The sequence below is a fragment of the Cohnella thailandensis genome (assembly GCF_014212135.1).
GTDB classification, from domain to species: Bacteria; Bacillota; Bacilli; order Paenibacillales; family Paenibacillaceae; genus Cohnella; species Cohnella thailandensis.
Genome location: NZ_JACJVQ010000006.1, coordinates 286,897 through 343,555 on the forward strand (window position 1 = coordinate 286,897; position 56,659 = coordinate 343,555).

At 58.7% G+C, this 56,659-nt stretch carries 54 protein-coding genes (1 of these 54 cut by a window edge); 29 read left to right on the top strand and 25 right to left on the bottom strand.

Annotated elements, in window-relative coordinates:
- Window positions 1-487, top strand: partial view of a carbohydrate ABC transporter permease gene (locus H7B67_RS09250; RefSeq protein WP_185119519.1) — the 3' portion only. The gene continues 386 nt to the left of window position 1, outside the view; the window shows 487 of its 873 coding nt (coding positions 387-873); its start codon lies off the left edge, out of view; the stop codon is at window positions 485-487.
- 634 nt (window positions 488-1,121) lie between these two features.
- Here the strand turns inward: H7B67_RS09250 and bglX are convergent.
- The gene (bglX, locus tag H7B67_RS09255; RefSeq protein ID WP_245363240.1) at window positions 1,122-3,254 is read right to left on the bottom strand and encodes a beta-glucosidase BglX; all 2,133 of its coding nucleotides are present in this window, start codon (window positions 3,252-3,254) and stop codon (window positions 1,122-1,124) included.
- A 328-nt stretch (window positions 3,255-3,582) separates the two neighbouring features.
- On the opposite strand from bglX, the gene H7B67_RS09260 reads away from it, so the two are divergent.
- From H7B67_RS09260 to H7B67_RS09270, 3 genes are read left to right on the top strand one after another with little or no spacing between them, the layout of a single operon-like run.
- Window positions 3,583-4,557: a LacI family DNA-binding transcriptional regulator gene (locus tag H7B67_RS09260; RefSeq protein ID WP_185119665.1), complete on the top strand. Its 975-nt coding sequence runs from the start codon at window positions 3,583-3,585 to the stop codon at window positions 4,555-4,557.
- A gap of 16 nt (window positions 4,558-4,573) precedes the next feature.
- On the top strand, window positions 4,574-7,351 hold the full coding sequence (locus H7B67_RS09265; RefSeq protein ID WP_185119521.1) for a glycoside hydrolase family 3 C-terminal domain-containing protein: 2,778 nt from the start codon (window positions 4,574-4,576) through the stop codon (window positions 7,349-7,351).
- 55 nt (window positions 7,352-7,406) lie between these two features.
- Window positions 7,407-8,531 (top strand): SGNH/GDSL hydrolase family protein, encoded by a 1,125-nt coding sequence (locus H7B67_RS09270; protein ID WP_185119522.1) that lies wholly within the window; start codon window positions 7,407-7,409, stop codon window positions 8,529-8,531.
- Window positions 8,532-8,647: 116 nt separating this feature from the next.
- Here the strand turns inward: H7B67_RS09270 and H7B67_RS09275 are convergent, their stop codons facing one another.
- Window positions 8,648-10,936, bottom strand: coding sequence for a putative bifunctional diguanylate cyclase/phosphodiesterase (locus H7B67_RS09275; RefSeq protein WP_185119523.1), 2,289 nt, complete (start codon window positions 10,934-10,936; stop codon window positions 8,648-8,650).
- A 233-nt stretch (window positions 10,937-11,169) separates the two neighbouring features.
- Here H7B67_RS09275 and H7B67_RS09280 point away from each other — a divergent pair, with 233 nt between their 5' ends.
- The 6 genes from H7B67_RS09280 to H7B67_RS09305 all read left to right on the top strand — a co-directional run bounded on the left by H7B67_RS09280 (window position 11,170) and on the right by H7B67_RS09305 (window position 17,097).
- Window positions 11,170-11,841 (top strand): YdeI/OmpD-associated family protein, encoded by a 672-nt coding sequence (locus H7B67_RS09280; protein ID WP_185119524.1) that lies wholly within the window; start codon window positions 11,170-11,172, stop codon window positions 11,839-11,841.
- Between the two features lie 247 nt (window positions 11,842-12,088).
- Window positions 12,089-12,379, top strand: a complete 291-nt coding sequence (locus H7B67_RS09285) for a DUF3817 domain-containing protein (protein WP_185119666.1) — start codon at window positions 12,089-12,091, stop codon at window positions 12,377-12,379.
- A gap of 144 nt (window positions 12,380-12,523) precedes the next feature.
- Window positions 12,524-12,982, top strand: a complete 459-nt coding sequence (locus H7B67_RS09290; RefSeq protein WP_185119667.1) for a GNAT family N-acetyltransferase — start codon at window positions 12,524-12,526, stop codon at window positions 12,980-12,982.
- 157 nt (window positions 12,983-13,139) lie between these two features.
- The gene (locus H7B67_RS30650; RefSeq protein ID WP_209649150.1) at window positions 13,140-15,155 is read left to right on the top strand and encodes a helix-turn-helix domain-containing protein; all 2,016 of its coding nucleotides are present in this window, start codon (window positions 13,140-13,142) and stop codon (window positions 15,153-15,155) included.
- Window positions 15,156-15,322: 167 nt separating this feature from the next.
- A complete protein-coding gene (locus tag H7B67_RS09300) occupies window positions 15,323-16,558 on the top strand; it encodes a DUF418 domain-containing protein (protein WP_185119525.1) in 1,236 nt (411 codons plus the stop codon).
- On the top strand, window positions 16,555-17,097 hold the full coding sequence (locus H7B67_RS09305) for a cupin domain-containing protein (protein WP_185119526.1): 543 nt from the start codon (window positions 16,555-16,557) through the stop codon (window positions 17,095-17,097). The genes H7B67_RS09300 and H7B67_RS09305 overlap by 4 nt, the downstream gene beginning before the upstream one ends.
- A gap of 50 nt (window positions 17,098-17,147) precedes the next feature.
- Here H7B67_RS09305 and H7B67_RS09310 read toward each other — a convergent pair whose 3' ends face one another.
- The 6 genes from H7B67_RS09310 to H7B67_RS09335 form a co-directional block, all read right to left on the bottom strand.
- Window positions 17,148-18,071, bottom strand: coding sequence for an aldo/keto reductase (locus tag H7B67_RS09310; protein ID WP_185119527.1), 924 nt, complete (start codon window positions 18,069-18,071; stop codon window positions 17,148-17,150).
- Window positions 18,072-18,199: 128 nt separating this feature from the next.
- Window positions 18,200-19,282, bottom strand: coding sequence for an LLM class flavin-dependent oxidoreductase (locus H7B67_RS09315; protein WP_245363171.1), 1,083 nt, complete (start codon window positions 19,280-19,282; stop codon window positions 18,200-18,202).
- 78 nt (window positions 19,283-19,360) lie between these two features.
- The gene (locus tag H7B67_RS09320; RefSeq protein ID WP_185119528.1) at window positions 19,361-20,704 is read right to left on the bottom strand and encodes a DEAD/DEAH box helicase; all 1,344 of its coding nucleotides are present in this window, start codon (window positions 20,702-20,704) and stop codon (window positions 19,361-19,363) included.
- A gap of 185 nt (window positions 20,705-20,889) precedes the next feature.
- Window positions 20,890-21,576: a lysoplasmalogenase gene (locus H7B67_RS09325; protein WP_245363169.1), complete on the bottom strand. Its 687-nt coding sequence runs from the start codon at window positions 21,574-21,576 to the stop codon at window positions 20,890-20,892.
- 22 nt (window positions 21,577-21,598) lie between these two features.
- Entirely contained in the window at window positions 21,599-21,877 is a 279-nt protein-coding gene (locus tag H7B67_RS09330) for a GNAT family N-acetyltransferase (protein ID WP_245363167.1), read from the bottom strand.
- Between the two features lies 1 nt (window position 21,878).
- The gene (locus H7B67_RS09335; RefSeq protein ID WP_185119530.1) at window positions 21,879-22,103 is read right to left on the bottom strand and encodes a (4Fe-4S)-binding protein; all 225 of its coding nucleotides are present in this window, start codon (window positions 22,101-22,103) and stop codon (window positions 21,879-21,881) included.
- A gap of 153 nt (window positions 22,104-22,256) precedes the next feature.
- Between H7B67_RS09335 and H7B67_RS09340 the strand changes: the two genes are divergently transcribed.
- Window positions 22,257-24,179 carry a sensor histidine kinase gene (locus H7B67_RS09340; protein ID WP_185119531.1) on the top strand — a complete coding sequence of 641 codons (1,923 nt, stop codon included), beginning with the start codon at window positions 22,257-22,259 and terminating at the stop codon, window positions 24,177-24,179.
- A 35-nt stretch (window positions 24,180-24,214) separates the two neighbouring features.
- On the opposite strand, the gene H7B67_RS09345 is transcribed toward H7B67_RS09340, so the two are convergent.
- Together H7B67_RS09345 and H7B67_RS09350 are read right to left on the bottom strand one after the other, a co-directional pair.
- A complete protein-coding gene (locus tag H7B67_RS09345) occupies window positions 24,215-25,168 on the bottom strand; it encodes a hypothetical protein (RefSeq protein ID WP_185119532.1) in 954 nt (317 codons plus the stop codon).
- Window positions 25,169-25,183: 15 nt separating this feature from the next.
- The gene (locus H7B67_RS09350) at window positions 25,184-26,023 is read right to left on the bottom strand and encodes an AraC family transcriptional regulator (protein WP_185119533.1); all 840 of its coding nucleotides are present in this window, start codon (window positions 26,021-26,023) and stop codon (window positions 25,184-25,186) included.
- 135 nt (window positions 26,024-26,158) lie between these two features.
- On the opposite strand from H7B67_RS09350, the gene H7B67_RS09355 reads away from it, so the two are divergent.
- Window positions 26,159-28,219 (top strand): beta-galactosidase, encoded by a 2,061-nt coding sequence (locus H7B67_RS09355; protein ID WP_185119534.1) that lies wholly within the window; start codon window positions 26,159-26,161, stop codon window positions 28,217-28,219.
- A gap of 70 nt (window positions 28,220-28,289) precedes the next feature.
- On the opposite strand, the gene H7B67_RS09360 is transcribed toward H7B67_RS09355, so the two are convergent.
- Window positions 28,290-28,823, bottom strand: coding sequence for a hypothetical protein (locus H7B67_RS09360; protein WP_245363165.1), 534 nt, complete (start codon window positions 28,821-28,823; stop codon window positions 28,290-28,292).
- 158 nt (window positions 28,824-28,981) lie between these two features.
- Between H7B67_RS09360 and H7B67_RS09365 the strand changes: the two genes are divergently transcribed.
- Together H7B67_RS09365 and H7B67_RS09370 are read left to right on the top strand one after the other, a co-directional pair.
- A complete protein-coding gene (locus tag H7B67_RS09365) occupies window positions 28,982-30,082 on the top strand; it encodes a glycosyltransferase family protein (RefSeq protein WP_185119535.1) in 1,101 nt (366 codons plus the stop codon).
- A 34-nt stretch (window positions 30,083-30,116) separates the two neighbouring features.
- On the top strand, window positions 30,117-31,169 hold the full coding sequence (locus H7B67_RS09370) for a glycosyltransferase WbsX family protein (RefSeq protein ID WP_185119536.1): 1,053 nt from the start codon (window positions 30,117-30,119) through the stop codon (window positions 31,167-31,169).
- Window positions 31,170-31,240: 71 nt separating this feature from the next.
- On the opposite strand, the gene H7B67_RS09375 is transcribed toward H7B67_RS09370, so the two are convergent.
- Window positions 31,241-31,672, bottom strand: coding sequence for a MarR family winged helix-turn-helix transcriptional regulator (locus tag H7B67_RS09375; protein ID WP_185119537.1), 432 nt, complete (start codon window positions 31,670-31,672; stop codon window positions 31,241-31,243).
- A 123-nt stretch (window positions 31,673-31,795) separates the two neighbouring features.
- Here H7B67_RS09375 and H7B67_RS09380 point away from each other — a divergent pair, with 123 nt between their 5' ends.
- A complete protein-coding gene (locus H7B67_RS09380) occupies window positions 31,796-32,383 on the top strand; it encodes an NAD(P)H-dependent oxidoreductase (protein WP_185119538.1) in 588 nt (195 codons plus the stop codon).
- 64 nt (window positions 32,384-32,447) lie between these two features.
- Complete coding sequence (locus H7B67_RS30810; RefSeq protein WP_245363162.1) at window positions 32,448-33,308, top strand: HNH endonuclease; 861 nt, start codon at window positions 32,448-32,450, stop codon at window positions 33,306-33,308.
- Here H7B67_RS30810 and H7B67_RS09390 read toward each other — a convergent pair.
- From H7B67_RS09390 to H7B67_RS09410, 5 genes are all read right to left on the bottom strand, one after another.
- Complete coding sequence (locus tag H7B67_RS09390) at window positions 33,271-34,434, bottom strand: cation diffusion facilitator family transporter (RefSeq protein ID WP_245363160.1); 1,164 nt, start codon at window positions 34,432-34,434, stop codon at window positions 33,271-33,273. The two genes, H7B67_RS30810 and H7B67_RS09390, sit on opposite strands and share 38 nt — an antisense overlap.
- Before the next feature lie 229 nt (window positions 34,435-34,663).
- On the bottom strand, window positions 34,664-35,848 hold the full coding sequence (locus H7B67_RS09395) for a YhgE/Pip domain-containing protein (RefSeq protein ID WP_185119539.1): 1,185 nt from the start codon (window positions 35,846-35,848) through the stop codon (window positions 34,664-34,666).
- Between the two features lie 25 nt (window positions 35,849-35,873).
- The gene (locus H7B67_RS09400) at window positions 35,874-37,034 is read right to left on the bottom strand and encodes a YhgE/Pip domain-containing protein (protein ID WP_185119540.1); all 1,161 of its coding nucleotides are present in this window, start codon (window positions 37,032-37,034) and stop codon (window positions 35,874-35,876) included.
- 248 nt (window positions 37,035-37,282) lie between these two features.
- Window positions 37,283-37,828 (bottom strand): PadR family transcriptional regulator, encoded by a 546-nt coding sequence (locus H7B67_RS09405; protein WP_185119541.1) that lies wholly within the window; start codon window positions 37,826-37,828, stop codon window positions 37,283-37,285.
- Between the two features lie 131 nt (window positions 37,829-37,959).
- Window positions 37,960-38,388 (bottom strand): MarR family winged helix-turn-helix transcriptional regulator, encoded by a 429-nt coding sequence (locus H7B67_RS09410; protein ID WP_185119542.1) that lies wholly within the window; start codon window positions 38,386-38,388, stop codon window positions 37,960-37,962.
- A gap of 188 nt (window positions 38,389-38,576) precedes the next feature.
- Between H7B67_RS09410 and H7B67_RS09415 the strand changes: the two genes are divergently transcribed.
- Window positions 38,577-39,038, top strand: a complete 462-nt coding sequence (locus H7B67_RS09415; RefSeq protein ID WP_185119543.1) for a CBS domain-containing protein — start codon at window positions 38,577-38,579, stop codon at window positions 39,036-39,038.
- An 81-nt stretch (window positions 39,039-39,119) separates the two neighbouring features.
- On the opposite strand, the gene H7B67_RS09420 is transcribed toward H7B67_RS09415, so the two are convergent.
- Complete coding sequence (locus H7B67_RS09420) at window positions 39,120-39,635, bottom strand: hypothetical protein (protein ID WP_185119544.1); 516 nt, start codon at window positions 39,633-39,635, stop codon at window positions 39,120-39,122.
- A 208-nt stretch (window positions 39,636-39,843) separates the two neighbouring features.
- Between H7B67_RS09420 and rlmN the strand changes: the two genes are divergently transcribed.
- Together rlmN and H7B67_RS09430 are read left to right on the top strand one after the other, a co-directional pair.
- Complete coding sequence (gene rlmN, locus H7B67_RS09425) at window positions 39,844-40,932, top strand: dual-specificity RNA methyltransferase RlmN (protein ID WP_185119545.1); 1,089 nt, start codon at window positions 39,844-39,846, stop codon at window positions 40,930-40,932.
- Window positions 40,933-41,178: 246 nt separating this feature from the next.
- A complete protein-coding gene (locus H7B67_RS09430) occupies window positions 41,179-41,517 on the top strand; it encodes a hypothetical protein (RefSeq protein ID WP_185119546.1) in 339 nt (112 codons plus the stop codon).
- Window positions 41,518-41,860: 343 nt separating this feature from the next.
- On the opposite strand, the gene H7B67_RS09435 is transcribed toward H7B67_RS09430, so the two are convergent.
- From H7B67_RS09435 to H7B67_RS09450, 4 genes are all read right to left on the bottom strand, one after another.
- On the bottom strand, window positions 41,861-42,943 hold the full coding sequence (locus H7B67_RS09435) for an AbrB family transcriptional regulator (RefSeq protein WP_342592369.1): 1,083 nt from the start codon (window positions 42,941-42,943) through the stop codon (window positions 41,861-41,863).
- Entirely contained in the window at window positions 42,940-43,620 is a 681-nt protein-coding gene (locus H7B67_RS09440; RefSeq protein WP_245363158.1) for an MBL fold metallo-hydrolase, read from the bottom strand. The genes H7B67_RS09435 and H7B67_RS09440 overlap by 4 nt, the downstream gene beginning before the upstream one ends.
- A 197-nt stretch (window positions 43,621-43,817) precedes the next feature.
- A complete protein-coding gene (locus H7B67_RS09445) occupies window positions 43,818-44,186 on the bottom strand; it encodes an MmcQ/YjbR family DNA-binding protein (RefSeq protein ID WP_185119548.1) in 369 nt (122 codons plus the stop codon).
- The gene (locus tag H7B67_RS09450; RefSeq protein WP_185119549.1) at window positions 44,183-45,088 is read right to left on the bottom strand and encodes a LysR family transcriptional regulator; all 906 of its coding nucleotides are present in this window, start codon (window positions 45,086-45,088) and stop codon (window positions 44,183-44,185) included. Before H7B67_RS09450 ends, H7B67_RS09445 begins: the two co-directional genes overlap by 4 nt.
- A gap of 121 nt (window positions 45,089-45,209) precedes the next feature.
- Here H7B67_RS09450 and H7B67_RS09455 point away from each other — a divergent pair, with 121 nt between their 5' ends.
- The 3 genes from H7B67_RS09455 (at window position 45,210) to H7B67_RS09465 (ending at window position 48,178) form a co-directional block, all read left to right on the top strand.
- Window positions 45,210-46,277 carry a branched-chain amino acid aminotransferase gene (locus tag H7B67_RS09455; protein ID WP_185119550.1) on the top strand — a complete coding sequence of 356 codons (1,068 nt, stop codon included), beginning with the start codon at window positions 45,210-45,212 and terminating at the stop codon, window positions 46,275-46,277.
- Between the two features lie 22 nt (window positions 46,278-46,299).
- Window positions 46,300-46,596 (top strand): DUF6509 family protein, encoded by a 297-nt coding sequence (locus H7B67_RS09460; protein WP_185119551.1) that lies wholly within the window; start codon window positions 46,300-46,302, stop codon window positions 46,594-46,596.
- 199 nt (window positions 46,597-46,795) lie between these two features.
- On the top strand, window positions 46,796-48,178 hold the full coding sequence (locus H7B67_RS09465) for an MFS transporter (protein WP_185119552.1): 1,383 nt from the start codon (window positions 46,796-46,798) through the stop codon (window positions 48,176-48,178).
- 17 nt (window positions 48,179-48,195) lie between these two features.
- Here the strand turns inward: H7B67_RS09465 and H7B67_RS09470 are convergent, their stop codons facing one another.
- Window positions 48,196-49,149 carry a TRM11 family SAM-dependent methyltransferase gene (locus H7B67_RS09470; protein WP_185119553.1) on the bottom strand — a complete coding sequence of 318 codons (954 nt, stop codon included), beginning with the start codon at window positions 49,147-49,149 and terminating at the stop codon, window positions 48,196-48,198.
- Window positions 49,150-49,288: 139 nt separating this feature from the next.
- Here H7B67_RS09470 and H7B67_RS09475 point away from each other — a divergent pair, with 139 nt between their 5' ends.
- The 4 genes from H7B67_RS09475 (at window position 49,289) to H7B67_RS09490 (ending at window position 53,203) form a co-directional block, all read left to right on the top strand.
- On the top strand, window positions 49,289-49,996 hold the full coding sequence (locus tag H7B67_RS09475) for a DNA alkylation repair protein (protein WP_185119554.1): 708 nt from the start codon (window positions 49,289-49,291) through the stop codon (window positions 49,994-49,996).
- Window positions 49,997-50,468: 472 nt separating this feature from the next.
- On the top strand, window positions 50,469-50,960 hold the full coding sequence (locus H7B67_RS09480) for a hypothetical protein (RefSeq protein WP_185119555.1): 492 nt from the start codon (window positions 50,469-50,471) through the stop codon (window positions 50,958-50,960).
- 344 nt (window positions 50,961-51,304) lie between these two features.
- A complete protein-coding gene (locus H7B67_RS09485; RefSeq protein ID WP_185119556.1) occupies window positions 51,305-52,312 on the top strand; it encodes an HD-GYP domain-containing protein in 1,008 nt (335 codons plus the stop codon).
- Between the two features lie 138 nt (window positions 52,313-52,450).
- On the top strand, window positions 52,451-53,203 hold the full coding sequence (locus tag H7B67_RS09490) for a GTP cyclohydrolase II (RefSeq protein ID WP_185119557.1): 753 nt from the start codon (window positions 52,451-52,453) through the stop codon (window positions 53,201-53,203).
- 229 nt (window positions 53,204-53,432) lie between these two features.
- On the opposite strand, the gene H7B67_RS09495 is transcribed toward H7B67_RS09490, so the two are convergent.
- Window positions 53,433-54,029 (bottom strand): nitroreductase family protein, encoded by a 597-nt coding sequence (locus tag H7B67_RS09495; RefSeq protein WP_185119558.1) that lies wholly within the window; start codon window positions 54,027-54,029, stop codon window positions 53,433-53,435.
- A gap of 222 nt (window positions 54,030-54,251) precedes the next feature.
- Window positions 54,252-55,112, bottom strand: a complete 861-nt coding sequence (locus H7B67_RS09500) for an effector binding domain-containing protein (RefSeq protein ID WP_185119559.1) — start codon at window positions 55,110-55,112, stop codon at window positions 54,252-54,254.
- 200 nt (window positions 55,113-55,312) lie between these two features.
- On the opposite strand from H7B67_RS09500, the gene H7B67_RS09505 reads away from it, so the two are divergent.
- The 3 genes from H7B67_RS09505 to H7B67_RS09515 all read left to right on the top strand — a co-directional run bounded on the left by H7B67_RS09505 (window position 55,313) and on the right by H7B67_RS09515 (window position 56,550).
- Window positions 55,313-55,645, top strand: a complete 333-nt coding sequence (locus tag H7B67_RS09505) for an MGMT family protein (protein ID WP_185119560.1) — start codon at window positions 55,313-55,315, stop codon at window positions 55,643-55,645.
- A 97-nt stretch (window positions 55,646-55,742) separates the two neighbouring features.
- Window positions 55,743-56,165, top strand: coding sequence for an SRPBCC family protein (locus tag H7B67_RS09510; RefSeq protein WP_185119561.1), 423 nt, complete (start codon window positions 55,743-55,745; stop codon window positions 56,163-56,165).
- Window position 56,166: 1 nt separating this feature from the next.
- On the top strand, window positions 56,167-56,550 hold the full coding sequence (locus H7B67_RS09515; protein WP_185119562.1) for an ArsR/SmtB family transcription factor: 384 nt from the start codon (window positions 56,167-56,169) through the stop codon (window positions 56,548-56,550).
- Window positions 56,551-56,659 lie beyond the last annotated feature (109 nt).

The following is a 56,659-nucleotide window of genomic DNA, read 5'->3' on the forward strand; positions in this document are numbered from 1 at the left end:
CTACATTCTGATTCTTAAGCTGAACCTGATCGACAACATCATGGCGCTCATTCTGCCGGGCGCGGTCGCGGCTTATAACATGATCCTGCTCCTGAACTTCTTCCGCACGGTGCCGAAGGAGCTGGAGGAGGCGGCGTTCATGGACGGCGCGGGCCACCTGCGAAGCTTCTTCTCGATCTATCTGCCGGTCTCGCTTCCTTCGCTCGCGACGGTTGGCCTGTTCACGATGGTCGGCCACTGGAACGCGTACTTCGACGGGTTGATCTACATGAAGGACTCGGCCAAGCTTCCGCTCGCCAGCTTTATGCAGACGCTGATCGTTCAGTCGGACATGACGTCGTTCGACGCGGCGGCGATCGCCAACATGTCGCAGCGGACTCTCCGGGCCTCCCAGATCTTCATCGGGGCGCTGCCGATCCTGATCGTGTATCCGTTCCTGCAGCGATTCTTCGTCAAAGGGATCGTTATCGGCGCGGTGAAGGAATAGGTTAAGTTAATGGCGAAGAGGACGTTCTGGTTCGGAAAACCGGCCAAGGCGTCCTTTTCGTCGCTTCGGAACGATTGCGCTCCTTACTTCCGACCTTGGTACCGCACCTTACTACCGCACCATACAACAGCCTATACTACCACCCTATACTACCACCCTGTACTACCACCCTGTACTACCGCCCTGTACTACCGCCCTGTACTACCGCACCATACAACAGCCTATACTACCACCCTGTACTACCACCCTGTACTACCACCCTGTACTACCGAACCATACAAAAGCCCTATACTACCTCATCTTACTAGCAACCCTTTTTCCGGGTCCCTGCACCGTACCCGGTTCCCCGGTTCTTGAGCGCGTAGGATTTCTAACGGAACTCAGAGCCGTTATTTGTTCTCATAGACTAGATTTTTTAACGTAACGGATCTGAGAGCCGTTATTTCGGGGAATTGGCGCCGAATCGGGCAAAAACCTCGAAATAGCGGCCGTCAGTTCCGTTAGCTTTCTAATTTGCCTTTATTGGGCGGAATAAGGGCTGTCAGTTCCGTTACGCAAATCGCTGACTAATGTCTAAAAGTCCAAAGCTAAAATTTATAAGAAAGCCCTCGGCGATCCGAGGGCTTTCTGCTATTTACTTCGCCAGACGGAACGGCAGGCACGCGTTGTCGCGGCTGCTGGAGCCGACGAAGGCGTGGAACGCGCCCGCGTCGCTGGAATGCGACAGGTCGGAATGGTAGTACCGAAGCTGCTCCTCGCGAAGCTCGAAGCTAACGACCTGGCTCTCGCCCGGCTGCAGCGTTACTTGGCGGAACGCCTTGAGCTCCTTCACCGGCCGGACGACTTCGCCGGAGATGTCGCGCACGTACAGCTGCACGGTCTCGATGCCGGCGACGCTTCCCGCGTTCGTCACGCGAACGGCGATCGTAAGCGGCTGCTCCGGCGTCATCGTGTCCGAAGAGATGGAGGCATCCCCGTACTCGAAGGACGTGTAGCTCAGTCCGAAGCCGAAGGGCAGCAGCGGCTCGTTCGGAATGTCGAGGTACTGCGAGACGTAGCGGACCTGCGCGTCCGGCGCGCCTTGAGGGCGACCCGTGTTGAACGCGTTGTAGTAGACCGGTATTTGGCCGACGCTGTATGGGAACGACATCGTCAGGCGACCGGACGGGTTGACGTCGCCGAAGAGCAGGTCGGCGATCGCGAGGCCGCCTTCGGAGCCCGGGAACCAAGCCTCGAGCACGGCGTTCGACTCGTCGATCGCGCCGTGCAGGTCGAGCGGGCGTCCGTTGAACAGGACGGCGACGATCGGCTTGCCGAGCGCATGGACTCGGCGGATCAGCTCGAGCTGGGCGAGAGGCAGGCGGATATCCGCGCGGCAGCCGGCTTCGCCGCTCATGTCGGAGTGCTCGCCGAGCGCGAGGACGATGACGTCGGCGTCCTTCGCCGCCGCCTCGGCTTCCGCCCATTGCTCCTCCGTCATCGACTCGATGTCGCTTCCGTCGGCGACGGTTACGTTGGCCGGAGCGTCCGCCTTGCCGCGAATCGCGTCGGCCAGGCGAACGACGGCGTCCTTGGAGCCGGTCCACGACCAAGGACCGAGCAGGTCGCCGCTCTTGGCGAACGGGCCGATGACCGCGACGCGCTGCGAGGACTTCAGCGGCAGAACGCCGTCGTTCTTCAGCAGCACGCTGGACTTGTGCGCCAGCTCCCGGGCGACCGCGCGATGCTCGTCGCTAAACACGACCTCCTTCTCGCGCTCCGGATCGGCGGCGCGGTACGGATTCTCGAACAGGCCGAGCTTATCCTTCAGCTCCAGAATCCGCATGACGGCTTCGTCGAGGAGCGCTTCTTGCACCTCGCCCTTGCCGATCAGCTCGGCCAGGTGATGCGCGTAGCAAGCGGTCATCATCTCGATGTCGACGCCTGCCTTCATCGCCTTAAGAGCAGCCTCTTCTTCGTCCGCGGCGATGCCGTGGGCGATCAGCTCCTTGACCGCGCCCCAGTCGGAGATCAGGACGCCGTTAAAGCCCCATTCTTCCCGCAGAAGCTTCCGCATCAGATTGGAGTTGCCGGTTGCGGGGATGCCGTCCACCGTATTGAAAGAGGTCATGACCATCTCGCAGCCTTCGTCCAGCGCCGCCTTATACGCGGGCAGGTAGAACTCGCGTAGCTGGCGCTCCGAGACGTCGACGGTGTTGTAGTCGCGTCCGGCTTCCGCCGCGCCGTAGGCGGCGAAGTGCTTCACGCAGGCGGCGACGCGATCGAGGTCGCCCGTCAGGTCGCGCCCTTGGAAGCCGCGAACGAACGCTCTCGCGTATTCCGAGTTCAGGTAAGGATCTTCGCCGGTCGATTCCATGACCCGCCCCCAGCGAGGGTCGCGCACGAGGTCGACCATCGGCGCATAAGTGACGTGGACGCCGGAGACGGATGCTTCCTTCGCGGCGATCTCCGCGCTGCGTTCCGCGAGCTCAAGGTTCCAGGAGCAGCCGATGGCGAGCGGTACCGGGAAGATCGTCTTGAAGCCGTGCACGATATCGGCCATCATGAGCAGCGGAATGCCGAGACGGTTCTTCTCCAGATGCGTGCGCTGGACGTTGATCGTTTCCTGCGCTCCGGCCATTCCGAGCACGGAACCGGCATTATGAACCGTCTGCTCGGTAATGCCGAGCGAGGCCATCGGGCCGGTGATCAGGCCGGCGTCGGAGGCGCCTTCGAAGAAGGGGACGGCGAGCTGGATGAGCTGCGCGACCTTCTCCTCCAGCGTCATTCGTTCAAGGTATTGGTGCAGCGGAAGCTTCTCGCGCGGGGACCCGGCGGGAGTCGTTTTCGGATCGGTCATCGATTCGTTTACCCTCTTTCTATTTCATCTGAATGTGAATGCGCTTTATCGAAACGTTTCTACGACGATTATAATTCCATGCCCGGCATGCGTCAAACGTTGATTTTTAGTTGAAATCGCAGGGGATATGCATTAAATTAGAACAATCAGGTTAAGTAAAGCGTTTTATTCAGCCAAGCATAAAGGGAATATTTTTCGTTTTGAAACGTTTCGACAGCAATCGGCAACAGAAAAAAGGATCGGAGGAGGTGCCGTCCTGGTAAGCATTAAAGACATCGCCAAGAAAGCCGGCGTTTCGATCTCGACCGTGTCCTACGCGCTCAACGGCAGCGAACGGATTACCCGGGAGACGGCCGAGCGGATACTCGCCATCGCGGACGAGCTGGGCTACGTTCCCCACGGAGCGGCAAGGAGGCTGAAGAAGCGGGAATCGATGCTCGTCGGAATGTACCTGACGAATTACGGGGGCCACTTCTACGGCAATCTGCTTCAGGGCGTCAAGGACGAGCTGAACCGGAGAGGATACGATCTTATCGTCTGCAGCGGCAGCCGCTCGCATCGGCTCGTTCCGGAGAGGACGTTCGACGGCGCCATTATCCTCGACGCGGAATTCACCGACGAGGAGCTTCTGCAATACGCGGAGCGCGGGCACAAGCTCGTCGTACTGGATCGGGAGCTGCCCCACCCGAACGTGAACCAGGTTCTGTTGGACAATAAGGCGGGAGCGACGCTTGCGATGGAGCATCTGCTCGAGCGGGGTTTGGAGCGGATTTACGTCATCGGCGGACCGGAAGCCTCTTACGATGCGAGGCAGCGCATGTTCGCCGCCCGGCAAGTCATGGACCGCGCGCCGGAGCGGAGCTTCAAGGTCATCCCCGGCTCCTTCCACAAGCCCTCCGGGTTCGCGGCCGGAGAGCTGATCGCGGCCGAATACGACCGTCCCGCGGGAGTCTTCTGCTTAAACGACGAGATGGCGGTCGGCCTGTACGAATATCTGGAGAGCCGCACCGAGCTCCGGGTCGGCGAGCATCTGCACCTGGTCGGCTTCGACAACATCGAGCTGGCGCGATACATGCGGCCGAGACTCGCCACGATCGATTACTCGATGACGAAGTGGGGAGCGCTGGCCGCCGAACAGCTTCTGAAGATGATCGGGGGAGAGCCGGTGGAGACGGAGCGGGTTTATGTCCGTCTGATGGAAGGCGACTCCGTCGGATCAATCAAATCTTAATTAAGGGGGAAGGAACTTGAGCGCTAATTTAATTGGAGTTCCATTGGAGGGATTTGCCGAGTTCAGCCGCAAGGCAGCCGCGGAAGGAGCGGTGCTGCTGAAGAACGAGAACGAGGCGCTTCCTCTCCGGCCGGGAGACCGCGCGGCGATATTCGGACGGGTTCAAGTCAATTACTACCGCAGCGGCACGGGCTCGGGCGGAAGCGTTCACGTCGCCTATACGACGAATCTGCTGGACGGCCTGCGCGCGAAGCCAAGCATTGCGGTCGACGAGGAGCTGGCGTCCGTCTACGAGCGCTGGATCGAGGAAAATCCGTTCGACAACGGGGGCGGGGGATGGGCGGCCGAGCCGTGGCACCAGAAGGAGATGCCTTTGAGTGACGAGCTCGTCGCCGCGGCGAGAGGCCGGGCGAACAAGGCGATCGTCGTCATCGGACGGACGGCGGGCGAGGACCAGGACAACGCGGACGAGCCGGGCAGCTATCGGCTCACGCCGGACGAGAAAGCGATGCTGAAGCAGGTGGCCGCTCATTTCGAGCAGACGATCGTCGTTTTGAACGTATCCAACATTATCGACATGAGCTGGCTGACCGACGAAAGCTATGCCCACCCGATCGCTTCCGTTGTCTATTCTTGGCACGGAGGCATGGAAGGCGGCAACGCGATCGCCGACGTGCTGGTCGGCGAAGTGACCCCGAGCGGCAAGCTGACCGACACGATCGCCTTTGCCATCGAAGATTATCCTTCCACCCGGAATTACGGACATGAGCATACGAGCCTCTACCAAGAGGATATTTACGTCGGATACCGCTACTTCGAGACGTTCCGTCCGGAGCGCGTCCAGTTCGAGTTCGGCTACGGCCTGTCGTATACGACCTTCCGCGTCGAACCGGAGCAGGCTCGGCTTGCCGAAGGGGATACGATCGCGATCCACGTTACGGTTACGAATACGGGCTCCGTATATGCGGGACAGGAGGTCGTTCAGGTTTATTACGAAGCGCCTCAAGGACGGCTGGGCAAGCCGGCAAGGGCGTTGGCCGCATTCGCCAAGACTAAGCTCCTTCAGCCGGGCGAATCGCAGAGGCTTACGCTCGGCTTCCCCGTCCGCTCCATGGCTTCCTATGACGACGCCGGCGTAACCGGGTACCGCTCCGCGTACGTTCTGGAAGAAGGCGTCTACCGCCTGCACGTCGGAACCAGCGTCAAGCGGCTGGCCCCGATCGGATTCGAGGGACAAGAAGGCTATGCCGTCGAATCTCTCCGAGTGGCGGAACAGCTCGAAGAAGCGATGGCTCCGACGGAAGCCTTGGCGAGAATGAAGCCGGGGGCCCGTAAGGAGGACGGCTCGTACGAGCTTGTTTACGAAGAGGCGCCTCGGCGGAAGGTTTCGATGGCGGAGCGGATCGAGAGCCGGTTGCCTAGGACCCTGGAGCAGACGGGCGACCGGGGCTACAAGCTGAAGGACGTCTCCGAAGGCCGCATCGGCATGGAAGCCTTCGTTGCTCAGCTTAACGACGAAGAGCTGGCGACGATCGTCCGGGGCGAGGGCATGAGCAGCCCGCTCGTCACTCCCGGCACGGCCTCGGCTTTCGGCGGGGTCAGCGATAGCCTTCTCAAATACGGAATTCCGGTCGCCTGCACGGCGGACGGACCTTCCGGGATTCGAATGGACAGCGGGCAGAAAGCGACCCAAGTGGCGATCGGAACGCTGCTTGCGGCCACATGGAACACGGAGCTCGTCGAACGGCTGTACGTCATGGAAGGCCAAGAGCTGCTGCGCAATCAGATCGACACGCTGCTCGGGCCCGGCATGAACATCCGGCGCAGCCCGCTGAACGGACGGAACTTCGAGTATTTCTCGGAGGACCCTCTCCTTACCGGCGCTTTCGCCGTCGCGTGCGCGCGGGGCATTCGGCAGGGCGGCTCGAACGCGACTCTGAAGCATTTTGCCTGCAACAACCAAGAGAAGCATCGCAGTAAGGTGAATGCCGTCGTCTCCGAGCGGGCGCTGCGGGAGATCTACTTGAAGGGATTCGAGATCGCCGTGAAGGAGGGCGGAGCGAACTCGATCATGACCTCCTACAATCCGATCAACGGCCATTGGGCGGCTTCGAACTACGATTTGAACACGACGATCCTGCGCGGGGAATGGGGCTTCCAGGGCATCGTCATGACCGATTGGTGGGCCGTCATGAACGACGCCGTCCAAGGAGGCGCCCCGGACCGGAAGTACACGAACTGGATGGTTCGCGCGCAGAACGACCTCTACATGGTCGTCAGCAATTACGGGGCGGAGATCAACGCCTACGAGGACAATACGCTGGAATCGCTGGAAGCGGGCACGCTGACCCGCGGGGAGCTGCAGCGCTCGGCGATGAACATCTGCCGATTCATTATGAACGCGCCGGTTTCCTCGAGAGAGCAGGTCATCGCGGAGACCGTCGAGAGCTTCAAGGCGAATCCGTCGTTGTCTCCGGACGGAGCGCAATCCTTGTCGGTCCAAGCCCGAGTGAAGCCTTCCGAAGAAGGCGCGACGCTGATCCGGGCGGACCAAGCCGGAGAGTATCGCCTTATCGTAAGCCTCATGTCTCCGGAATCGGATCTCGCCCAGAGCGCGTGCAACGTCATGTTGAACGACGGGCTTCTCACGACCGTTCAGACGAACGGGACGGACGGCAAGTGGATCAAGCAGAAGCTGGCGAAGGTCGAGCTGGAAGCGGGCCTATACGAGATGAAGCTGGTCTTCGTCAAGCCGGGATTGCGCATCGATTGGATCGAATTCAAGCCGATTTGAAGGATTGACCGCGGAAGCGCATCCGTAAGATACTCTTAACAGGGAGGCGATACGGATGCACGCGAACGATAAATTAACGATTCGGGCTTTATCCGAGATAGATAACCTTAAGATCCATGGGAGAACCGCGGCGCAGAAAGCCCCTCTGACGTTGTTTTGGACGGGCAGCGCCTTGGAATTCAACGCGAAGGGGTCCGAGCTGTGGGTGGAGATCGAGGCGGACTACGAGCAGTATGAGCCTTGGATCAGCATTCTGATCAACTCCGCGCAGGTAAGCCGGCAGATGGTGACGGCGGGCCGGCATTGGATTTGCGTCTTCCGCGGGATGGGCGCGGACACCGTCAAGAACGTGCGGATCGTCAAGGACGTTCAGGCGGTGAGCGGGGATCCCGGCCATTCCCTGCGCGTCCATGCCGTGAAGTTCGACGGGGAGTTTCTGCCCGTGGAGGAGAAGCCGTTCAAGATCGAATTCATCGGAGACAGCATCACCTCCGGGGAAGGGTCGATCGGCGCCGTCGCCGAGGCCGATTGGATCCCGATGTGGTTCAGCGCGCTCGACAACTACACGTTCAAGACGGCGGCGGCGCTTAACGCCGACTACCGCGTTCTCTCGCAGAGCGGTTGGGGAGTGTTGACGAGCTGGGACAACAACCCTCGCTTCAACCTCCCGGATTATTACGAGCAAGTGTGCGGGCTTCTGAACGGAGACAAGAACGAGTCGCTGGGGGCGAAGGAAGCCCATGATTTCTCTTCCTGGCAGCCCGATGCCGTGGTCGTGAATCTGGGGACGAACGACAACGGCGCGTTCCACAATCCGGCTTGGACGGACGAGTCGACCGGGCGGACCCGCAAGCAGCGCCTGAACGAGGACGGCAGCTTCAACGAAGAGGATTTGGGAGCGTTCGAGGCCGCGGTCCGCGGTTTCCTCGCCAAGCTCCGCAAGAACAATCCTCGGGCTCATATCGTGTGGGCGTACGGAATGCTCGGGCATAGCATGATGCCGGCGATCTACCGCGCCGTGGATGCCTACGTCAAAGCCTCCGGCGACCGGAAGGTTTCGGTATTCCAGCTTCCGAACATGACGGACGAGACGGTAGGAGCAAGGGCTCACCCGGGACCGCTCGCCCATGAGAGGACGGCGCGCGAGCTGTCGGGGTATCTTAAGTCCATCTTGTCGTAAGAACGGTTAAGCCCATTTTGGCAGAAAATCCCATCCGGTTGCGGATGGGATTTTTTTTAGATCGCTAAAGAAAGAAACCAGGCCATCGAACGATATAGAATTTCTGCACGATTCCGTTACTCCGCCCTCCATCCGCCGCCGGGCTCTATTACGTTGGACTCGATATTCGAGCGTCTTAGCCATTCCTGGATCTCTTCCGGCGGCTGCGGCTTGCAGAAAATGTAACCCTGAATCGCATGGCAGTTGTTCGCCCGCAGGAATTCCAACTGCTCCCGAGTCTCCACGCCTTCCGCGATGACGGTCAGGCCCAAACGATCCGCGATGTTCAGCATCGCCGCGATGATCGCCTCGTCCTTGCGGTCCCTGGAAATCCCGCCGATGAAGGAACGGTCGATCTTGATCTTATGGACGGGCAGCTTTTTCAGGTAGTTCAATGAAGAATACTGCATTCCGAAGTCGTCGATCGAGAGCAGGAATCCTTTATCCCTGATCTCCTGCAGAACGGTCTGCATCTCGTCCTTCATGGCCATGTTCTCCGTGATCTCCAGCTCCAGGCAGCTCGGATTCAGCCCGTATCCCTCCACGATCTCGCAGATGCGGGCCGCGAAGTCCTTCTGGGCGAACTGTCGTGCCGACAAGTTGACGGCGATCCGGATCGGCGGCAGCCCCGCTTGCTGCCAGGCTTTGCTCTGGGCGCAGACGAGCTGCAGCACCCTCTCGCTGATCGGAAGAATGAGGCCGGTCTCTTCCGCGATCGGGATGAAGGCGTTCGGCGGCACGAGTCCCTTGGCCGGATGCCTCCAGCGAATCAACGCTTCGAGCCCGGTCAGCTTCCCCGATCTCGCTTCGACTTGGGGCTGGTAATAAACGAGGAACTCGTCCTTCTCCAAGGCGCGGCGAAGGCTGCTCGCGATCTCCATGGACTCCTTGGCGTTCGGATTCAGCGTCATGTCGTAGAAACGATATTGGTTCTTGCCTTCCTCCTTGGCTCTGTACATGGCGAGATCGGCGTTGCGGACCAGGGTCGAGCTATCCTTCCCATGATCGGGATAGAGAGCGATCCCAATGCTGGCCGTAATGAAGCACTCGGTATCGCGAAGGCAATACGGCTCCCGGAACAGCTCGCACAACCGCCGGGCGAATTCCCGGACCTGATCGATGCTCCCGAGATTGCGCGCGAGGATCGTTAATTCGTCTCCGCCGATTCGGAAGAGCGTCTGTTCCTCCGTCAAGATGCCGCCGATCCTGCCGCCTATCTCCTTCAGCAGAATATCCCCGTAGGCATGGCCCAGCGTATCGTTGATCATCTTGAATTGATCAAGGTCCAGGTAAAGCAGCGCCATGCGGTCGCCGGAAGAATCTCCTTCGATCCAGGAGCCAAGCGTCTCGTTGAAGGAGGCACGGTTCCTAAGGCCGGTTACCGCATCCCGGTAAGCCGTTACCGCGAGCTCCCGATAGGTGGCCTCCAACTGCCGGTTCGCATCTTCGAGGCCACGCGTGCGCTCGGCCACCAAGTGCCTAAGCTTGGATTTCTGCGTGAATTGGGAGTAAAGGAAAAGAAGAATCAGGAGCAATCCGGCCCAGCAGATCGCCTGGGTGACCCGGAGCTTGGAGGCGACCGAGTCCAGACGGGAAGCGGTGGGGGCCGCCGCGATCTCCCAATCTCCATCCGGCAGATCGACGGTCTCGTAATGCTTCGGGTCGACGAAGCTCTCCGGTCTCCCGATCAGCATCCGGCCGTTCGCCCGCACGGCGAGCTCGGTGCCTTTATTCTCGTTATACAGGCCGGCTTCCTCCAGAATGGGAGGAAGGTCGAGCACGACCGAGACGAAGCCCCAGAATCGGCCGTCCGAGTAGACCGATTGCCGGGATAGGATGCCTACCCCTCCTTGGGCGAGCTCGATGGGGCCGAGTAGCGTCATTTCTCCGGTCAGCCGGGTTCGTTCGGCGTTCTCCCGAACGGCGGGATCCCTATGATGGAACAGGTCGACCCCCAGCAACGCTTGATTGCCTCTTGTTGGATAAACCATCTCGGCAATCCCGTTCGGATAGACGGAGACGTTGCGAATGCCGGGAGTCCCGTTCGCGTAGCTCGAAGCGAATGATTCGAAACGGGACGGGGAGACCGTCTCCGAATGCTCGAGCTCCTCCGAGACGAAGGCGCGGATTCCTTTGGCGAGATTAAGCCGGACTCCGATCGCGGAGGAGAGAGCGGAAGCGCGGGCATTAAGCCCGTAGGCGGTATCACTGTAGATCTCTTTAAAGACCCGCTGCTTATAGGCATTGTTGAATAGGACGATCAAGGAGCCCAGAATCAGGGCTAGGACGGCCAATAGGATCCATAACCCTATCGAAGCCGAAGAAGAATGCACGGCCAACAATCGGCGTCTCGTCGCTCTGCGCATGTTCGCCCCCGCGGAGGTATGTTTTGGAAACGGCAAGATCAGAGTAATGGAAAAATGTTAGGAATGTTGTAGGAGGAATTTAGCAATCTATTAGAGATATTAGGAGGTGTTAGGGAGCGGTCCTTGATGCGCGCGTTCCCTTGAATTATAGTCTTCATTAGCGGAACCTCCGATGGGGGGTTAGGCGAAATTCGGCTAATCATAAACATAGATGGAACAATGCGGAGGTTGCCATGTCCAAGACGATCCCAGAAAAGCTGAACCTGAACAAGTATAAGAAAAAAGCCGTGTTGAACAGGCCGGAGGGCGACGAGGAGTTAGCGGGATTGGGAGAGTACGATACCGAGCTGAAGCCGGGCGGCTACGATCTTATCTTCGCTTATGCGTTCGACCTGGAATCGCTCCGGAAGCTCGTGGACGACGTTATCGGGCGCCAGTCTCTGAACGAGGGGGGCTATCTGTATGCGGCTTACCCCAAGAAGGGGAACAAGGTATACGACACCTATATTCACCGGGACAGCCTGCTGGAGGGGCTGGGGGCCGACGAAGAGGGCTACATCGGGACAAGCAGCCTGAAATTCGCCCGAATGGTCGGCATGAACGACGTGTTCACGGTCGTCGGTTTAAAGGCGGAAGCCCGGAAGGCGTCGGGGGCGGCCGCGAAGAAGCCGAGCCAGTCCGTCGGCGATTACGTCGGCTTCATTCCGAGCGTGGAAGAGGATCTGAAGGAGCATCCGAAGGAGCTCGAATTCTACCGCTCGCTCACTCCGGGCTACCGCAGGGATTGGGCCCGGTACGTCTACAGCGCCGTGCAGGAAGAAACCCGCGCCAAGCGCCGGATCGAGATGATCGAGGCGCTCGGCGCGGGTTATAAAACGATGGATCTTTATCGCAGAAGAGGATAAGGCGGATGTCGATCCTCCTACCAGCCTAGAAAGGAAATTTTATAGGAATCGATGATCATTCCAATTCAGGCTCAAGAGGGGCGACTTCCCGCTTGATTCAATCGTGCAATTCGTCATTCATTCGATATCTCGGCTGAACGTGCCCTACATGATTGGATGAGCCTATGATAAAATAGAAGGATGATAAGTTCTCCATTCCAACTTCAGAGGTGTCAGCGTGTCGAACTCCGTATGGCAATATCGCTCTATGAAGGCGTTCACGATTGTCGGTAGAATTGAGGCCTGGTCTTTTCTCATCTTGTTGGGCATTGCGATGCCGCTCAAGTATGGGATGGATGTCCCGGAAGCGGTCACCGTCGTAGGAGCGCTCCATGGCTTCCTGTTCGCGTTGTATCTAATCGTCATGGTCGGGGCGGCTATCGTTCATCGCTGGAGCATCGGGCGGGTCCTGATGGCTTTCGTTGCGGCGTTTCTTCCGTTCGGTCCGTTCATCGTCGACAAACGTATTCGCAAGTCGCTGGCCGCGGAAGCCGGGTAAACGGGAGGCACCCTGGAATCCCGGAACATTCCTTTCCGACCGCGAATCCGCCTTCGGCAGGCTCCTGTTGTCATTGCTTTCGAAACTGGGCCTATCGTATACTATCGGTAATTTTAGAAGAGAGACAGGTGTCGGGAGATGGAGATCAAGATTAAGGTCGACGATCTGAAAGGTCCGGAAATAGCGGCTCTGCTGGAGGAGCATATGCGCAGCATGTTCGAGCAGTCCCCGCCGGAGAGCGTCCACGCTCTCGACCTGGAGGGGCTTCGGAAGCCGGAGATCACGTTCTACAGCGCGTGGATCGACGGGGAGCTGGCGGGATGCGGGGCGATCAAGGAGCTGGATCCCGCGCACGGCGAGCTGAAATCCATGCGAACCGCGGCTGCTCATCTGCGCAAAGGGGTGGCGAGAGCGATCCTGGCCCATATTATCGGCGAGGCGGAGAAGCGCGGCTACACGCGGCTCAGCCTGGAGACGGGCTCGTTCGACTCGTTCGTTCCGGCGGTTCGCTTGTACGAGAGCTTCGGATTCGAGGAATGCGGTCCGTTCGCGGACTACTGGGACGACCCGAACAGCAAGTTCATGACGAAGGCATTGGCTTAAAGGTTATAGAGCGAAGGACACCGGTACCGCAGTCGGTGTCCTTCTTGGTCGTTAAGAAGGAGAAGGACTTCCCCGCCGAGTATATATTAGGCAAGGAATCATCCGATCGGGATCGTCGGATGGACAACGGCCCTAGGAGGCAAGGAGAAATCCCCGAATGCAGAAAGAACCAGGGTTAAGCGATATCGATAAGAGGGAAGAGGCTTACTTCTGCGGCCGAGAGAAGGAGCTTGCCGTTTACGAGCGGTTCCTCCTCGGACAGGATGAAGCGTATCATACGCCGACGGTTTGGTCCGTGTACGGGACCGGAGGCACCGGCAAGTCGACGCTGTTGGACGCGTTCCGGCGGATGTCCTATCGCAAGGGAGCGGCATACATCGCGATCGACGGACGCGACCTCGTTCGCACGCCGGACGGTTTCTGTCTCCATCTGCTGAGCCAGCTTCCCGCGCCGGAGCCGGCCGGCGGAACGGATACCGGGGCGGATCGCTGCCTCCGCCGCCTGAAGGAGATCGCGGAGAAAGGGCCGCTGACTCTGGCGATCGACAACTATGAAGAGCTGCTCGAGTTGGATCGCTGGCTTCGGGATCGGCTGTTTCAATGGCTGCCTTCCCGAGCGCTCGTGGTTGTCGCGAGCCGGAAGCCGCTCTCGGGAGCTTGGATGCAGTCGCCGGCCTGGCGAGAGAGGCTGAGGGGATTCTCGCTCGGTTCCCTGGATCGCGAGCAGTCGCACGTTTACCTCTCCCTATGCGGAATAGAGGACGTTCAAAGCCGCGAGATTCTGTGGGAGAAGACCAAGGGCCATCCCCTCGCGCTCTCCCTCGCGGCCTCCTCTCTATGGCTGGACGCTTCGTCCGAGGGAGAGAACGGGGACGAATGGATGGCGATGCTTGTCGAGCATTGGCTCCGAGAGGTGCCGACCGGAGAGCTCCGGCAATGGATCGAGGCGGCCTGCGCGTTAAGGTATTTCGACGCCGAGGCGCTCTCCTTCGTCACCGGAGGAAGGGAGCTCCCGCCCGAGGACTTCGCGCGGCTGTACGGGTTATCGTTCGTCCGCCGAACGGCAAGAGGCTGGACCGTTCACGATCTCATGCGCGAGGCGGTCGCCAAGGGGATGCGGGATCGAACGCCAAGCGGCTACAAGCGGTTGCTGGCCGGATGCGCGAATCTCTACATGAGACGGATTCTGGAAGCCTCCCGCTCTTCCGGCGCGGTATGGGACGTTCGTGAATGCTTCTATTACATCGGGGACGCGTCCATTCAGTGGATCGTGACTCCGGCCGAGAACGAGAGGTACTTCTGGGAGCCTCTAAGCCCGGGCAACGTCGCGGAAGCGGAACGCTATCTGCAGGATCGCGTGAGGCTGGGCGATTCTCCCGGAACCGGCGAGCCGCCTACGCTCGATATCGTCAGGATGGAGGACGTATCGCTGCGCGAATTGGTCGAGCTGGAAGGCGAACAGGGCCGGCTGCTTCGCAATCAAGACGGAAGGGCCGTCGGCTTGTCCGTCATCTACTCCGTAAACGCGGCCATGCTGCCTTATTTGGAGCGGGAACCGCTCGCGGCGATATACCTGAGAAGTCTGGACCGCGATGCCTACGAGCGGCTTAAGGAAGCCTCCCCCTCGCCGCACGCTTCTTTTATCCGGCTTATCGACATCGCCGAGCCTTACAATCCTCTACTGGCGATCAAGGGGATGGAGCTTATTTTCGAGCTGATGGTATCCAGCGGGTACATCGTGGCGGCGCCGCCTCCCGATCCGATGCTGGCCGATGTCCATTACAGCCTTGGATTTCGCGAGCTCCAAGGGGCGACGCATACGTATTACGACGGCGCGACTCCGACTCCGATGTACGTGCTCGATACGAGGGGGGAGAAGCTCCAGGCTCTATTCGAGAGCCTGTTGCGGCAGGCCGGTCTTCCCGTTCTTCGGGAGCCTGCGGAAGAGCAAGGCGACAGGACCGAGGCGAGAGACGACAAGCTCGCGGAGATGCTGGGCAAGCTGACGCAGCGGGAGCGGGAAGCGGTGGAGCTTGTCCTCGAAGGACTGTCGAACGCGGATATCGCGCGCAGGCTCTACGTATCGGAGGTCACGGTCAAGAAGCATCTTCGGTCCGCTTACCAGAAGCTTCAAGCCCGCAACCGCGCCGATTTGATGCGGCAGCTGCTCTGAATCCCCGTCGAAGGCACCTTCCCGAAGGTGTCTTTTTTTTGCAGACGACGATCGGCCTAAAACCCGGTATCCCTCAAAGTATCCCTGAGGATAATTTCGAGCCGCGGCGATATTCCCTATAGTGGAGAGCAGGGCCCGAACGATACTGCGAGGAGGATTTAGGATTCATGAAGCTGTCGCCTAGTTCGCCGTCCGAACGGCTGTCCGCTATCGATATTTTGAGAGGATTAGCGGTGTTCGGCATTTTTCTCGTCAACATTCTTTATATGAGCACGACTTCCGTATTCTACGAACGGAACGGCGTTGTCCCCGAGGGGGAGACCGAGCTTGACGGCAGCCTTAAGCATATGATCGAGCTGATCTTCTCTGGGAAAATGTACCCCGTTCTCGCGTTCCTGTTCGGAGCAGGCTTCTACTACCTCATGAGCCGCGCGGAGCGGAAGGGGGTCCGCGTCCGCCGGTTTTTCCTGAAACGCATGTCGATTCTGTTTCTTATCGGAGCGGCGCATATGCTTCTCTTCTATGGCGGAGACATTCTGCGGACTTACGCGATATTGGGCTGTCTGCTGCTGTTGTTCTACCGCCGAAGGGACAAGACGATTCTAACCTGGGCCGTTTCGATCCTGGCTCTGTTCTTGCTGTCGTTCTCCTTGTCGTTCCTGACGCCGGCATCCGACCTGGATGCAAGCCGCGAGGCTAATTATGCGATCGCGGAGCGGGAGGCGGCCGAAGCTACGGAAGCTTACCGATCCGGCCATTACGGCGAGTGGATGTCGTTCCATATCGACGAAGAGGTTCTGCCTGCCTTGGCGATGGAGCAGATTACGTACCCCGGCGTTTTCGGCATGATGCTTCTAGGGTTTTATTGCGGCCGAGTCGACTTGTTTAGCCGGGTGAAGGAGCTCGCCCCCCGGCTTCGGGCGATTCGCGATATCACGGGTTCCGCGAGCGTGTTGATTACGGGCTTGCTAGCGCTGATCCGCTTCGGCAATTGGGAGGCGGGAGCGTACGAAGCGGCAGTGACCCAATGGCTGATCTACGGCTGCGGGATTATCGTCAGCCTGTTCTACATGACGTCTCTGCTGCTGGCGCTTCAGCTGCCGTCCGTCCAGAAGCTGCTTGGTCCCTTCCGGCTCGTGGGCCGGATGACGCTGACGAACTACCTGCTTCAATCGGCGATCTCCATCGCGGTATTCGCCGGATTCGGCTTATTCGGAACGTTGGCGGTTTGGCAGGTGCTCGCGTATTGTTCGATCGTTATCGCCCTGGAGATTCTGTTCAGCGTCTGGTGGATGTCCCGCTTTGCTTACGGGCCGGCGGAATGGCTGTGGAGAAGATGGACCTACGGGAAGCTCGGCAACGACAAAGCCGCCGCGACCGCGTCGAAGGAAGTGAACGCATGACTCGGGAGAGGACCATCGGGAATCCGCTGATCGGCGATCGCGTGACCTTCCTCGTGACCGCCGCGGAGTCGGATCGGCAATACGAGCTTGTCGAGGTGGAGCTGAATCCGGGCGGAGGGAACGGCTTGCATTATCACACGAGCTTCGAAGAGGAATTCGAAGCGTTGGAGGGTCTCCTTTATATCGATTGCGATGGTCGGACGCATGTGCTGAAGCCGGGGGAGAAGCTTGTCGCGCCCAGGCGGTCGGTCCATCGGTTCTATAACCCGGGCCATGAAAAGATCCGCTTTAAGGTTCGGATCGTTCCGGCGCGGAGCTTCGAGCCGATGCTTCGGATCGCGTACGGGCTGACGAACGACGGAAGGACCAACGGGAAGGGCGTTCCGCGCAATCTCCTGGAGATGGCGGTTATTTTCCATTTGGGAGAGAGCTATCTTCCGAACCTTCCCTTCGTCGTCCAGAAAGGGTTATTCGCGCCCCTGCACGCCCTGGCCGTTTGGATTGGCGTAAAAAAGCGATTGCTCCGGCGATATGCCTGATCATGCAAGAAGCTGGCGAGGAGATTCCTCGCCAGCTTCTTGCTATGGCCTTAAGGGAGAATATTGCCCGCCGAGCGGAAGATGTCGTACCATTCCTCGCGGGTGAGCCGGATGTCGGCCGCCTTGCAGCAATCCTTCAGCCGCTCGACGTTCATCGTGCCGATCACCGGCTGCATGTTCGCGGGGTGGCGAAGCAGCCAGGCGACCGCGATCGTCGTGTTGCTGACCCCGTAGCGGGCGGCGATCTCGTCGATCTTCTCGTTCAGCTTCGGGAACTTCTCGTTGCCGAGGAACACTCCCTCGAAGAAGCCGTATTGAAACGGCGACCAAGGCTGGATGGTGATGTCGTGCAGCCGGCAGAAGTCGAGAATGCTGCCGTCGCGGTTCACCGCGGCCGCGTTCTCCATGTTGACGTTGAAGCCTTGGGAGATCATCGTGGCGTTCGTGATGCTGAGCTGGAGCTGATTGGCGACGATAGGCTGCTTCACGAACTTCTTCAACAGCTGAATCTGCATCGGATTCTGGTTCGAGACGCCGAAATGACGCACCTTGCCCGACCGCTCTAGCTGGTCGAACGCTTCCGCCACTTCCTCCGGCTCGACGAGCGTATCCGGGCGGTGCAGAAGCAGAACGTCCAGATAGTCGGTGTTCAGCCGCTTCAGAATGCCGTCCACCGAATTCAGGATGTGCTCCTTGGAGAAGTCGAACATGCCCTTGTCCGGGCGAATGCCGCACTTCGACTGGAGGATGACCTTCTCGCGCACGCTCGGGCTCATCTGGATGGCGTCGGCGAAAATCCTCTCGCATTCGCCCGCGCCGTAAATGTCCGCGTGCTCGAAGAAGTTCGCTCCTTCGTCCAAGGCGGTTTGGACGAAGCGTTCGGCCTGCTTCTTGTCCAGGGAATTCATTCTCATGCAGCCGACGGCGACGACGGGAACTTCAAGAGTGCTGGTGCCAAGCTTGATGGTTTTCATGACTTCATGGACCTCCGATCGGCTATGGAAGCGGATTCTGTACATTCCTATTGTTACATAGTAGAGAGACGGATTCAACGTAGAACGGACGAAAGCCACCGGGCTAAGCCGGTGGCTTGGGGAATCGATTATTCCGCCGATTCCATGCGGGCGATCTCCTTGCGCACGATAGGAGCGACCTTCGTGCCGAGCAGCTCGATGGCGCGCATGACCTCGCCATGCGGCATGGAGCCGACGTCGAGGTGCAGGAAGAAGCGCGTCAGACCCAGGTGCTTGCGCAGGTAGACGATCTTCTCCGCGACGAACTCCGGATCCCCGACGTACAGCGCTCCGCGAAGATCGCGCGAGGCGTCGTAGGAAGCCCGGCTCATCGGAGGCCAGCCCCGCTCGCGGCCGATTCCGTCCATCTGGGCTTTGTTGTACGGATAGAACGTGTCCGCCGCCTGCTGGGTCGTATCGGCGATGAAGCCGTGCGAGTGGGACGCGATCTGCAGCTTGCTCGGGTCGTGTCCGGCCTTCTCCGCCGCTCTCTTGTAGAGGGCGACGAGCGGGGCGAACCGCTCCGGCATTCCGCCGATGATCGCGAAGACGATCGGCAGGCCGAGCGTTCCCGCTCGAACGGCGGATTCCGGATTGCCGCCGCTCGCGATCCAGACCGGCAGCGGCTCTTGCACGGCGCGAGGATAGACGCCCAGGTTGACGATGGCGCGGCGGTGCTTGCTGCCCGGCCAGTTGACCTTCTCCGACTGGCGAATCTTCAGAAGAAGCTCGAGCTTCTCGTCGAACAGCTCGTCGTAATCGTTCAGATCGTATCCGAAGAGCGGGAACGATTCGATGAACGAGCCCCGTCCCGCCATGATCTCCGCCCGTCCGTCAGACAGCCCGTCGACGGTCGAGAACGCTTGGTAGACGCGCACCGGATCGTCGGACGACAGAACCGTGACCGCGCTGGACAGCCGGATCTTCTTCGTCAGCGGAGCGGCCGCCGCCAGAACGAGCTCGGGAGCGGACGCGGCATAATCGGGACGATGATGCTCCCCGATCGCGTAGACGTCGAGTCCGACCTGCTCGGCCAGCACGATCTCTTCGACGCCGCGGCGCAGCCTCTCCGCGTGATTGACTTTCTCTCCGGTGATCGGGTGCGGGGTCGCCTCCAGAAAAGTACTGATGCCTATCTCCATGACAGGTGATGCGGATGTATGTTCGCCCATCGGGGATCCCTCCTTTGTAATGAGCTCATTATACTATAAAAAATAATGTAACGCAATTAAATATAGTTGTTGTTATTTCTATCCATTGCTCCGCGGCCGGTTGCCTTGCGAGGGCTTGCCCGATGTCGGCTTCGAACCTGTCGACTGCGCCGGGTTACGCGGCTTGCCTTGCGGTTTCGCCGACGTTCTCGCCTGCGGCATGCCCCTCGTACGGCCCCCGGCCTGAGCGGCTTGCGGTCTCGGCTGCTTCGCGGCTTGCGCTTGCGCCGGAGCGGAAGGCGCCGTATTCGCCATCGGATACGGATGGTCCTCGACTCGCGGGATCTTCCGGTTGATCAGCTTCTCGATGTCCTTCAGATAAGCAAGCTCTTCGTAATCGCAGAAGGAGATCGCGACGCCGCTGAGACCGGCCCGGCCCGTCCGTCCGATACGGTGGACATAAGTCTCGGGAATGTTCGGCAGATTGAAGTTGATGACGTGGGAGAGCTCGTCGATATCGATCCCTCTCGCGGCGATGTCGGTGGCCACCAGCACGCGGGTCGCTCCGCTCTTGAAGTTGTTCAGCGCGTTCTGGCGGGAGTTCTGGGACTTGTCCCCGTGAATGGCTTGGGCGGTCACCTTCGCCTTGTTCAGGCCGCGCGCGATGCGATCGGCTCCGTGCTTCGTGCGGGCGAAGACGATGGCGGAAGCGATGGAGCGGTCCTCCAGGAGCAGGTTGAGCAGCTTCTGCTTGTTCTCCTTGTCCACCAGGTAGACGGACTGCTCGATGCGCTCCGCCGTCGAAGAGACGGGAGTGATCTCCACCTTCGCGGGATCGTTCAGCAGGGAATCGACCAGGCTCGTAATCTCCGGCGGCATCGTGGCGGAGAAGAACAGGGTCTGCCGCGAGGAAGGGAGCTTGGCGATGATTCGTTTCATGTCATGGATAAAGCCCATGTCCAGCATGCGGTCGGCCTCGTCGAGCACGAGAATCTGAACCTGCTTCAGGCTGACGAGGCCTTGGTTCAGAAGGTCGATCAGCCGGCCGGGCGTCGCGATCAGAATGTCCGATCCGCGCTCTAGCGCCTGCTCCTGCGCCTTCTGGGATACGCCTCCGACGATGACGGTGCTCCGCAGCTTGGTGAATTGCCCGTACGCGCGGATATTGTCGTCGATCTGGATGGCAAGCTCGCGCGTCGGAGTTAGGATAAGAGCCCGAATGGGACGCTTCGCGGCGCCCGGGGGCTGCTCCTGAAGCCGTTGGAGAATAGGCAGGGCGAATGCCGCCGTCTTGCCGGTGCCCGTCTGCGCGCAGCCGAACAGGTCTCGGCCGGCCAGCACGGCGGGAATGGCCTGCTCCTGGATCGGAGTGGGTTCCGTATAGCCTTCTTTGGCCAATGCTTTAAGAATAGGGGGGATCAGCTTCAAGTCTTGAAAATTCATACGTTCTCCTTATCTAGGCAGATGTGCCGTTACTCCACTTTACCACAACTTCCTCATCGTCTCCGATTTATTGTTCATCAACCTTGATTTATCTATGATTCCGGTCATGACAAAGAAGCCGGCTTCTCATCCCGAGAGCGAGGGGAGAGGTCGGAACTCCGTTTATTCAAACGGCTTATTGGCGCTTAACGGAAGGAAGAAGATCGGGGCTCCGCCGCGGCGGGCCGACGTTCCCGCGGAGCCAGCAGACTGCTTGTGATCAGCCATTGGGCCGCGTAATACGTAAGCATGATCAGCGGACCGGAGTAGCGCACCTCCGAGACGAACATATTCCAGGAGAGAATCGAGTCGGACGCAAGGAACAACAGAGAACCGGCGATGGCGTACCGGTTGCCGTTCATGATCGCCGCGACGCTCATGAAGAAGATCGCCGCCACGTACAGTAGAACGGGGGCGATCAGGTCCTTCTCGTCCGAGTCGAGAAGGGCTCGAACCAGCCGCGACGCGATATAGACCGCATAGGCGAGAAGAGGCGCGAGCGCGAGCAGCTTCGCGCGGGTGATCCGCCTTCGATGAAGAAAGCAGCCGATATAGAACAAATGGCCGATCAGGAAGGCGGACAATCCGACCGTAAACCAGCGGAGGGTGCCGTCTCCGATCATGCAGAAGAATAAGCCGAGCAGCAGCAGCTTGCGCTCGCGGCGTTCCCGCGCGGGCGCGAGCAAGCAAGCGTAGCCGATGATGAGAGCCATCGGAATCAGCTTGAAGAGCAGCTTGACCGGCTCCGGATCGGATGGAATCGCGAAGATGTAGAGAAGTCCCGTCGCGGGGATGAGGACGGGCAGAGCCCTTCGGATCATCGATTGGGACATGGTTGAACGGCCTCCAACGGGCCTAGCGGGCCCATACGTCCTGGTATTGCTCCACTCTCTGGAACTGCGCCTTGGCGAACGGGCAGAGCGGGACGATGCGGACGCCTTCCTCCCGGGCCAGCTCGACGACCTTCCGGACAAGCTCCTGGCCGATTCCTTGGCCGCGAAGCCGGTCCGACACCAGGGTGTGCAGAATGACGATCGTGCCGTCGCTTCGGCGGGAGAATTCGATCTCCGCGTCCCGATCGTCGGGATTGTCTCCCAAGTAAAATCCGTTCGCGCTTTGCTGATATTCGCTCAACTCATTCCACCTCTTTTCGTTCGTATCGGAGCGCTCCGCTAGGGCAGCGGTCGACGAGTTCGGCGATCCGTTCGGCGGATTCGGCATCCGCCAGCACCCAGGGCCGCCTGCGAACGTCGAACACCCGGGGCAAGCCCCGCACGCAGGTGCCGGAGTGGGCGCACAGCTCCGCGGCGAAGAGGACGTCGATCTCCTTGCCTGCGTAACGCTTGAAATCCGCGCTCATTCCGCCAATCCCCCTCTGTCTCTTTTCCCTTTTTTACCCTGATTAATCAATTCGCTCTTCAGGCTTGTTTTCCTTTCTTGTATTCATATTATTGCCAATGACGAAATTTGTCGTATTCTAGTAGTAAAGTCTTGTATACCGGGAGGTTGGGCGATGATGGCTCGGACAGGGAGGGCGAGGCCGCTCGCGATGGCGGTCGTTATCTTGTTTGTTCTCGCGCTGACGGGAGCTGATTCCGTTCATGCGGACGCCGCGGACGTCCGCATTCAAGCTTGGCAGATCCAGTGGATCGATGCCGACCGCGCTTCCGAGAACGCCCCGTCGCCGAGCGCCGGCTGGCTGCCGAGCGGTTCGTCCGATCCGCAGGTCGACCTTCCGGACGGGGCCGTCGGCATGTGGGTGCGCCTCTCTGTTCCTCCTACGGAGCAATGGACGAGACCCGCCCTGTTCATAGACCGGTTGTACGAGATGCAAATCTCCGTCTACGAGGAGGGAGAGCTGATTCATGAAGATAGCCGGACGTACCGGTTCGAACGAAACAAGCTTCTCGTTCCGCTGAACGCCTCCTCCGAAGAGGGCGTCATTGACATAAAGATAATATCCGGCTTGAGAAGCGGGATCGCCGGCGAGGTCCGGATCGGCGAATTCGGCGAGCTCAGCGAGCGATTCGTCAGGCAGGAGACCCTCGATATGGCGCTGGGAATTCCGATCGCGTCCATCGGTCTCCTTATGCTGGTTTGTTCGGGTTTTCTCATCCGGCGCCAACGGGGCTCCTGGATATCGCTCTGTCTCGTCGCGCTGTCGACGGGAATGCTGATTCTCAGCTACAACCCCTTGCCGTACATCTACTTCGAGAAAATCGGGCCCGCGATGCTGTTCCTGTTCGACATCTGGATGATCGTGCTTTTCCCGGCGCTGCATTACTACGTCAATTCCGTTTTTGAGGGGAGATATAAGCTCTTTACGGTATATGGACGGGTTTTCTTTGGGTACTCGGTTTTCTGTTTCTTGATCCTGCTGGCCTACAAACTAATCGGGGAGTCCTTCTTCTCCGTCTACGAGCTGCTCACCGTGCCCGTGCTTGGCGCCTTTATTCTCGTCCAGATGATGCTGATCCTCGCGTTGTCCATTCGGAACGCTCTTCGGGGCAACGTGAATTCCATCCTCCTGTCGGCGGGATTTCTCCTGCTGGCCTTGTCGGCCATAGCGGATCTCGTGCTGTATTACACTCAAGAAACCCCGTACGTGTTCGTCCTGTGGAAGTTGGGCGTAGCGGCCATGCTGATCGCGCTGATCGTCATCCTGGCCCGGCAGATCTCGGAGAATTATACCCGGGTCGTCTCTTATTCCAAGAAACTGGAGCTTTACCATCTTAAGATGCAGGGAACGGAGAAAATGAAGGTCGTCAGCGATCTGGCCGCTTCCGTCGCCCATGAGGTTCGCAATCCGATGCAGGTGACGCGGGGGTTCCTGCAGTTTCTGTCCCGCAAGTCGGGCAAGGATAACGAGGATCACTTCGCCTTGGCGATTCAGGAGCTGGACCGCGCGGCCGGCATCATCAACGATTTTCTCGCCTTCGCCAAGCCGGAGCCGGAAACGGTCGTTCCTCTCGACTTAACCGAAGAACTGAAGAGAGTCGAGTCGATGATGAGTCCGCTGGCCGCGCTGAACGGCGGAGAAATCCGGTTAAGCGCTCCGGACAGGCTCTTTATCAGAGGGAATTCCTCGAAGCTGGCGCAGGCTCTCATCAACATCGTGAAGAACAGCATCGAAGCGATCGAAGGGGAAGGGGTCATCCGGATCGAAGCCCGCGCGGAGAAGGGGACGGCGGTCGTCTCGATCGCGGACGACGGCGTCGGGATGGACGAGTCGCAGCTGGGCAAGCTGGGCGAAGCTTTCTATTCGACGAAGCCCGAAGGGACGGGGCTGGGGCTAATGGCCACCTGCCGGATCGTCGAGTTGATGAAGGGCCGGCTCGAGTTCCGCAGCGCCGTAGGGGAGGGGTTCGAAGCGATACTTCGGTTCCCTCTTCTGGAAGAGGAAGCTTCTCCGTTGCCGTTTCCGCAAGCCCGCTAGTCCGCTAGCCCATTAGCCGCAAACCTGCAAGCCCACTAGCCTCCGCTCAAGTTCGCCAGCAAGCCGGACAGCCGATCCCCGCGCAGGAGACGATTCACTTCTTCATCGATGCCGTCGGCCGCCCTTCGCAGCTCTTCCGCCATCGATCGTTGGAAGGCTAGGAGACTTGGGGGGCACTCCGGGATCGAGGAGAGCCGGGCCCCGTGATCTTCCGCCAGCTCGGCCAGCTTGCCGAGAGCGCCGCGGTGGTAGAGCGCGCGATTCACCGCCTTCTCGTCCGGGACTCGTCCGTCCGGCTCGCCAAGCAGCTCCCGGACCAGCGTCAGGAAGGCGTTCCCGTCCGGCTCCGCCAGGTCTTCCCGCCAATCCGCGTAATCGTCCGAGAGCTGCAGCGTGGCCAGGGTCAAATCGACGGCTTCGTCCATGGCGGACAGACGGTCCGGCCGACCGGCTTCGAGAAGCAAAGCGGCCGCGCAAAGCTTGATCGGGGCGGCCTTCCCGGCCAGCGCCCGGAAGTCGCGCGGATCCGCTGCCGAGTCCGCTTCCCGGGCCATCGCGGCCGCCCATTGCTTCATGTATTCGCTCAGGCGGTCCCAGGCCGGGGACGAAGCCGGGAACCTTCCGAGATACTTCCGGTAGAACAGCCCGTGCAGCAGCTGGCCCAGCGGGAGCAGCCGGCGACGATCCGCGGAGCTCCATCCCGCATCCCCGTCTATCGCGTCGTCGAGCACGAAGAAGTGCAGCATGGCGAACAAGTTGCCGATCGCCAGCTCCCGGCACAGCTCGATCGGCGCGCGCACGTTCTCTCCTACCCAATAAGGCAGAAGATAGCTGATCCGGTTCGCTCTCCCCCCGTTAATAAGAGGGTTGCTTCGTCCCAGCAGCCTCAAGGCCAGTTCGCCGAATTCCGCCGGAAGCGTCCGGAGCTCGTCCTCCGCGGCGGCAAACGCGATCTCCAATTCCTCTCGCCATCCTTCGTCCAAATTCAACGACGCTCCTTCTCTTTACTCGGACTTTAAATATTGCTTAGGCGTCTTGCCGTAGAACCTCTTGAACAGGCGGATGAAGTAACTGGTCTCCATGCCGAGCCGCTGCGCCGTCTGCTCGACGGTAATGCCGGGCTGCTCCCGGAACAGCTGAATGGACCGGCGCATCCGAAGCTGCAGCAGGTATTGATTCGGGCTAACCCCGTAATGGCGAACGAACAATCGATGAAAATGCTGGGGAGAATAGCCGGCGGCCCTGGCGATGTTCGAGACGACGAGACGGTCCTGGTAGTGATCGTGGATGAAGCGGACGGCCGTCCGAAGGGCGTCGCTCGCCGCTTCCTGCGGATAAATCTTCTTCTTCGGGCTTCGGACCGCCGTCCGGTCTTTCATAACGGACAATAGCAGCCCGTAGAGCTGCTGGGACGACTCCCAATAGGCCTGCTCCCCGTTCTGGCTGATGCCGTGCCAGACGGCTTCGAGCTGGCGCCAGAGGCCGGGAAAGTCGACCGCGGCGAAGGGAGTCCGGGAGAAGGGGGAGAGCGGCTCCAGGATCGCCCGGGCGGCGGGCCCGTCGAAGCCGATGAAGCCGAGATCCCATCCCTCCGTCCCGTCGCTGGGGAAGTACTCGTGAGGAATGCCCGCGGGAAGGAGGAGAACCGTGCCCGGCGTCATGGAGAACGCCGGGCTTCCCTCCAGCCGAACCGTTCCGCTTCCGCTGCGGGAGAGGAAGAGCTGGTGGCAGGGGTAGCCGAGAGGCCGATCGATCCTTTGCTGTTCATGGCTGCCGACGATGCAGACGTACAGAGGGAGCCGCTGCTCCATGGCGGCGAATTCGGCGAGCAGGAAGGGCATCATCCGCGGCGTTCCTCCATGTTCGAAATGTCCGATTTTCTGAGTCGATTATGCTATGAGTATAAGCAACAACTCCATTAAGATCAAAGGTAAATAAGCGAATAAGACGACTATTTGATCAAAGGAGAGACGAACAGGATGAACAAGAGATTTCCGCCGATCAGCCCGAAGCTTCCCGTCATGATGCACGGCGCCGATTACAACCCCGACCAGTGGCAGCACGATCCCAAGGTGCTCGAAGAAGATATCCGGCTGATGAAGCTGGCCGGCTGCAACGTCATGTCCGTCGGCATCTTCGCGTGGGCGGCGCTGGAACCGGAAGAGGGAGTATTCGCGTTCGAATGGCTGGACCGCCTTCTCGATTCCTTTGCCAAGAACGGGATCTACGCTTGGCTCGCGACGCCGAGCGGAGCGCGGCCGGCCTGGATGTCGGCGAAGTACCCGGAGGTGCTGCGCGTCGAGGCGAACCGCGTTCGCAACCTGCACGGGATGAGGCACAATCATTGCTATTCGTCGCCGGTCTACCGGGAGAAGACGGCGATCCTGAACGCGAAGCTGGCCGAGAGGTACGCGAATCACCCGGCCGTCGTCGGCTGGCACATCTCCAACGAATTCGGAGGGGACTGCCACTGCGATTATTGCCAGGCCGAGTTCCGCAAGTGGCTTCAGGCGAAGTACGTCACCCTGGACGCGCTGAATTCGGCGTGGTGGGCGGCGTTCTGGGCGCACACGTACACGGATTGGGCGCAGATCGAGTCCCCGGCTCCGCACGGCGAATCGATGGTTCACGCGCACAACCTCGACTGGCGGCGCTTCGTGACGGACCGGACCGTCGACTTCTGCCGGCATGAGATCGAGGCCGTCCGGGGAGCGGGCCCCGAGCTTCCGGCGACGACGAACATGCACATGATCGAGGGGCTCGATTACCGCCGGTTCGCGGACATTCTGGACGTCGTCTCTTGGGACAGCTACCCGACCTGGCACGAGGCCGAGGACGACAGTCAGCTCGCGGCGTACGTCTCGTTCTATCACGACCTGTTCCGTTCGCTGAAGAAGAAGCCGTTCCTGCTCATGGAGAGCACGCCGAGCCTGACGAACTGGCAGTCGGTGAGCAAGCTGAAGCGTCCCGGCATGCACAAGCTCTCCTCCCTGCAGGCCGTAGCCCACGGCTCCGATTCCGTCCAATACTTCCAATGGCGCAAAAGCCGGGGCTCGAGCGAGAAGTTCCACGGGGCGGTCGTCGATCACGTCGGCCACGAGCATACTCGCGTATTCGCGGACGTCGCCGAGCTGGGCCGAACGCTGGCGGGCTTGACCGAGGTCGTCGGAACCCCGACTCCGGCGGAGACCGCGATCCTGTTCGATTGGGACAATCGCTGGGCCGTCAAGGACGCCCAAGGCCCGCGCAACATGGGGCTTGGCTACGAGCGAACGGTCTACGCGCATCATCGCGCGTTGTGGGAACACGGAGTTCCGACGGACGTGATCGGCTCGGAGGACGATTTCTCCGGCTACAAGCTGATCGTCGCTCCGATGCTGTACCTGTGCCGGGAAGAGACCGGCCGGAAGCTGGAGCGGTTCGTGGAAGCGGGCGGAACGCTCGTGTCGACGTACTGGTCGGGCGTCGTCGACGAGAACGATCTTTGCCATCTGGGGGGCTTCCCGGGGCCGCTCCGCCGGACTCTGGGAATCTGGGCGGAGGAGATCGAGGGCTTGTACGACCATGACCGCAACGGGGTACGGCTTGCGGGCGGAGACGAGCTCGGGTTGGAGGGGACCTACGAGGCCCATGAGCTGTGCGAGCTGATTCACGCGGAGAGCGCCGAGGTTCTGGGCGTCTATACGGACGATTTCTACGCCGGACGTCCGGCCTTGACCCGCAACCGACTCGGCCGCGGCCAGGCGTATTACATGGCGACGCGCTTGAAGGACGACTTCCTGGGCGCGTTCTACCGGAAGGTCGCGGGAACGGCGGGGGTGCGACGGGCTCTGGAGGCCGATCTGCCCGTCGGAGTGACTGCGCAAATCCGCACCGACGGAGATTCCGACTACGTCTTCGTCATGAACTTCAGCGGAGAAGCTCGCTCGGTACCGCTGGACGGACGCCCGTACGTCGACCTGGAATCGTCGGAGGCGGCGGGGGATCGAATCGAGCTTCCGGCGGGCGGCGTCCGGGTATTGAAACGGAGTTCTAAATAGGGTACTGCAACGTAAAAGCACCTAGTCGATCTCTTGCCATCGGCAAGAAATCGGAATAGGTGCCTTTTCGTTAAGCCAACTGAATCGCCAGATGGGGAGTTCCCCCGCTGGCATCGACGAACAAGACATAGTTCGATCCGTTCGTTCCCTTCAGAACGAGGCCGGGCTGGTTCGGAAATCCCGGATTGTAATAGCGAACCTGCTGAGTGGCGGGGACCGAGGCGGGGAGCGTCGGCAGATTGGCGATAAGCATCCGTACTGCGGCTTGGATGCTTCCGAGCGTATTGATGCTTTGATTGACCTGCAAGCTTCCGACGACCGTTTGATTTCCGTTCACTTGGAAATTGAGGAAAATCGTCTGGCTGCCGTTCACCTGCAGGCTCCCGAAGATCGTCTCGCTCCCGTTCACTTGAAGGTCTCCGAATATCGTCTGGTTTCCGTTCAGTTGAATGTCCGAGGCGACGGTCACGTCTCCGTTAACCTGCATATCGCCGTTCAACGTCATGTTGCCGTTTATTTCGACTTGATCGAATGTGGGCAGAACGATCACCTTCCCTTTGCGCTTGTCTTCTACCAGTATATGTGGACGAAGCTTGTCGGACATGGTATCCCCACACAATTTCAATAGGAACGGCCATAGATGGACAAGAATCTATCGGGGTACATTGGTCTTTTTCCCTACAAACAAACGATGGTCGAATGCATATAGTAGCTTAGTCCATCGTAATCGGCGAGAGGTAAGGAGAAAGGGGATGGCGACGCATGAAAAAAGCGGCCAAGACGAAGGCGACGGCCGTACAGTCTCCTAACCGATGGCTCGCCAACCAAATGAGAAGGTCGCTCGCCGAGAAGCTCGATCCGGCTCTTGGAGCGATGGCGGATTATCAGAAAAGCTTGCACCGGGGCATCCAGGAGAGCCTTCATCTTCTGAGCGATCTTAAGGCGAGGACGGAGCGCAGCAAGAAAACGCTGAAGCAGTTGACAGTGCTTATTGTCGAAGGGACGGCCCGGGAAAAGAACGCCGTCTCTGCGCTCTTGTTGGAGGAGTCCTTGCGCCATATCGTGCGCGAAGTGATCGTTGCCAAGCCTGAGGCTAATTTATCGAATTACGTATTCGATCCAAGTCTGGATCTTGTGCTCGTGCTCGGAGGAGAGGAACTGCCGTCGGAGGAGAACTTGGCCGCTCTGCGGAACTCGTCCGTCGTCAAAGCCGCCTGGCTGTCGGATCGGGAAGGAGCGGCCGAGACCGAGCTCCGCCTGGTTCAAACGGTGAACCATGTGTTCACGCAGAACGAGGAGAACTTGCCCGTTTACCGCGAGCTGGGCTGCGTGAACTGCCGATGCTTGCCCTTCGCGGCGGATACCGGGATCTATTATCCGAAGCAAGTGGATAGATGCTTCAGCTCCAACGTCCTGCTCGTGGGAAGCGTTAATCGGAACGCTTTGCTAGGCGAGCTGCTCCGTTCGCCCGCTTTGGCGAATCTGCAGGTTCGGGTGATCGGCGAAGGCTGGGACAACCTTGGCGGGCCAATCTCCCCCGGAGCGGAGGAGGAAGCGGCGGACTATTACAACGGAGCCAAGCTTATCGTCAACGGGAGCTTCTCCCTTCACAGGGCGCACGAGATTTCCGCGTGCGGAGTGCTGCAGCTCTACCAAGAGCCGCCCGATCGCGGAGTCGGTCTGGAATCGGAAACGCATTGGCTCCCCTACCGCACTCTCTCCGAAGCGGAGGGGCTGATCACGCGCTACATGATGCAGGCGGACGAGAGGAGGCTGCTGGCGACCCGCGCTTTGATGGCTAACAAGTACCACCATTCTTTTTTGCAGAAAGGGCAAGAGCTGCTGGGAACCATCTTCGCGTAGCGGATTGTCGTATCGATTAAGGGAGGAGCCGGATTTGAAAATCATCGCCTTTCTGCTTCCCCAGTTCCATCGCATCGAAGAGAACGACCGTTGGTGGGGCGAGGGATTCACGGAATGGACGAACGTGAGGCGAGCCGTTCCGCTGTATCGAGGCCATAAGCAGCCGCGGGTTCCTTGGAACGAGAACTATTACGACCTGACGGACCCGGACGCTCGGTCGAAGCAGGCCAGCCTGGCCGAAGAGTATGGCATCTACGGCTTCTGCTATTACCACTATTGGTTCGAGGGCAAGCAGCTTCTGGAGAAGCCTCTCCGGGAGGTGCTGGAGAGCGGGGAGCCGGACTTCCCGTTCTGTCTATCGTGGGCGAACGAGCCGTGGACGAGAAGATGGGACGGGATGGAATCGGAGATCCTGATGCCGCAGCGTTACGGCGACCAAGACGACTGGACCCGGCATTTCGAGTATTTGCTGGAGGCGTTCCGGGATCGGCGGTACATTCGGGTCGACGGGAAGCCGCTGCTGCTCATCTATCGTCCGGGCCATATTCCCCAATGCGAAGAAATGCTCCTTCATTGGCGAAAGCTCGCCGTTAGGCACGGATTGAGCGGCCTTCATCTCGTTCGCACGCTGGGAGGCTTCGATACGGGAACCCGAAGCGGCTTCGACGCCAGCATGGAATTCGAGCCTCATTACACGTTCGCGCACGGAATGCTGCAGTCGTGCTGGGGCGAATTGACCGTCGGCGGGCAGCCGCACTTGACGGTGGACTACGACCGCATCTGGACCTCCATTCTGCAGAGGACGCCGCACCGGGACGGTGAACCCGTCTATCCGGGCGCCTTCGTGAATTGGGACAATACTCCGCGCAAGGGAGCGGAAGGGCAGAGCACGATCGGAATGACTCTGAGGAAGTTCGAGGATTATTTGACCCGGCAATTGGAGAAGGCGAGGAGAGAATACCGAAGCGAGTTCGTATTCCTAAACGCGTGGAACGAATGGGCGGAGGGCGCATATTTGGAGCCGGACCGGGAGCAGGAATTCGGTCGTCTTGAAGCGGTCAGGCGTGCATTGCGGTGCGGCATGTAGTTATCCCGTCGTCCCATAGAGTAAGGCCATCCCGTCCGCCGCAACCGGCGAATGAGGATGGCCTTTTTCGTCTAGAATACCTTGCCGTCAAGCAACCGAATCGCCCGGGCGAGCTCCGCCAGCTCTTCGTCGGAGATGCCGCGGATTCTCTCGAGGAACCGGGCTTCCACTTTCCGGAAGGCCTCGGCCATCCTCGCTTGTCCTTCGGGGGATAGGCGGATGTACTGCTTGCGCTTGTCCTCGGAATCCGAGAACTTCTCGCACAGTCCCTTCTCGCCCAGCTTCCGCAGCTCGCGGCTCGTATTCGGCAAGGACATGTGCTGGCAGTCGCTCATCTCGCTGATCGTCACGGGCTCGTCCCGATGAGCGAACAAGTATTCCAGGATGCCGTATTGAACCGGAGTGATTCCCTCGATCCGGATATCCTTCGTGAAGTCGTGCTTCGTCTCGAGCACCGATGCGGTAAAAGCGATGAAATCGCGGAACAACTCGCTGCGGTCCATTACAATCGTCACCTCTACACCCAAAGATAACAAACTCATTATCATAATACAATTATCAATTGACAATTAAATGGAGGGGTGATACTATCTCGTTATCAAATGACAACTAACGAGGTGGCATTCATGAACACGTTGGTCGTTTACGCGCATCCGAACCGCGAAAGCTTGAGCTACGCTTTTCTCCAACGGGTCCTTAAGGGAATCCAAGATCACTCGGCTCCGATGGAAGTTCAGGTGCTCGACCTGTACGAGGACGAATTCGATCCACGCTTGGTGTTCAACAAGGAGAAGCGAAGGCGGGACATGCACGCGGATCCGGAGCTGGCCCGTTACCGCGAGCAGCTGCTGTGGGCGGATCGGATCGTTATGGTTTATCCGATCTGGTGGGGAAGGCCGCCCGCGATTCTGCTCGGCTACATCGACCGGATGTTCGCTTCCGGCTTCGCTTACCGGGACAACGGGAAGCTGCTTCCGGAAGGCCTGCTCAAGGGCAAGTCGGTCGTGTGCGTCTCGACGATGAAGGGGCCGGCCAAGTATACGCTGTTCTGGCTTCATGACGCGCATAAGGTTCTGATGAAGAAGGCTCTGTTCCGTTACGTGGGCATCCGGAAGGTGAAGTTCTTCGAATTCGGCAGCATGGAGAGCCCGAAGGGGAGACACGAATCGAAGCTGAGGAAGGTGTATCGGTATTTTCGTACGGCTAACGCCTAAGGGGAGGCAAAAGAAGCTGCCGGGAGGGATCTTTATGCTATAATTGGAATAAGAATGCATCTGAATGAGAGGTAGAGGAGACCCGCCCGGGGCGATTCTCCTTGATGGATATATGGAGATTTTAGAGAAGGAAATCACGACCAAAAGATGTCCCAGATGCGGGAACGAGAAGCCTCTTGCCGAGTTTCGGAGCCGCAGCGGGCGCCGCGGAGGACGCCGAGCCAGGCGCGGCACTTGCCATAGCTGCCGTCTTCAGGCGAAGCGGGAGGCGGAGCTTCCGGAGCATCAGGAGCTTCCGTCTGCGGAACCGCTCGCTGCAACCGGTCCCGCCGCCGCTCCCGAGCCCGCCGCGGAAGCGCCGATCGCGGGAGCCGGAACGGCCGACGCGCAGCACCCGGCCCCGAAGAAAAGACGCAGGCGAAGACGGAGCAAGAAGAGCGCTCCTCCTTCGCCTGCGTCCATAGCCGCTCCCGCGCCGACGGCGCTTCCCCGCAAGAGGCCCCCGGCGCGGGCGGACGCCTCGTCCCGGGCGCTCGGCGCGGCCGACCTGCGGCCGACGCGGCAAGGATTCATCCGCATGCGCGGCAAGACGGATAACGGCCGCAAGTGGTACCAGGAGGTCGACCCGGAGCTGGCGGCAACGCTCGTTCGCGAGCACGCCGCCGTGGTCGTCAACCGGAACACGATCCGCCGGATCTACAGCAACAAGGAGTTCCGCAAGCTCATCCTTACCCGCGACAACTATACCTGCCGCTTCTGCGGGGAATACGGCGACACGATCGATCATCTGCTGCCGCGGGCCAAGGGAGGCCATACGACTCCGGTCAACTGCGTCTGCGCCTGCAACGCCTGCAACCAGTCGAAGGCCGACCGGGACGTCGACGAGTTCATCGTGCGGGGCCGCCCTCGGGAACCGGACGAGTAACCGTGGCGGACCGGGGAGCGTCGCCCGACGAGCAATGAAGCTCGCCGTGGTTCAACTGCGAATTCTCGACCTGGATGGTCGAGTGGCTTAAGCGGAAGCGCTCCTTAAGCATCGTCACCGCTTGTTGAAGAATGTCCTGATGATTCCGGTCGTCCGCGATCAAGAGGTGGCAGCTGAGCGAGTTCAATTCGGACGTAATCGTCCAGATATGAAGGTCGTGGACGTCGAGAACGCCTTCGATGCGGCCGAGCGCTTCCTTCACTTCTCCGGAGTCGATCGACTCCGGAGTCCCCTCCAGCAGGATATGGAACGTGCTGCGAAGAACCCCCCAGGCTCCCTTTAAGATCAGAAGCGCCACGATAATACTGATAACCGGATCGGCCCAGTACCAGGAGAACAAGGACATCAGAATGCCCGCGGCGATCGCTCCGACGGACCCCAGCGCATCCCCGAGGACATGGAGGTAGGCGCTCTTCATGTTGATATTGTCCTTCACGTCGCCCTGGCGCATGAGGAACCAAGCGCTCATTAGGTTGGCCAAGAGCCCGATAACCGCGATAATCGTCATGGCGCCGCTGGCGACTTCGGGAGGATCGGCGAACCTCTGGCAGGCCTCCCATACGATGATGCCGGCAATGACGAACAAGGCGGCGCCGTTGACGAGGGCGGCCATGATCTCGAAGCGGCGAAGGCCGAAGGAGAGGCGCGGCGTGGACGGACGGCGCGAGAGCCCGAACGCGATGAGACTCAACAAGAGCGCGGCCGTATCGCTCAGCATATGGCCGGAATCCGAGAGCAGCGCCAAGCTATCCGTGATTAGACCGCCGATGAATTCGAGCAGCATGATGCCGCCCGTGATCACGAGGGCGATCAGCAGTCCTTTCCTATTGTTGGGCGCGTGCGAATGGCCGTGATGGCCGTGTCCATGGTGATGATGGCCGTGATGGCTATGGCCGGAATGGGAATGGTTGTGACCTTGCTGTCCGTGCTCAAGGTGTCCGTGCTCATGATCTCCGTGATCGTGGCCGTGACCGTCATGATCATGTCGATGACCGGAATGTTTAGGACTGTCGAGATCATGCATCGATAGATCATTCCCGGACGAATTCGTTGCCGAACGGTTCATGCTGCTTCCTCCAATCAAACATATGAATATATGCTCATATGTTTATTTTACCCTCGCTTGCCTTAAGTAGCAAGCATGAATTGCCGAAGATCGTTCGATAACCGTCCCATAGCCAGTATATCCATCGCCGTCGAAGCAGGCCTCTATTCGACCGAGACAAAAAAATCCCCGAAATCCCGCGTTTCCGGGATTTCGGGGCAAATGTCGGTGCGACGCTAAAAGCTAGAACTTAGCGCGCGGGTTGAGCGGCAGGAGCCGCCGGGGCCGCGCCCAGAGCGGGGGTCACCTCCTTCTTGTTGTACTTCCAGAAGTGGAGACCGAGCACGATAGCCATGCAGACGACGGCGTACAGAGCCAGCTTGAGCAGCAATTCTCCCGTTCCGCCTCCTCCGAAGAGGAAGTTGAAGTCCAGATGAACCGGGTAATACATCACGGTCCACTGGCTCAGGAACTTGAAGAACGGATACATCATTTCCGGAGCCATGACCGCGCCGTTCGCGATCGTCATGGTCAGCATGATCGGAATATTGACGATGGATCCCATCTGTCCGAACACCAAGTACAGGATCGACATGAACTCGATGGAAGCGATCGCCTCCAGGGAATGCGACAGCCACGCGCCGAAGAAGGAAGAGGCGGAATGCCCCTGAATCAGGAAATAGATGGCCAGGCCCGCAAGAGGAGCGACGATCGAGACGACGAGGTTGGCTCCTTGCAGGGCGAAGAACGACTGCCACTTGCCCATCTTGCGTTTAAGCGCATGGAATCCGTTCAAGGAGATCATCGTAAACATCATCGCGCCGGTATAAATGGACATCGGAAGGAACATCGGCGCCATTTGATTGTGCATGCCCGCCGGTACCGGGTTCGACAGGACCATGTTGGCGGCGATCTTGGACGGAACGCCGGCGGCCAGCGCCGCTGCTTCTTCTTCGCCGACGTTAAGCTGCTGCAGCGTGCCCTGAACCGTTTGGACGGCGAACTGGGCATTGAGCGCGCTCGTCACTTGGGTGACGACGGATTGCATCGTCGTCGCCGCGGTGGACGGGTTGGATTGATTGATGAAGAAATTCAAATTGACCTGTTCGCCCGGGTTGCTTACCTTCTCCGAGAAGTCCTCCGGAACTTGAATGATCATGTGGATCTCCCGGTTCTCCAGATCTTCTTTCGCTTGCTCCAGAGAGGAGTGAGTATCCAGCTTAAACGGCAGCTGCCGGCTTAATCCCTTGGCGATCTCGGCTCCCGTCTCTCCCTTGTCGTTATTCAGTAGCGCGACGGTCATGGCGGGAATGTTCTTGGGAATGGCCGTATAGCCCGGCAGGAAGACAAGCAGCATCAACGATTGGAAGAAGAGGAACATCACGAAGCCGGTGATGAACGCTTTGTTTTTCAATAACATAAGCACGTTTTTCATAATTCAGGCACCTCATCTCTCTAGGTTATTCGGTCGCGAAGACGCCGGCGGGCGCGGCTTCTTGCGTCTTGGCCGTCTTCCGCCAGTAGATGATCGCGTTGATCAAGATCGCGGCCGCGGCAATGATGATAAGTCCGAGAATGTGCTCGCCCGCCTTGCCTCCGCCGAACATGAGGCTCATGTCCGTTTGCGCGCTGTAGAACATGACGGAGATGTAGCTAAGGAATCGATAGAAGTCGGGCATGACGGCCTGAGGCATCATGACGCCGCTCGTGATGGATTGAACCAGGATAAAGAACAATGAAACCAGCATCCCCGCTTGACCCAGCAGGAAGAAGAAGATGCCCATGAACTCGATGGCGGCGAACATCTCCAGGGCGTGCAAGCCCCACATCTTGAAGAAGGTCTCGAAGCCGTAGCCGTGGAAGCCGAAGGCGATCGACAGCCCCACGACCGGGGCGAAGACGGAGACGATGGCGCTGACCCCATGGAAAGCGCCGAAGGCGCGCCACTTGCCCAAGGTCGGGACAAGGCTCTTCGCCGCGCCCGTGCCCAGCATGGCGAAGATCATCGCGCCGACGACGGACACCATGGACAGGAACATCGGGGCCACCTGGTTCTGCATGCCGGCCGGAATCGGATTCGTGAGATCGACTTCCGCGGCCAGCTTCGCAGCGATCCCGGCGGCCAGAGCTTTGGCCTGCTCCTCGGGCATGTTATGGGCGGCGAAGAGCTTCTCCGCGTTCTGCGCGGCGAACTGCTGATTCAGCGTCGCCGTCAGCTGCGTCGCGACCTGCTGCATCGAAGAAGAGACCATCGCCGGGTTCGACTGGTTGATGAAGAAGTCGAGAGGAGCTTGCTCGCCCTCCGCCTGAAGCTTCTCGGTGAAGTTCTCCGGAATATGAACGATCATATGGAGATCGCGGTTGTCCAGCTCTTCCTGGGCGTTAGCGAGGTTCGCGTCCGTGATGAGCTTGAACGGAAGCTGCGCGGCCAAGCTGTCGGCAATCTCCTTGCCGTACTGTTCGTCCTCGTTCACGATGGCGACGCTGAGCTTGTTCAAATTGTCCGTCATCGCTCCGTAGCCGCTCATGTAAATGGTGATAAAGACGATCTGGTAGAAGACCGCCATGAAAATTCCGCCGATGACCATTTTCTGCTTCAACAAAGTCAATACGCTTTTCATTTTGTACTCCTCCCTCATGGGATATGCCCAAACTAGAATACTCTAATTAAAGTAATATGTTTTGAAGAATAACTCCGTAAGCTCTTACATGTCAACCGGGAAGTTTAGCCCAGAGGGCGCCGAAAACAGCAAAAGACGCCCGGATAGGGCGCCTTCAAGGAATTCGTTCATGGAATTGTCATTTTTTCCTGCCGTCCGCGGGGCTTTCCGTGATCGGAATCATAGACGGCGGGCAGGGAACGTCGACGCTAGGATGGGATGGATTTGGTGCGGTTCAGCACCTTCTCCAGCCATTCCAGGTCCGTCTTGGCCCTATTCATGGCGTGCTCCTGCAGGATCTTGGCGTTCAAGACGATCGGATGCTCGGAGGAGTCCGGCGGAACGTCGTTCCAAATCCTCTCGAATCGCTGGATCTTCTGGTTCACGGCCGCGATGCAGTCCTCCAGCATTCCGATCACCCGTTCGCGGCTCACGTGATGGATGAATAGAATGCAGGGGTAGAGATCGCTGACCTCCTTGAAGCTTCGGAAGTTCTTATAAATCATCTCGACGAGAGCTTCCCGGCCGAGCTCGGTAATTCCGTACAGCGTTCTCTCCGGCCTGTTCTCTTCCCGCGAGACCATGATTCTCTCGATATACTTCTGCTTCGTCAGAGCTTCGAAATGGTAATATAACGTCCCGTCGGAGATGCGGACCTCGGGAGCAAGGCTTTCCCGCTTGAACATCTTCTTAATGTCGTAGGGATGACGGTGTCCCTCGCAAAGGATACCTAGGATGAAAATTTGCAGCGACATGCGATGGCGTCCTCCCGTCGAATTCTGTCCCTGCTCGACAGTATAAGCATGTCCGATCAGGTCTTCAGCTCTATTTTACACGAAATCGAATTCGGGAACACCTCGGCCGCCCTTTTTTCATATGGCTCGGCTTACAGAAAGCTGCGGTTGAACTTGTGCAGCAAGTAAGCGAACTGCTCCCGTTCCTCCGCGGGCCAAGCTTCCAGCAAGCTCTCCACGCGTTCGATGCGCTTCGCTTTGGTCTCCGTCAGGGCCCGGGTTCCCTTCTCCGTCAGTTCGAGCGTGAACGAACGTCCGTCTTCCCGGTCGGGAATCTTCAGGACGTAGTCTTTCCGCTCCAAGGCGGAAGCCTGCCGGCTGACGGTCGAGATATCCAGTTGGAGCTTCTCCGCCAGCGTCTTGACTCCGATCGAACCGTGGGTCGAGATGTGGTCCAGCAGAAGGTAAGCGGAACGGTCCAGAATGCCGAGCTTGCGGTCCAAGGCGATGGAGGTGACTCGCCGAATCAGCAAGGCCAGCTCCATTTCGATCCTAACGGTATCAACGGAATGATCATTCATCGTATAACCTCCTCTTGAAGATTGTACGAATGTGCGGCGGCCGTGTTTCATCGAGCGTAAGGGACATACTCTGTCTATTGCGAGGACCGCGATCCGCCGAAAACGATTGACAGCCCGCCAGGAGATTGCACAAAATGAAAGAAACAGCGTAGTTTCGGCACTGACTTTTGCAGGAAAAGGGGACTGCGATGAAAGCGCGAGACGTGATGATCACTCAAGTGTATAAGGTGAAGGAGAGCGACACGGTCCGCAGGGTCATCGAGAAGTTCATCGACCACGGAATCAGCGGCGTGCCGGTCGTGAACGAAGCCAACGCGATCGTAGGCTACGTCAGCGACGGCGATATCATGCGCTTTATCGGCAGGCCGGAGCACGGCATGTTCGACTCGATCTCCTACGCGTTCCTCGTTCGCTTGGACGAGAATCGGGAGCCGTTCGAGGAGCGGACCAAGAGACTGCTCGATCTTAACGTCATGGGAATCGCCCGGAAGAAGGTCATCACCGTGGACTGGGAAGAAGAGATCGAGGACGTCGCCGCCATCCTGGGGAAGAAGCGGATCAAGAAGCTCCCGGTGGAGCGGAACGGGGTTCTGGCGGGCATTATCAGCCGAGGGAACGTCGTTCGCCATGCGTTTAAGAATTTGCTTTAACGCTCCTAACAACGCAGACAGGCTGCCTCCGGGGTTCGAGCCCGCGGGAGACAGCCTGTTTCTTTAGAATTTCCTTCTCGGTTACATATGGCGCTCTTTCTTGCGCATCAGGATGAACAATCCGCCGATCAGAACGAGGGCCGCCGCGACGAACGGACGCGAGAGCGCCAGGCTGCTGAACAAGTAGCCGATCGAGAACACGGTGAAGAACAGCAGGGATAGGGCGGTCAGAATGGCGATCGGAATGAGCAGCCAGCGGTTGCGGCTTCCGAACCAATAGAGCTCGAACAATCCGAACGCGACGGCGAAGATGAAGCCCGGCCAAGTAATGCCCCACGTATCGGTTAAAGCGGATAGCTGGCACACGATACCGGCGATGAACAGGATGCCGCCCGGCACCAGAAGGCCGACTCCCCGGCGGTGCAGCATAAAGAAATACAGCCAGTGGAAGAACACGCCCAGCGGGATGACGAACATCGTCGGCCAGCCGTAGGCGAATAGGGTTCCCGTACTGAAGGAACGGTCTCCCTGGGAGAACAACAGAATACCTAGAATAATAAGCAAGGCGCCCGGAACCAACCCGCGATTTACACTCATGCGACTCTCTCCTTTTTATTGATCAGCTCACGTTTCCATTATCGCTTTATCCATACTGTACCATGAAGCCGGCTCGATATCCCCCATCGCAAGGGGGGAAGTCGGATCAGACTGAGGTCTGATTGACAACCGGACGCCCTTGTGTATTTCGATAATCTCTGGGACAATAAAAGGCAGAACGCCCACCGGGTCGAAAAGAGGGTATGAAGTGAATAAAGCATCCATTTACGGATTAACGCAGGAGCAGCTGGTCGATTGGCTGGCGCAGCATGGACATAGAAAATTCCGGGCCGTCCAAGTATGGGAATGGCTCTATCGCAAGAGAGTCGGCAGCTTCGCGGAGATGACGGACGTTCATCCGGACTGCCTGAAGCTGCTCGAGGAAAACTTCGTCTTCGTGACGATGACCGAGCATCTGAAGCAGGAATCGGCGGACGGAACCCGCAAGTTCCTCTTCCGCTTGCAAGACGGCAACCTGATCGAGACGGTGCTCATGAAGCACAAGTTCGGGTTATCCGTCTGCGTGACGACCCAGGTCGGCTGCAACATCGGCTGCAGCTTCTGCGCGAGCGGGCTGCTGAAGAAGAGCCGCGACCTGTCGGCCGGCGAGATCGTCGAACAGATCATGCGGGTCCAGCTCTATCTGGACGCGCAAGGCCAGGGCGAGAAGGTCAGCCATATCGTGGTCATGGGAATCGGGGAGCCGTTCGATAATTTCGAGAACGTGCTTAACTTCATTCGCGTCGTGATCGACCATAAGGGTCTGGCGATCGGCTCGAGGCATATTACCGTCTCGACGAGCGGCTTGGCGGACAAGATTCGCGAGTTCGCGGATACGGGTCTCCAAGTGAATCTGGCCGTCTCCCTTCATGCGCCGAACAACGAGCTGCGGACGAGGATCATGAAGATCAACCGCGCGATTCCGATCGAGAAGCTGATGGATGCCATCGATTATTTTCTCGAGAAGACGAACCGCCGGACGACGATCGAGTACATTCTCCTGAAGGACATGAACGATCGGGTCGAGCACGCGAACGAGCTGGCCGATCTGCTCGGGGAAGAGCGCAGGGATTTGCTGAACGTGAATCTGATCCCGTACAATCCGGTCGACGAGCACAGCCAGTATCAGCGGACCGAGACGGAAGCGGTAAGAGCCTTCTACGACACGTTGAAAAAAAGAGGGGTCAGCGTCAGCGTTCGTCTCGAGCACGGAGCCGACATCGACGCCGCTTGCGGACAGCTGCGGAGCAAGCAGATCAAGAAGGACAACAACCTGGCCGAGGCCGCCCTATCGTAAGGCGGTCCCGCCTGCAAGAGCAAAGCCCGGAGAAGCCGACGATCGGCCTCTCCGGGCTTTGCTGCGTTTAAGGTGCCGAGGTTTCATGGACAAGTTTGTTTGAACTTATATACCCAATTAGAAATCCCGTAAACAAAAGAGAATATTAATGATTTTTTTGTATGTGGAATTTTATATCCAAATCTTTGTTCGTATTATAGTGCTAATTCAGCGTGGACAACTTATCACTTTCAATGCTACGAATCAATGAATTACAATTGGGTTGGCGAAGGTAATGGTCACGGTGAAGGCGAAGGAACCTATCTTTCTGGTTTCGTTAACACGTCGAATGAATACTTCTTACGTGCAAGAGCTGATGTGGACACATTCGAAGGTGGATATAATGCATATAGAATTTCATATGCAGCTATCTTTACAGCAGCTGGCGTAGCTCTTGGTACAGCACCAATTATAGGTCCAGGCGGTGTTGCGAGTGTATCTGTTGCCGCTGCCGTTGCGGCGGCATATGCAATCGCTGCCTTTGGAGATGCAAAAGATGACTTGGAAGCTGCGTTTGATACAATTGACATGATGACAGATTGGTAACGCTTGGAGGGATTGTTATATTAGATATTATTGGTTTTACGGCCTATATTCTAATATTAACCTTGCTCGCCTTTCGTATCTTTAAGAAAAACCGCTTACTCAAAAGCAAAATAGAAGATATCGTAATTTTCTTATCAGCAATCATTATCTCAGTATTAATTAGCACAAGAGTTGATGATAAGAATTATATCCTTGTAATTATTACGGTAGCTCTACTCGTTCTATACATTATGAAATTACTTCTCCGTAGAAAGAAATAAAATCTATCCCAAAATCATTTTAGCATTTACAGAAACTTATAATGCAAAAGACCACCAGAGAAAGCGGTGGTCTTTTGCATTCTCTAGCTTTTCTGAGCGGAGGCTAGGGCCGCTCGCTTCTCCAGCCTCTTGAACAATAGCCGGATCAGCGGAGGAATCGCGAAGTAGATAAACCAGGTCCGGAAGATCTGGTAGCTGGTCACGATCGCGATGTCCGCGCGAACCTCGTGCGCGATAATGCCCATCTGGTCCATGCCGCCGGGAGACATGCTCAGGAAGGCGGTCATCGGGGAGACGGGATGCAGCACGGTCAGCATGGCGCAGAGGCCGAGCGCGATTCCGAGCAGCGCCGCTCCGCTAAGCGCGGCGAGAGTTACGAGCCGGAGCTTGTTCTCCAGCTTCTCCGGGCGAAGCAGAAGTCCGACATAGGTGCCGATCATCAGCTGGGCGGCGTTCAGGACCCCGGTCGGAAGCGCGGGTCCGTCGAGGCCAAGCCCTTGAACGACGGCGGTGGCGATCATCGGCCCGAGCAGATAGGCGGAGGGGAACCGAACGCGCTTGGCGAGCCAAGCCGCCGCGAAGCAGACGACCCCGAATACGAGAACATTCGGGAAGAGGTCGCCCCATCGGGCGGCGGCTTCGGTCGGGAGGAGGTCCTGGCTATGGGCGCCGCCGAACACCGGGCTGAACACGAGCAACGGAACGCAGAAGATGATCATCATCAACCTCGACACCTGAAGGAACGTAACGACGGTGATATCGATCCCCTTCGTCTCCTCCGCCAGAACGAGCATCTGGTTCATCCCTCCGGGAATGCTCCCCATGAGAACGGTGGGGAACGAGATGCCGGTCAGCTTGGAGACGGCGAATCCGATCGCCGTGCTGGCGACGAGCAGCAGAGTCGTCATCAGCAGCATGGTCGGCAGCTGATGGCCCATCTCCCGCAGCGTATGGGACGAGAACGACAGCCCGATCGAATAGCCGATCAGGATAAGGGCGACATCGCGTATCGAACCGGGCCAACGGGGCTGGACGAGCTTCGGGAACCGGGTGCCGAGGAAAGCGGCGGTCATCGGCCCGAGCAGCCAGGGAAGCGGGATTTGCAGCGCGGTGAAGAGGAGGCCGCCCGCCAGGCTAAGAAGCAGCGCGATCGCGAGATTCTTCACGATGGTCGGCTCAGCTCGGCGATCCGCTTGTTCGCCTCGCCCCGGTACAGCCCGCCGTGGTAGCAGATCACGGTCTCGATGTCGAACGAGCCGAGCTTGCCCAGGGAGGTTATCGCTTCCGGCAAGTTCGGCGTCACTGCGGGGTTGGGTCCGCGCAGTTCCCCGTCGGCTGCGGTCATGGCGTCGCCGGCGATCAGCGTCTTGCTCGCTTCATGGTACAGGCACACATGACCCGGCGTATGGCCGGGGGTGTGAATGACGACCAAGCCTCCGCCATAAGGGAGCTTCTCTCCGTCCGAGAAGGTGCGGCTGACGTTCGGCCGGATAGGTCTGATGTAGGCGGTCTCGAATGCCTTGCGCACCGGGTCCGCCATGGCCAGAAGCAAGCTCTCCATTCGTTCGGCGGTCACCTTGAGCATCGGCTTCTCGCCGTCGATCGCTCCCCGATCCTCTTCGTGGGCATAGACAAGCGGCCGGTCCGCTCTATCCGTCAGGTAAGAGGGAAGTCCGCCGATATGATCGATATCCTGATGGGTGAGCAGGATGGCGCTTGGGTCGGTCTCCGGGATTCCGGCTTCTTGGACCAGCCTGTCGATAAGGGGACGGGAGCCGGGCATGCCGGTGTCGACGAGCACCCAGCCTTCGGGGCCATAGAGAACGGTCGGATGTATCGTCATCTTCCGGTCGCCTGCGTTAAGGGTAAGATCCAGCATCTCCAAACCGTCCGAGATCCGCATCGTTAAGCCGACGTTCCCTAACGGAAACGCCGGTTCACCTCCTTCGCTGGAATGGTTGAATGGGTTAAACAACGATGTGTCCAATGTAAATCGAAGGGGGCTCCCTGTCAAATGAAAGGAGCCAGCGCTTGGGGGCGCTAGCTCTTCTTCGCGGCTTCGATCTCCTCGCGCTCCGCCCGGGTCAGCTTGGCCCGGACGAGGCGATAGGAAGCCTCCAGCATCTCTTCGATGACCGAGTCCGGAACGCTTCCGTCCAGCAGCACCGTGTTCCAATGCTTCTTGTTCATATGGTAGCCCGGCAGAACGGAGCCCGGGTACGTCTCGCGCTGAAGCCAGGCTTCTTCCGGCGAAGTCTTCAGGTTGACGCTGGCGGCGCCGGACCTTACGCCGATCAGGGCGAACATTTTGCTCCCGACGAATAAAACGGGCATCTCCGGATCGAAGGGATACCGCAGGCTGGTTCCGGGATAAGCGAGACCTTTATCGATAAGCTGTTGACCGTTCATGGGGACGACTCCTCCTCCGAAAACATTTCGATGAAGCGCTGGGCGCTTTTGGACAGATAACGATCCTTCAGCCAGACGATGCCGACCTCGGATTGGAGCTCGGTATTGGGAATATCGCAGACGATGATCTCGTTTAACGGGAATGAAGCGATGACCGAGCGGGGGAGCAGGGTCACTCCGATCCCGGCGGCGACGAAGGCGATGATGATCGCTACGCTGGAGCATTCGCACAGAATGGAAGGGGCGAGGCCGTAGGCGCGGAACAGCTTGATGACCCTCTCGTGCATGCCCTTCGTCTGGTCCGTCTTCAGCGTCAGGAACGGATAGCCGGCGATGTCCTCCATCCGTAGGGAGCTCGGCGGAGGCGAAGGGAACCAGCTTCTTGGGAGAATGGCGACGAATGGGTCGGACGGCAGCTGCTTGATCGAATAGCGCTCTTCGTCCAGGCCCGCCTCGAAGGGGAGCCGGGACAGAATGAGCTCGATCTGTCTCGTGTCGAGATAATGCCCGAGCAGGAAATGATCCCCTTCTTGAATTTTGTAGGTGACTCGGGGGTAACGCCGTCCGAATTCGCGAATTCTACTGGGGAGGAGCGAGATGCACGAAACGACGGAGCCGATGGCCAGCGTTCCCACAAGCCCCTCTTCGAGCTGTTTGACTTCCGACAGGGCCTCGTCGAATTGGCCGAGCAGAGCCTCCGCGCGCTTCTTGAGCAATTGCCCGGCCGCGGTCAAGGTGAAGCTTCTTCCGCTTCTGTCGAAGAGCAGGACGCCGAGCTCCTCCTCTATCAGCTTGAGCTGCCGGCTGAGCGGAGGCTGCTCCATATTGAGCGCTTTGGCCGCGCGGGTGACCTGCCCCTGCTCGGCGACCGCCAGAAAATAGCGAAGCTGACGCAGATCCATAAATCCGCCCCCTGAGTATACCGTAAAGGTATCGATAACGTATCATACCGATATTTTAAATATAGTCGAAAACTTGTTATCATAAAAGCACAATCTATACAAGCGAAGGAAGGCTGCGCACATGGGATGGGCTATCGAGCTGGAGCGAACGGCGTCTCCGAAGAAGAAACCGAAGGTTAGCGAACTTGGATTCGGCAAGTATTTCACCGATCATATGTTCATCATGAATTACGACGGAGGGCAAGGGTGGCATCATCCGCGGATCGTGCCTTATCAGCCGATCTCCCTGGATCCGGCTGCGAAGGTGTTCCATTACGGTCAAACCGTATTCGAAGGATTGAAAGCTTATCGCACGGCGGAGGGCGGGATTCGGCTGTTCCGCCCGAGCAAAAACCTGCAGCGCCTGAACCTGTCCAACGATCGCCTCAGCATTCCGGAGATCGACGAGCAGCTGTTCCTGGAGGCGCTCATGTCGCTTGTCCGGGTGGACAGCGACTGGATTCCGGGCGAGCCGGAAACCTCTCTCTACATTCGTCCGTACGTCATCGCGACGGAGCCCCTGCTCGGCGTCTCCCCGTCGCAGCAATATTTGTTTATGATCATCATGTCCCCGGTCGGTTCCTATTACGCGGAAGGAATCAACCCGGTCAGCATTCATGTCGAGTCGCATTACGTTCGCGCGGTGGAAGGCGGCGTCGGCACCGCCAAGACCGCGGGCAATTACGCGGCCGGGCTTAAGGCGCAGGAAGGCGCTTCGGCCAAGGGCTACACGCAGGTGCTGTGGCTGGACGGCGTGCATCGCCGTTACGTCGAGGAAGTCGGCAGCATGAACGTCTTCTTCAAGCTCGGCGACAAGGTCGTCACTCCGGCGCTGAACGGCAGCTTCCTGGCCGGAATCACGCGCGATTCGGCGATCCAGCTTCTGCGCCATTGGGGCATCGAAGTCGAAGAGAGGCCGATCCCGATCGACGAGTTGGTGGAGGCTTGCCGCTCCGGCGAGCTGAAGGAAGCGTTCGGCACGGGAACGGCGGCCGTCATCTCGCCGATCGGAGAGCTGAGCTACAAGGACGAGAAGCTCGTCATCGGGGGCGGAGAGACCGGTCCGTTATCCAAGCGTCTGTACGACACGCTGACCGGCATTCAATACGGCAGGGAAAAAGACCCGTTCGGCTGGATGGTAGAGCTGTAAGGCTCCGGAAAGGAAAAATCATATGCTTGCGATTACCGAATACAGCGTGGAGCAGGTGTTGGATCCCTTCGGGATCCTGGCCGGCAAGAGATACGAGTTCCTCATCGACATCGACGTTCCGGAGGACGACGAGCTGCATTCCGAGAACGGCGTGCGCGTTCGCGTCATCTACAAGGAAGACGGGGAGCAGTCCGGAGTCGTCCGCTATGAGCTGCTGGAGAGAACGACGGGCCGACTTCTCGATTACGACATGGAGCCGGAGGAAGAGAAGGAGCTTGCGGCGTTCTGCCGGGAGCATCTGGCCGAGGCCGACGAATAATCGATCGCCATGAGAACAGGAAGACCCCTGCGTAGAAGCAATCGGCCGTAAAGCCGCCTACGCGGGGGTCTTTCCTCCTAACTCGGCGATTGAAGGCGCAGAGTCCCGCCATTTCGGGATTGTTCAACCGAGCGTTCGGGAGGTAGGATAGTTTAGTGGTAAGATATCGCAAGAAAGCTGCAGTTAGGATGTGTACGCCTTGAAAGATCGAATCGTGATGCCGATCTGGACGATCGGCATCTTCATCGTCGTCATGAATACGACCATGTTCAACGTGTCGATGCCCAGCATCATTCAAGACCTCGACATTACCGCCGACTTGGGCTCGTGGGTCATCTCGAGCTATTCCATCGGCTACGCGCTGTCGACGGTCATCTATAGCCGCCTGACCGATATCGCGCCGCTGCGGCGGCTGCTCGCGATCGGGCTGCTTATCTTGGGACTCTCCTCCGTCGTCGGGTTGTTCGCCCGCAGCTTCGAGGTGCTCTTGGCGGCCCGGATCCTCCAATCGGCCGGGGCGGGATCGATGGCCGGCATGGGGCTCGTCATGGTCAGCCGATATATCCCCGTCGAACGTCGAGGCCGCTCCATCGCGATGATATCGAGCGGAAGCGCGATGGCATTCGGGCTGGGTCCGATTATCGGCGGGCTGGTCACCGAATACTGGGGATGGAACGGCCTGTTCGGCATTACCTGCCTGGTGCTCGTCCTTCTTCCCGTGCTTCTCCGCCTGATGCCCCGCGAGACGGAGCGAACGAAGGCGAATGAGCCCTTCGATACGGCAGGCGCCGCGCTTACCGTGATCAACGCGACTTCTTTGCTGCTCTCGGTCACGCAGCTGTCGCTCGCCTGGCTGGCCGTGAGCATCGTTTCGATCGCGGTTCATGTTCTCTGGCTAAGGAGAGGGCGCGGATCGCGCTTCGTCAATCCCGAGCTGTTCCGGCTCAAGGGCTACAAGTACTTGATGGTCATCGGCTTCTGCTTGCTCATGCTGAATCTGGGCAACCTGTTCCTGATGCCCCTCGCCCTCTCGGACCTGTTCGGGAAGTCGGCCATGGCCGTCGGGCTGTTTATCGCCCCGGGAGCCATTCTCAGCACGCTGGTCTCCCGGTTCGTCGGCAAGTGGATCGACCAATACGGCAATCTTCGCTTCCTTCTGCTCGGACAGGCCGTGCTGGCGGCCGCCATGATTTTCTTTGCCTTGGCGCTGGGGAAATCCCCCTATATCGTGCTTATCGGCTATCTCTTTATTTCCCCGTGCTTTACGGCGTCCCTCTCGTCCCTGAACAACGAATCGACGCAGCTGCTTCCGAAGAAACTGGTCGGTTCCGGGATGGGCTTCCTTCAACTGATCCAGTTCTTCGGAGGCTCGATCTCCGTCGCGCTGCTCGGCCTTCTGCTGGAGCGCCAGAAGCAAGTATCTCTCGCTCATGCCTTCGAGCGGGTATACGGGGTTCTCGGGCTCATTATTCTCTGTTCGATCGTAATCACGGTCGGCTACTTGATCTTCGGCGGCGGCACGCTGAAGAGCGGCGAGCAGGCCCGGAAGGCGAGAGCCCTGGCCTCGGCCGGAAGGAATTGAACCGCGTACGGCCGCTCTCAACGGCAAACCGCGATATGACGGACGAACGAGGCGCCCTTGCGGGCTTCGCAACGGCTCTCGATCGCGAAGCCCGCAAGGGCCAGCTCGCCTTCGAGGTTCCGATGCGAGATGACGACGGCGCGGCGCGCGATTCGCCTGGCCTCGCGGAGAATCCGCCATTCGGCTTCGCCGGATAGGCGGGTGACGTGGTTGTAGGGGAGATCGACGATGGCGACATCGTAGTTCTCCCGAATGTCTTCGATCGCCCGCGCGTCCGCGTCCCCCGGAAGGCCGAAGTGCGCGAGATTCTCTCTCGCTCCTTCGACCGCGAGAGGGTTGATGTCGCTTCCGGCGATATCGATGCCCATCGACCGGGCCTCGACCAGCACGGTTCCGATGCCGCAGCAAGGGTCGATCGCCCGTACGCCCTCGGGCCGGGGAACGGCGATATTGGTCACGGCCCTGGCCACCCGGGCGGGCAGCGCGATCGAATAGTCTCTCGGCTTCTTGACGTGCTTAAGCCAGATTGCTTGATTGTCCGTATACGGCCCCAGATACCAGCGTCCTTCGCAAGGGACCAGGCCGAAGATCCGGTCGGGTCGGCGAACGTCGACGCGGCCTCGAATGACGGCGCCTACCTCGCGCTCCAGCCGCCTTTGTTCCTCGAATTCGATTTTGCCGGCGGCGTCCAGATCGTTCTTTTTTACGAACAAGACTTTAAAAGACCGGCCTTCTTCCAGCCGAATGCCGGAGGCTTGCCGGATCAGCTTCTCCAGGCTGTCTCCCTCGCAGACCGGATCGATTCTCTCGCGAATGAACGGACTGCGGCTCGGATCGACGAGGCTGTCGCTTCGCAGGATTGGAGAGCCCGGAAGCGGGGAGACCCCCAGAAGGGATGTCAGCTCGAGGCGGCACAACGATTCCTCGTCCTCGTGGCAGGCGTAGGTATAGAGATAGTTTGCGGAAGACATGGCATCGCCGCCTTTCTATTAAGTTCCACCATAGCCGTCCTGCCGGCAAAATGCAAAAGCTTGTCCGGATCGTTGGAGGATCGTCGGCCGCGGGGTATAATGGCTCTATTATCCTTAGACGACGGAGGGGGCGAGGCGAATGAAGCTGGAAGCGGTGATGGACAAGCTCGCGGAGATGGGCACGGAGCAGACGAAGTCGACTTTTGTCCGGCATGGGGCGCAGGAGCCTCTATACGGAGTGAAGGTCGGCGATCTGAAAAAATTGGTCAAGGACGTCCGCAAGGATCAGGGGCTGGTCCGGGAGCTGTACAAGACGGGCAATAGCGACGCGATGTATCTGGCGGGCCTGACGATCGATCCGAAGTCGGCGGATAAGGAACTGCTTCGGGACTGGGTGGAAAAAGCGAATTGGTACATGCTGTCCGAATATACGGTGGCTTCCGTGACGGCAGAGAGCCCTTATGCGCTGGAGCTGGCCAGGGAATGGATCGACTCTCCGGAAGAGATGACGGCGACGTGCGGCTGGAGCGTCTTCGCGAATTACGTCATGATCACTCCGGACGACAAGCTGGACCTGGAAGAACTGCGCGCCCTTCTCGGCCGGGTGGAGAAGACCGTTCACGAGGAGCGGAATCGGGTTCGCTATACGATGAACGGCTTCGTCATTTCGGTCGGGTCCTCGGTGCGCGAGCTGCACGGGGAGGCGCTGCGGGTGGCCGCCGCCATCGGCAAGGTCCAGGTAAACATGGGGCAGACGGCTTGCAAGGTGCCTCTGGCTGCCGACTATATCGGCAAGGCGGAGAAGGCGGGCAAGCTGGGGGCGAAGAGGAAAACCTGCATTTGCTGAACGGGTCGGGTTGCCGGCTTGCCTTCCGCGGGTTGCCGAGTCGCAGGCCCGTCGGCTAACGGACAGGAGAGACGCTTAAAGGCGCCAAAAGAAGGCTGTTGAATTCTAACGGACATTTAAGACGCTTATCTTCTGTTTTTTTGCTTCAAAGGCGATTTTCAACGATTTAAGGGACTGTCGAGTCCGTTAGAATCCGCAAGGGGCGTTTGGGGTTGGCTAAGGGGCGCTGATGTCCGTTACGGTTCGGAGACTTTGAGGTCGTTCCCGGAAGGATTTCGGCGCGGAACCGGAGAATTCCATTTCGGAGAAGAGCCGATGAAGCCTCGCGAAGACGGCGCCTCGATTCATATTCGGCAACTGGCTAGCGTATAGTGGAAGACCGCAGAAGCAAACCGGGCCCCGTTAAATGTAAGCGCTGACATTCGGTTGGGTGAACCTATCGAGGATAACCATTCCGCAGGGAGGGATCGACATGGGAACGCGTCTCTTATCCGAGCAGATCATCAGGCAGAAGTATCCGCATCTCCGTTACATTCGCATTCATACGCGCGGACGCAATTCCGCCGATATTTACGCGTGGAACGAGGAGCTGCAGCTTCCCGATAAGGACCGATACGAGCTTGGCCAGTTCGCGGCGACGTACTTAACGCCCTACGTGTGCTTCCATGTGAAAGCGTACTCCATGCTGAAGGAGGATCGGGTTCCGCGGGTCGAAGAGCTTCCCGAACCCATCTATAAGGCGGCGATGAACCGATGCTTGGATCAGGAGAGGCTTCTCTCGGTCGTCAACGGGATGTTCACGAACGGGCGCGTGTCTTTCCGCTGCTACGATCCCATCGCGGGCCGAATTCATCTCGATCTGTGGCCGAACGCTCCCGTCACCGACATCGAGAAAGAGCTCCTTCATCGTTATCTGTACGAGCTGCTGCCGCTAGGCTCCTCTTTCGAGGTTACGTATCGGTAAAGCCTGCCCGAACGAGAAACAGGGCTTCCTAAGCCGCGAAGCCGCGGCGGAGGAAGCCCTATGTTCGATTGCGGGAAGCGTCCCGATCAAGGAACGAGATGCTTCCGATTAGAAGAGATGCCGATGCCGGGCTTGTCCTCGAGATAGGCTAGCGGTATCGGTTTTTATCTGGGACATTATGCTTATCCGATGGCATAAATTGGCTCTATTTTGCCCGTTCATCCGACTTCCATATTATGAATTCGGTTCCAAAGGCCGATATAAGCAAGGAATGGTTTATTGGAAAATAGAGTTAAAGATTCAATATAAGCTGCGGATTTAGGCTGAAGGGAGCAGGAAGACGGATGGAGGAATGGTTGGGCAGAGTCGTGAAGCAGGACGTCATCAAGTCCGGACTCGTGCTGGTAGCCGCCGGCACGAGCCTGGATATGACGCACATCAGACTGATGGAGCAGCATCGGGTCGATCTAACGGAATTGGTATGGCTTCCTTCCGCCAGAGAGTCGGCGAACGAACTGCCGAGCAAGAGCATGCAGCAGGCTTCCTCTTATTCCAAGGAACTGTTCGATAGCATCAGGCGTCACCGCAAGGTTCCCTTGATGGATATCAAGAACGAGTTGGTTCCGCTCGTATCGGACGTAGCCGCCCATCAGAACGTGTTCAATCTGATCGAACTGATCAAGGCCAAGGGCGAGTATACCCATCAACACAACATCGCGGTCGGGGTTCTCTCCACCATGATAGGCAGATGGATGGAGCTTGGCGAATCGGAGCTGTCGCTGCTCACGCTCTCCGCCACCCTTCACGACGTCGGCAAGGTGCGCATCTCGGACGAGCTGCTGAATAAGCCCGGACGGCTGTCTTCGGACGAATACGCCGAGATTAAGCTGCATACCCGTTACGGCTATGAGATCCTGAGCGAGACGGTAGGCCTCAGCCCCCGAGCCGCCCTGGTCGCCCTGCAGCACCATGAACGGGCCGACGGCCAGGGTTATCCGCTTAAGCTGAAGAACGCGCAGGTCGATCCGTTAAGCCGAATCGTGGCGGTGGCCGACGTTTTCCATGCCATGTCTTCCAAGAGGCCTTATCATGAGGCGCTTCCGTTCCATGAAGTCGTCACCCAGATGCGGGCGGGGGCGTTCGGGGAGCTCGATTCCAAGATCGTGAACCTGTTCCTCGAGAAGCTGTTCGTTCACCTTATCGGGCATCAGATCAAGCTGACGGACGGCCGCTGGGGCGAAGTCGTCTACTTGAACCCGCACGACGACCTTCATCCGCTGGTCAAGGTGGAAGAGGAATTCATCGATCTCAGCCAGACCCGCCACTTGCATATCATGGAGATCGTTCTATAATATTCTAGACCGAGTCCGGTCGGCATACGAAGCCGATCTCAGGGGATAATGAGCTTAATCCTGATTCGACTTGCCAGGTTGACTCGGTATAGAAGGGCAAGGAATGACCTTGTTCAAGGAATAGGAGAGCCGGAGACCATGGGCAACGTAATGATGAACGAGCAAGTGACTTCCATCCTGTCCGAAAAGGTCCAACTGATCGAGACGAAGCAGGGAGCGCTCTATCTGGTCGGTCCGATCAAGCTGCCGGTTAACCTGAAGGGCAAGACGGTGCATTTCCAATGGTACTGTTGGCTCGATTGCGAGGAAGTCGCCGATGACTTCGGCAAAATAATCGAAAAGCTCTCGTCCATCAATTTGGCGGAATACCAGCAGTCCAGCGTTCTGGCGTACGGGGACTTCGCGAACGCGGACGAGGCGCTTATCCGGATGCATTCGATCTGCCACACGGGAGACATCTTCGGAAGCAAGCGGTGCGACTGCGGCTTCCAGCTGAAGCAATCGATGCAGATGATCGCGGATCACGGAGCCGGCGCGCTGTTCTATTTGGCTAACCATGAAGGCCGCGGAATCGGCCTTTTCAGCAAGGCGCTCGCTTACATTCTGCAGGAGAACGGGTACGATACGGTGGATGCCAATCTCCAACTCGGCTTCGAGGACGATTCGCGCGATTACCGGGACGCGATCTCGGTTCTTAAGCAGCTGCGCTCCAAGCCGGTTACGCTTATCACGAATAACCCGAAGAAGCTGGAGGCTCTGGAACGCTCCGGGATGAACGTATCCGGCCGCCGTTCGCTGTGGGGGGACCAGTCCGAATACAATTCGAAGTACTTGCAGACGAAGGTCGGGCGCTCGGGCCATCTGAGGGAGAACACCTGCAACAACGATTGAAGATAAAGGGCTGTCCGCGGTCGGGATCGACCGCGGACAGCCCTTTGGTTATAGCTCAAGCCGCTGTAACCCGAAAAATTCGGGTTGCGGGGCCAAAGCAAGGGCTTTAAACCGCCGTAACCCGAAAAATTCGGGTTGCGGAGCCAAAACAAGGGCTTCGAGCCGTCCTAACCCGAAAAATTCGGGTTAGAGCACCTCTTAGCCGCAGCAGTTCATAAAGAATGTAAAATTAGAACGCTTGTCCGAAAGTTCCCTGGAACAGGAGCTCTTGAACGGGCTTGCGCGGGGAAGGAACTTCGCGCTGCGCCATTCCTTCCGGCAATGCGTCGCTCGGGCCTTGATAGCCGATAGCGACCAGGGCTTGAATGGCGTAGTCTTCCGGGATGCCAAGCGTCTCGCGGGCCTTGGCGAAGTCGAAGCCGGTCATCGCGTGGGTGGCCAAGCCTTGGCGAACGGCTTCATGAGCGAGCGCTCCCCATGCGGCGCCGGTATCGAAAGCGTGCGACGGGAACGGGCCTTTGTCCGTCTCGGTGCTGGAGACGATCAGCACGAGGGCCGGAGCCTTGGTGCACCAGGTAAGGTTGAACTCGCCGATGAAGGTATGGAATCTCGCGCGGTCTTCCGGGGAAGTGGCGACGATAAATCTCCAAGGCTGGTAATTGAACGCGGAAGGCGCGAAACGAGCGGCTTCGAAGACGCTGAGAAGCTTCTCTTGAGGGATCTCCTTCTCCAGGAAGGAACGCGGCGACCAACGGTTGACGTTGATCGGGTCGATCGAATAAGCGGTAGGACGGTTCTGTTCGAGCAAAGTTTGTGCGTTTGCCATAATTATGCCTCCTCTAAAGCGTGTGTTGGAATGTTCTCTAGCTGCCAAGCGGCTTGCTTAAACCGAGAAACATGACGATGCCATTATAGCAAAGATTATTACAAAAATATAGCAACTAGCAAAAGTATCTCCGTGCGCCTAACGGAAACAGACTTCTTTCAAACGTCAAGAGGAGAACTTACCGCCAGCGTTCTGACGATAGGTTCTCCTCTTTGACGACCTTTAAGCCTTAGCGATCGGTATCCATACTTCGCAGCGATAATCGGAAGAGGACGTATCCCCTTCCGGATACACTTCCAGCTCCGGTCCCGCGGCATGCTCGTACCCCGTGGACGGGAACCATTCCTCGAAAATTCGGCGCCACACGGCTTGGATGGTATCCGGCATCGGGCCGACCGAAGGGAAGACGGCCCACGTGGTCGCCGGAACCGTAAATTCCTGCCATTCGTCGTCGGCGGGCCGATCCGCGTTCTCGACGGCAATCCAATAGTCGAACCGTTCATTCGCCAGGTCCATATCCCCGCAGATCCCGAGCAGATCCTTGCCGGGACTTAGCTGAGCGATTTTCCCTATCGTGCCGTCTCCGCCCGCTTGCTGCCAGAACCTCGTAATGTCCCTGTGATTCTGCCCGCCTTCCGTCGAGGTGGTGATTTTAATGCCTAAGGTGCGAAAAGCCGGCTTTTCTACGATTCGGTAATCCATGTCCTGTACTCCCTTCAGAGATAAATGGAAGGAGAGCCGGGGGAAGGCCTTCAGCGATACTCCCGCCTCGCGGGCTTCCGAAGGCGTAATGCCATGAGCCTTCCGGAAAGCCTTGGAGAACGATTCGGGCGATTCGTAGCCGTACTTCAAGGCGATATCCAGCACCTTGGCCGAGGAGCTGGCCAGCTCCTGCGCGGCGAGAGTAAGCTTTCGCCTCCGGATATACTCGGCGACGGTGAAGCCCGTCAGCATATGGAACATCCGTTGAAAGTGGAAGGGAGAGGAATAGGCCTCCCGGGCCAGCTCCTCGATATCCGTCTTGCCTTCCATTCGTTTCTCCATCAGGCTTATCGCCCTTGACATTCGATCCAGCCATTCCACTCGGCGCTCCTCCTGTCTTCTCCTATCGTACCATCGTCAGGTCGAGTCTTCCTGTCTTGCCATGCTTTTGCCGAACCGATTCATCGGGCCTTATCGCGCTTGCCTGAATTCATTTTAACGAAAGTTCTGACCGCTTGACAGGGGGGACCGGGATTCGCGACAATCGGAGCATCGATCCTACCTTCAGGAGGTTCATAGAGATGCAGCCTTTCACTCAACGCGTCGTCGCCGTCATTCGCGGCATTCCCGCCGGCCGGGTCATGACCTACGGACAGGTTGCCGCCGCGGCGGGAAGCCCTAGAGCCGCCCGGCAGGTCGTCCGAATTCTTCATTCGCTGAGCGAGAAGCACGGGCTTCCTTGGCACCGCGTCGTCAACAAGAACGGCGAGATCGCGATTCAAGAGGAAGAGGGAAGCTATACCCAGAGGCTATTGCTGGAGGAAGAGGGCGTTTCGTTCGGGCTCGGGGGAAGAATCGATTTAAGCGAGCACGCGCATACTCCTGAGGCGGGCGATTTTCCGCCCGAGCGTTGACATGAAACCGATTGGTATCCTATAATTCTGTCAGAACGTGAAACCAAATGGTTTCATAATAAGCCAATCCATTTATCCATGTGCGGAGGTTAATCTCATGAGCGAATCCACGAACGCGCTTCCCGATATTCGTCAGACCCAATTGCTGAAAGCGCCGATCGAGAAGGTATGGCAAGCCGTCTCCACGGCGGAGGGCATGGCTTCCTGGTTCATGCCGAACGATATGCAGCCCGTCGTCGGCCACGAATTCCACCTGAACGCGGGTCCCTACGGGCAATCTCCCTGCAAGGTGACGGAGGTCGATCCGCCTCATCGCTTATCGTTCAACTGGGGCAAGGATTGGACGCTTACCTTCGAATTGAAGGAAGTGGACGGCCAAACCGAATTCACCCTTATTCATGGAGGCTGGGATCCGGAGAAGGTCACCGAGTTCGGAGAAACCCACCGTCTGGTGCGCGACCGGATGGCCGGGGGCTGGGCGGGAATCGGCCAGAAGCTTCGCAGCTTGCTCGAGGCTTAAGATGGCGGGCTCTGCCGCTCCGAAGCATGACGTGTTCCAGGCGATCGCCGATCCGACTCGCCGCAGCCTGCTGAAGCTGCTCGGCGAGGAGGAACTGCCGGTAACGGCCATCAGCAGCCATTATCCGATGACGCGAACGGCCGTATCCAAGCATCTGCGGATTCTCGCGGAGGCGGGACTGGTGTCGGAGAGGAGGGTCGGCCGGGAGACCCGCTACCGGCTGGAGCCCGAGCCGCTTCAAGAGCTGAAGAAGTGGCTGGCCTATTACGAGCGATTCTGGAACAACAAGCTGGCCGCGCTCAAGCGGTTTGTCGAGGACGACGAGCCGGAGGCTCCGGCGGATCGGACAATCGTCGATACGTCCATGGGCAAGACGGATCTTTAAGTAAAAGACGCCTGAGGGCACCCGAAGCCGACAATGCGCGGCCGCCCGGGTGCTTTTATTTATGCCTTCAACGGCGTATGCCATCTATCCATCATGGGCAGTTTAAGAC

Coding starts and splice junctions, on each gene's coding strand:
- H7B67_RS09390 (WP_245363160.1), bottom strand. CDS start 34,434: ATGAACCGTTCGGCAACGAATTCGTCCGGGAATGATCTATCGATGCAT.
- H7B67_RS09305 (WP_185119526.1), top strand. CDS start 16,555: ATGACTCGGGAGAGGACCATCGGGAATCCGCTGATCGGCGATCGCGTG.
- H7B67_RS09310 (WP_185119527.1), bottom strand. CDS start 18,071: ATGAAAACCATCAAGCTTGGCACCAGCACTCTTGAAGTTCCCGTCGTC.
- H7B67_RS09405 (WP_185119541.1), bottom strand. CDS start 37,828: ATGTCGCTGCAAATTTTCATCCTAGGTATCCTTTGCGAGGGACACCGT.
- H7B67_RS09415 (WP_185119543.1), top strand. CDS start 38,577: ATGAAAGCGCGAGACGTGATGATCACTCAAGTGTATAAGGTGAAGGAG.
- H7B67_RS09300 (WP_185119525.1), top strand. CDS start 15,323: ATGAAGCTGTCGCCTAGTTCGCCGTCCGAACGGCTGTCCGCTATCGAT.
- H7B67_RS09395 (WP_185119539.1), bottom strand. CDS start 35,848: ATGAAAAACGTGCTTATGTTATTGAAAAACAAAGCGTTCATCACCGGC.
- H7B67_RS09460 (WP_185119551.1), top strand. CDS start 46,300: ATGCTTGCGATTACCGAATACAGCGTGGAGCAGGTGTTGGATCCCTTC.
- H7B67_RS09485 (WP_185119556.1), top strand. CDS start 51,305: ATGGAGGAATGGTTGGGCAGAGTCGTGAAGCAGGACGTCATCAAGTCC.
- H7B67_RS09480 (WP_185119555.1), top strand. CDS start 50,469: ATGGGAACGCGTCTCTTATCCGAGCAGATCATCAGGCAGAAGTATCCG.
- H7B67_RS09325 (WP_245363169.1), bottom strand. CDS start 21,576: ATGTCCCAATCGATGATCCGAAGGGCTCTGCCCGTCCTCATCCCCGCG.
- H7B67_RS09510 (WP_185119561.1), top strand. CDS start 55,743: ATGAGCGAATCCACGAACGCGCTTCCCGATATTCGTCAGACCCAATTG.
- H7B67_RS09275 (WP_185119523.1), bottom strand. CDS start 10,936: ATGCGCAGAGCGACGAGACGCCGATTGTTGGCCGTGCATTCTTCTTCG.
- H7B67_RS09410 (WP_185119542.1), bottom strand. CDS start 38,388: ATGAATGATCATTCCGTTGATACCGTTAGGATCGAAATGGAGCTGGCC.
- H7B67_RS09515 (WP_185119562.1), top strand. CDS start 56,167: ATGGCGGGCTCTGCCGCTCCGAAGCATGACGTGTTCCAGGCGATCGCC.
- H7B67_RS09320 (WP_185119528.1), bottom strand. CDS start 20,704: ATGAATTTTCAAGACTTGAAGCTGATCCCCCCTATTCTTAAAGCATTG.
- H7B67_RS09380 (WP_185119538.1), top strand. CDS start 31,796: ATGAACACGTTGGTCGTTTACGCGCATCCGAACCGCGAAAGCTTGAGC.
- H7B67_RS30650 (WP_209649150.1), top strand. CDS start 13,140: ATGCAGAAAGAACCAGGGTTAAGCGATATCGATAAGAGGGAAGAGGCT.
- H7B67_RS09440 (WP_245363158.1), bottom strand. CDS start 43,620: ATGACGATACATCCGACCGTTCTCTATGGCCCCGAAGGCTGGGTGCTC.
- bglX (WP_245363240.1), bottom strand. CDS start 3,254: ATGACGCTGGAGGAGAAGGTCGCGCAGCTCATCCAGCTCGCCGTCCCC.
- H7B67_RS09505 (WP_185119560.1), top strand. CDS start 55,313: ATGCAGCCTTTCACTCAACGCGTCGTCGCCGTCATTCGCGGCATTCCC.
- H7B67_RS09270 (WP_185119522.1), top strand. CDS start 7,407: ATGCACGCGAACGATAAATTAACGATTCGGGCTTTATCCGAGATAGAT.
- H7B67_RS09315 (WP_245363171.1), bottom strand. CDS start 19,282: ATGGGCGAACATACATCCGCATCACCTGTCATGGAGATAGGCATCAGT.
- H7B67_RS09490 (WP_185119557.1), top strand. CDS start 52,451: ATGGGCAACGTAATGATGAACGAGCAAGTGACTTCCATCCTGTCCGAA.
- H7B67_RS09355 (WP_185119534.1), top strand. CDS start 26,159: ATGAACAAGAGATTTCCGCCGATCAGCCCGAAGCTTCCCGTCATGATG.
- H7B67_RS09350 (WP_185119533.1), bottom strand. CDS start 26,023: ATGATGCCCTTCCTGCTCGCCGAATTCGCCGCCATGGAGCAGCGGCTC.
- H7B67_RS09430 (WP_185119546.1), top strand. CDS start 41,179: ATGAATTACAATTGGGTTGGCGAAGGTAATGGTCACGGTGAAGGCGAA.
- H7B67_RS09420 (WP_185119544.1), bottom strand. CDS start 39,635: ATGAGTGTAAATCGCGGGTTGGTTCCGGGCGCCTTGCTTATTATTCTA.
- H7B67_RS09470 (WP_185119553.1), bottom strand. CDS start 49,149: ATGTCTTCCGCAAACTATCTCTATACCTACGCCTGCCACGAGGACGAG.
- H7B67_RS09335 (WP_185119530.1), bottom strand. CDS start 22,103: ATGAGCGCGGATTTCAAGCGTTACGCAGGCAAGGAGATCGACGTCCTC.
- H7B67_RS09455 (WP_185119550.1), top strand. CDS start 45,210: ATGGGATGGGCTATCGAGCTGGAGCGAACGGCGTCTCCGAAGAAGAAA.
- H7B67_RS09360 (WP_245363165.1), bottom strand. CDS start 28,823: ATGTCCGACAAGCTTCGTCCACATATACTGGTAGAAGACAAGCGCAAA.
- H7B67_RS09365 (WP_185119535.1), top strand. CDS start 28,982: ATGAAAAAAGCGGCCAAGACGAAGGCGACGGCCGTACAGTCTCCTAAC.
- H7B67_RS09280 (WP_185119524.1), top strand. CDS start 11,170: ATGTCCAAGACGATCCCAGAAAAGCTGAACCTGAACAAGTATAAGAAA.
- H7B67_RS09475 (WP_185119554.1), top strand. CDS start 49,289: ATGAAGCTGGAAGCGGTGATGGACAAGCTCGCGGAGATGGGCACGGAG.
- H7B67_RS30810 (WP_245363162.1), top strand. CDS start 32,448: ATGAGAGGTAGAGGAGACCCGCCCGGGGCGATTCTCCTTGATGGATAT.
- H7B67_RS09445 (WP_185119548.1), bottom strand. CDS start 44,186: ATGAACGGTCAACAGCTTATCGATAAAGGTCTCGCTTATCCCGGAACC.
- H7B67_RS09375 (WP_185119537.1), bottom strand. CDS start 31,672: ATGGACCGCAGCGAGTTGTTCCGCGATTTCATCGCTTTTACCGCATCG.
- H7B67_RS09285 (WP_185119666.1), top strand. CDS start 12,089: ATGAAGGCGTTCACGATTGTCGGTAGAATTGAGGCCTGGTCTTTTCTC.
- H7B67_RS09400 (WP_185119540.1), bottom strand. CDS start 37,034: ATGAAAAGCGTATTGACTTTGTTGAAGCAGAAAATGGTCATCGGCGGA.
- H7B67_RS09495 (WP_185119558.1), bottom strand. CDS start 54,029: ATGGCAAACGCACAAACTTTGCTCGAACAGAACCGTCCTACCGCTTAT.
- H7B67_RS09340 (WP_185119531.1), top strand. CDS start 22,257: ATGATGGCTCGGACAGGGAGGGCGAGGCCGCTCGCGATGGCGGTCGTT.
- H7B67_RS09450 (WP_185119549.1), bottom strand. CDS start 45,088: ATGGATCTGCGTCAGCTTCGCTATTTTCTGGCGGTCGCCGAGCAGGGG.